Origin of the sequence: Pantoea sp. OVA07A (assembly GCF_019969975.1) — a bacterium.
Classification (GTDB): Bacteria; Pseudomonadota; Gammaproteobacteria; order Enterobacterales; family Enterobacteriaceae; genus Pantoea; species Pantoea agglomerans.
Map to the genome: position 1 here is coordinate 115,343 of NZ_JAHXYM010000008.1, position 57,671 is coordinate 173,013.

A 57,671-nucleotide genomic window follows, 5' to 3' on the forward strand; every position below is an offset into this window, starting at 1 on the left:
CAGGCCGAACAGGGTGGGCCCGTAAGCCCGGCCTGCAAAACCGGTTTCAGGTATTACTGCCTCCGGCATGCACTGAACCAGAATATCCAGACGAGGGACACGTGTCACGGAGGAGAGGTGCTCGCAGGCGAGCTCAGCGGCCCTGACTATTGACGATTTATAAGGCCCAACATCACCCGATGCCTCCAGCCAGTGCAATTTCCATAAGTCGTTCACAGACTCTCCTGTCAAAGGTTGATAATCAGAACACAGGTCCGGGACCCGCCAAGGCTACTAATACCTTAACCGGCAATGCTTTAAACAGACATCGGCAGAGAGCGTTATCGTTGTCGGTAAAGAGTTAAAAGCAACTTCGGGAACTCCTGCCATTACTGAACATTCAGGGCTGTTTCGTCGCGACGCCAGCACCGATAGATACCCTGCCACAAGAAAATAGTGCAGTTTGGCCCGATTCCATCGAACACTGTCCTTTGAGCCTGTTACGCGCAGGTAAACAGTACCGTAAAGTGACCTCATGGTAGCCAGTAAGCCTGGCTGATTTCACTGAAACTGTTTACGGAGCCAAAATGAAGCTGACCCAGATTCGTAATGCCACACTGCTACTGGACTATACAGGCAAAAAATTCCTGATCGATCCGATGCTAGCCGAAAAAGAGGCCTGGCCCGGATTTGCCGGAAATGCCCGTCCCCATCTGAGAAATCCGATGGTTGAGCTGCCTGTTCCGGTCGCTGCACTGCTGGCAGTCGATGCGGTGATTATCACTCACACGCATATGGATCACTGGGATGAGGCTGCGCAGCAGTTAGTGCCGAAGACGATGATAATCTACAGCCAGAACGAAACGGATGCAGCGCTGATTCGTTCGCAGGGTTTTGAAAATGTTCGCGTGCTGCAGGATGAGAATCCATTTGTTGATGGCCTGACAATCTATAAAACCGACGGTCAGCACGGCAGCAATGCGTTATATGCCGACAAAGTGATGGGCGATATTCTGGGTGACGCCTGTGGTCTGGTCTTTACCCATCCGGCAGAAAAAACCCTCTACATTGCTGGCGATACCGTGTGGGTTAAACCTTATGTCAGAGCGCTGCAACGTTTTCAGCCGCAGGTGGTGGTAATGAATATTGGCAATGCAACCAACGATCTCTATGGCCCGATTATCATGGGAAAAGAGGATACCCAGCGCACGCTGAATATCCTGCCTGACGCAACGCTGGTTGCCTCACACATGGAGGCGATCAACCACTGTTTGCTGACGCGCGCGGAGCTGCGAGCCTGGACTACCGAACAGGGTATTGCTGACCAGGTGCTGATCCCGGAAGATGGTGAAACAATGACGTTCTGAGCGTCGTGGCACTAAACCGGCACAATTGTGCCGTGAGTTCTCAACACTACGCTGTCACACAATAAGGGGGAGAGGATGGCTGCTCTGAGAGTCGCGGTGCTGGCAACGGCCGGTTTTAGTCCGTTTCATTTTTCAGTTCCCTGTATTCTGTTCGGCTCAGCCCTGCCGCAGCAGGATCTGTTTCATGTCGATATCTGCGCACTGAAACCAGGCCCGGTCATCTCAGAGATGGGGTTGTCAATTACGGTGGAACAGGGTCTTGACCCGCTTGATCAGGCGGACATTATTATCGTGCCCTACTGGCATAATCCGGCTGAAAAACCTGCGCAGGCGCTGCTTGATAAGCTGGTGGCAGCCTGGCAGCGCGGCGCAGAGATCGTTGGACTATGTCTGGGCACTTACGTACTGGCTTATGCAGGTTTGCTCGATAAGCATCGTGCTGCCACTCACTGGGAATTTGAGCGTGACTTCAGCGAGCGCTTTCCGCAGGTTCACCTCGACAGTAATGCTCTTTATACCCGTGACACTCGTCTGATCACCTCTGCCGGCACCGCGGCGGGCATCGACTGCTGTCTGGATATCATCCGTCACCACTATGGCAGCGCCATGGCTAATCGGGTAGCCAGACGCATGGTGGTGCCGCCTTACCGTGAAGGCGGTCAGGCGCAGTTCATTGAGCGACCGGTTCCGGAAACAACGCGTGACAGTAAGATCAACGCGTTGCTGGCGTCCCTGCGACAGAATCTGGATCAGCCACAGGATCTTGACTCACTTTCGCGGACGCTCAGCATGAGCAGGCGAACGCTGACGCGTCATTTTCACCAGGCGACAGGCATGTCCCTGGGAGAGTGGCTGACAGCAGAGCGTCTGCAACGCAGCCAGCTATTACTCGAAACCACCGGCATCAGCATTGAATGTGTGGCAGAAAAGGCGGGTTTTGATTCGCCCGTGTCATTTCGTCAGCGTTTTAAATCCCGGTTTGGCGTCTCTCCCAGTGAGTGGCGCCGGACATTTCGGGGGCCGCATCCGGTGATGAGTGATGAGACATTACGACAGGACGATGAGTGACCAGGCCCGGATGAATTTCTGCGCCTGTGACTTTGCCTGCCGGAATATTCCCGCGTAATGACGGTCACTATTCCGGCAGAAATAAATGCGACTACAGCAGGAAATCATCCAGCGACTGGCCGTTTTCAATGGCCGCCTTAATTACGGAGGGCGTTCGGCCCTGACCCGTCCAGTAACGAACCTGACCATTTTCGTCATTGTAACGGTATTTCGCCGGACGCTTTGCGCGTTTCTTTTTGCCGGTTACCGAGGGGGATGCGCTATTCACCAGCTCCGCCGGGTTAATCCCTTCTTCCATTAACAGCTCCTGGTAGAACGCCAGTTTTTCTGCTTTCTCACGGGCTTCCGCTGCCCGCGCGTTTTCCTCTTCACGACGTTCATTTACCACGGTCTCTAATTTCTGGCGTAACTCTTCCAGCATATCTAAAGCCATATTGCGCGCCTCTGCACGAAGCGTGCGGATATTGTTCAGGCTGCTCAGGTTCTTACTCATAACAAATCCTCAAATACTCAACTTAATCAATGAAGTGCAAATTATTCAGCTGGCAAGGGTAACATTTACCCACGTGATATTTGAAGCGCTAGTGTAGCCTTATTCGCTATTAATCCTCTATTAAGGGTGCTGGTTGAACCAACAAAGAAGAAATTTTAAGCGAAATCTGCTGGTTAATTGCGGATTATCATTGTTGAAACAGGATTGTGGGATTTGCATTTTTGCTTTTGATTAACTGTGCTTAAATCAGTCAACAGGGTTTATTAAGGACAGGCATGAAGTTTCGCCAAAAAAATGAGGGTTCAGCGCCAAAAATCTCGCCGCTGCTAAGAAGTATTATCCTTTCAGGCGTATTGCTCAGCGTGGCGGTGATTGGCTTAAATGTGTGGACGCTGCGGGAAGACTGGAATGAAACCGTCGATAAAGCTGAAGATACGGCGGTTAATCTGTCACTGTCACAGGCGCGCCAGGCGGACGATACATTTTTGCAGACCGAGCTCTCTTTGCGCGAGGTGCAACGCGAGCTCGAAAAGCAGATTGCCACAACCGGTGTAGATGGCGAGGCGCTGAGCCAGACGATGCGCCTGTTGCAGAGCCACCTGCCACAACTACACGGTTTGTTCTACTATGATGCGCAGGGGAAATGGATAGCCACTTCTATGAGCCGGATACCGCCTGACATCAATAATTCCGATCGTGAATATTTCGATTATCACCGCACCAGCCCGCGCGATACCCTGCACGTCGGCCCGGTGCTTCGCAGCCGCACCACTCACGAGCTGGTGATCCCGGTTACGCTGCGTGTGAACGATGCCTTTAACGGCTTTCGGGGTGTCTTACTCGCCACCATCAAAGTGGACTATTTCCGCCGTTTCTACAGCTATTATGAACTTAGCGAAGGCGATGTACTGGTACTGATGCTGGCAGACAGTACCGTGCTTTACGCCCGTCCGATGCCGGATAGCTACATCGGCAAAAACCTCTCAGTGAGTCCGCTTTTCCTCAGGATGCTTGCCCATGCGGATAAAGGCAGCGGTCAGTGGACCGCTGCGCTTGATGGTAAAAAACGCATCTTTGGCTTTGTCCGCTCACAGCGATACCCGCTGGTGGTGGCCGCGGGATATGACAAGCGCGCGCTGTTTAACCACTGGCTCAAGAGCTGGGTACATGATCTGATTCTGAGCCTGGCGCTGCTGATTGTTATTCTTTTACTGGGTGCATTTGTACTGCGTCAGGCACGGCATACACTGCGTTATCAGCTTGAGCTGACCCGATTACGCGATGATCTGACCGCGGCTAATCGCGCACTGGAAAATCTGGCACAGAGTGACGGGCTGACGGGTGTTGCCAACCGGCGCCATTTTGATCACATCCTGACTGAATGCCTGCAGAACGCGGAGCGCAGTGGCCAGCCGGTGTCATTAATCCTGCTCGATATCGATTATTTTAAACGTTTCAACGATACCTACGGCCATGTGTCGGGTGACGACTGTCTGAAAAAAGTGGCTACTGTTCTGAAGAACGCCGCCCGCCGCAAAAACGAACTTACGGCCCGATATGGCGGCGAAGAGTTTGCCATTATTCTGCCCGGACAGCCGTTGTCAGCCGCGTTGAACTTCGCTGAATCGATCATCGATGCTGTTAACAGGCTCGATATTCCGCATCTCACCACGGAACTGCCGCAAAAGCACGTCACCCTGAGTGCAGGCTGCGCCGTCTATCTTGCTTCAGGCTCACAACAGGAAAAAGAATCGCTGATAGCGCGCGCGGATGAGGCTTTGTATCACGCGAAACGGGCAGGGCGTAACCAGGCCATGTGTGAAGAACGTAGCGGCTGAGCATCCGTGATCAAATCCTGAATCCTGCCTGTGGCATGGTGACAGCTCAACTTAAACAGGGAGCGGCCATGTCAAACGATACCGGTTTCACTCATCTTGCTTTACAGGTACGGGATTTAGAGAAGAGCGTAGATTTTTATCAGCGTTATGCCGGGATGCAGGTGATACATCAGCGTGAACCTGGCATTCCTGAAGCACAGAAAGTGGCATGGCTGTCGGATTTAACCCGACCTTTTGCGCTGGTGCTGGTGCAATCTGACAACAGTGAAGATACACCGCTGGGTCCATTTGGTCATATAGGCGTGGCCTGTAGCAGCCGTGAAGAGATAGATGAAAAAGTGGCACTCGCACGGCTCGAAGGTGTGTTGCGACGCGACGCGCAGCAATCTGGTGTGCCAGTCGGCTACTGGGCATTTTTTGCCGATCCTGATGGCAATACGCTTGAGCTCTCTTATGGTCAGCAGATCGGACTGGAAATTATCACAGCCCGCAACACACAATCGCTGAATAAATAAAGCGGTTGAGAGAACAGAATGAATCCCATTATCTGTTGCGTGACTGCGTAAAGCTTTTCAGTTATTGAGTTCAGGGTAACGCCTGAGCAGGATTATGGATGGAGAGACAATATCAAGATGAGAAAGGAAAGGGTACAGGCTGGCCGGTAATTGAGATGCTTGAGCCTGACGATTTATGGTGAAAAAACCGCCTGCCTGACGCAGGCGGTGTTTCATTATGCATACTGAATTAAATCAGGAAATCATCCAGCGATTTACCTGCATCAATGGCAGATTTAATAGCAGATGGGGTACGGCCCTGGCCAGTCCACTGCTTAACCTCACCATTTTCGTCGGTGTACTGATATTTAGCCGGACGAGGCGCGCGTTTTTTCTTCACGGCTGGTGCAGTCGGCATACCATTTAACAGTTCGTTAGGATCGATACCTTCCTGCAACAGTAATTCACGGTATTTTGCCAGTTTCTCAGCTTTTTCACGATTAGCTGCTTCAGAAGCCTGTGCTTCTTCACGTCGCTCACTCACCACAACCGACAGTTTTTCCAGCATTTCTTCCAGGGCAGCAAGGTCAAGCTCGCGAGCGTTTGCGCGAAGGGTACGGATATTATTCAAGCTGTTGAGAGTGTCACTCATCAAAGTCACCATAGTCATGTTCAGATAATAAAATACAGAGCGGGTTCACGCTGATGCTTTTCGTCAGACCTGCTTTTTTAAGATGCTTGCCTTCGAAGAATCAAAATACAGAACCGATAGTTCAACGCCAACATATTAATCGCTTTCTCAAAGAGTTTAAACTGTAATTAACGTAAGACCCTTAAACAAAAGTAAAGTTACTCTTTTTTTTACACTCTTCGCTCAAAATGTCAAAAAGGTGCCTCATCTGATGATGTTCAATAATTTAGTTACGTTATGGATAAACCGGGCTTTCACGCCGCTTTTCCAGCGGAATCGCTTCGCTAATCACGGAGCTGCTTTGTTCCGAGAGGCAGTCACCGTGCATACTTCTCCAGATAAAGCTGGATATGTCCATGAGGCCACCATAATAGGGTTGTAAAGGACGCATAGCAAAATTACTAAAAAATAACCATCAGGCGGCTGATTTATTCAGACTATATGTAAGGTCATGAAATCAGATTAATTTATCACTTAATTAACGTTCTGGTTAAGGCGATCATCACCAGACGGGTTATGGCTTTGTTTTAAAAGCCTGGAGAGACAAACCCCAGTAAAGGGGGATAAAACAGTCAGAATCACGCGTGACCTGTATGACCCTGGATTGATTATTTACGGGCGTAATGACTTTTTAGCCGCCGTATGGGGCCAGAGAGGCTGTCCGCTAATCAAGGAAACCTGAGCCACATCATCCGGGTACCATATTGCCTTATGCGCCGATGAAGCGGTAAACAGTGCGATCTCAATTGCCCTCAATACTTACTCACAAGCAAGCTAAACTGTATAAGAGACGCTATTGTCAGCGTTATAAGGGGTTTTCAGGAGAGACTGGCGTGTTCAAAGGCAATAAAAAGTCATTACCGGTTCGCTACTGCAAAACGTGTAATAAACCGATGTCATGGCGAAAAAAGTGGGAACGATGCTGGGACGAGGTGTTGTATTGCTCGGAACGGTGCCGGCGGCAGCGTACTGATCGGCAAGAGGATGATACAGAAATAAAACCTGAACCTGACCTCTGACGCTGACTAGAGCTGGCCAGGGATTGACCTGGCCTCAGTCAGGGGAATGGGACTATTGCTGTACCTCGATCTGTTGCCAGCCTCTTTTAAACATACAATCTTTAACCAGTATCTCTCGCTGGCTTTCATTGGCGTCGCTGGTGGAGTAATCGGTGTCAGTGGTTTTATATTTACTGTCTTTTGAGGTGTATTTACCGCTAACAACATTGTCAGGGGGTAAATCCCGCAGTGCCTGGGCCCGACAGGCTGTTTCCGCTATTGTTTCCTGCTGTTCAGATGCATCAGGCTTGACCCATTTATACTGCACACATCCGGTCAGACAGAGAGTAAATAACATCAGCATAAGAGGTTTCATAATCTGTTTCTCAGTGCTCCCCGCCTGAGTTGAGACGAGTGATTGAGTAAGGAAACCGATCGGCAGGGTTTCCTCACCACAAAAAAAGGGAAGAGTCATCCGACGTTAAAATGTCAGGCCGCCACCGATATAGGGACCATCGATCAGGGTATGACCCGGACGTCCATCTTTGCCATCAACACCCGCATAGCGATAGCCCACTTTTAAAACCAGTGGATCCACAGGTGACCAGCTGACACCGCCATTGGCCTCAACGAAATTCTTAACGCTGTTGGTCAGCTGTTCCGGGGCGGAATAACCTTCTCCATACAACGCAAAATTAGCGGGCAGATTGATTTTCACACCGCCGCCAACAGGAAACGCAACGCCGTTATCTCCTTTTTTGCCGCCGATGTAAGCGGCTTTAACGCCAGCCGTCAGCATCACAGGTCCAATTTCAAGGTTATAACCGGTACCCGCCTGACCAATCTGAACACCATCCGCCGTATTTTTGATCCACTGACCATCAACATAAAGCCCGCCGGATGAACGGCCGATTTCTGCGTCCAGCACCGAGGTGTTTTTACTTTGTTCGGCATTCAGGCCAATGGCCATGGCAGAGGAGGATGCACACAATAATAAGCCAAAGCCAATTACAGAAATTTTCATTGCTCAGTTTTCCCACAGAATCAGATTTTCAGGATAATGATTAAGATTGCTATTAAAGCAGGTTTACTTTTGCACAATCTCTTTAACATCGTGCTGTTGTAACTGATGCATGTTTCCATCCGTGTCTTTATAAGAGATCATGCCTGTTTCTTTATCTTTTGCGGGTTTGCCATGAGTCGTAATCATGTGCCCATCGTTGGTGGAGATCACATAATTGCTTGAGCAGGCGGAAAGGGACATAACAGAAGTTATCATCGCAATAGCAAAAGCGAATTTCTTGCCAGAATTAAAAGATGTCATTTTACTTTCCTGTCGTTTCTTTTTAAGAAGATGCGGCATTATTCGCTGTGATTGTTAAACGACATGCTAACAATCCGGCTGTTTGCCTCTTTATCAGGATGATAATGATCTGGATCAATATCATGGGTTGCTCAGGAGTATGCAACCATGGCGGGTATTGATTGTTTTGCGACCAGTACTTGCGGAAGCGAAGGCAGAAGGTTGTACTGAGAGAATCAGGAAGAAAACCAGCAAGGTAGAGGAAAAGAAACTTAAGCTCGAATCCGCAAAAATGAATCTGAAAGAAGGACAGGCTGATGCTCAAAGACTGAATTAAACTGATTTACTCGTAGGCTCACGCTGGCGAATCTCCGAACATCGGTAAATTCCGCATGTTCCTTTATCTCTTGTCAGTTTGGGTGGGCATCAGGCTATCACCACTCTCCTCTTCTTTTTATGCATTTTCAGACAGTATCAGGCAACATTCTTACCCTTTTAATGCCAGAAAGGGCTGCATTCCGAATGGGAGCCGTTGTCGATACACTGCATACTCAGCGTTACTGGGTTCTGTTAATATCATCGGGAACCAGGCATAAAAAAAACCACTCAGTTGAGTGGTTGTAAAAAGAAAAAAATAGTTAATGAGCAAAACTGCGATACATAATGTTTTAATACTGGGATATATCTATGCCAGGAAATAATATCCGTTAACAGACATGTTAGCTATGGGATTTATATGAAATGATGCAAAGTGAAAGCGTAACAATGACCATAATACACTGAATGTTAAAAATTCACCACTCACGTAACTGTTTATCGATTAATTTATTTTTTTAACAACATGGATTAAACTTTGATTGTTTTTCTGATGCGGATTTATCGTGCTCATCATGCTCATTACATTTTTAAAACACATGGAGGTAATCACTTTTCTTAAGATCCCGTTAAGATCTGCATCGTAAATTAGCCCGACAATTTTAACGGAGATAAATATGAAAAAGATTCTTTTAGCAGCATTGTTTGCCGGTATGAGTTTTGGAGTTTCTGCACAGGAAGGTTTTGTTAATCCAGCAGGGCAGGGGTATTCTCAGGGCGGATTTAAAGGTCCGACACCCGGCGTCTCTTCTGTCGCTCAGGTTAAGACGCTGCGTGATGACGCATGGGTCGTGCTGGAAGGTAACATCATCAGACAAGTGGGGCATGAACTTTATGAGTTCAAAGATGCTACCGGAACGATTAATGTCGATATTGATGACAAGCGCTGGATGGGACAATCGTTATCACCGAGTGATAAAGTCCGTCTTGAAGGTGAAGTTGATAAAGACTGGAACAGTGTTGAGATTGATGTAAAAACGGTTCGGGTTCTTAAGTAATTTTTATTCGCTCATCATCTGGCGGTGGCCTGAAAATCAGGGCACTGCCATTGTGAAAATGATCCTTCCAGGACGCCTTTCTTTCATTACAGCGGCCGCAAATTAGTTACAACACCCTATTTGAGCAGATTATGTTACCGGCGCTATCCTGTCAGATTGGTTTTTTTAATTAAACCTGAACGGAGCCGTTCTGTGAATCCGAGTGCTCATTGACCAGCCGCCCCGCACGGCCCGAAGGGCCGTAATAGTTATTTACGGTACATTGAATGATGTAACTAAATGTAGAGTGCGGGAATGATTCAACATTCTCCATATCCGCCTTTAACTGTTGAACGCGCGCCTCGAAGAACCCCCATTTAATGCGCTGTTGACCTGCCGTTGACCCTGACGGCAGTTTTCTTCTGCCTGCCTGATGCCAGATCAAAAACCGAAACGAGTATCATTTATAGAATGAGTGCTTCTTACTTTTAGGCAGGGCGTGATATGGCAATGAATATGGGCAGCACCTACCGGATCCTTGGCTATCAGCCATCGGTAAATTCCGCCTGGCGCCAGAAATTACTGACAATGGGCATGCTTCCCGGCGCAGTTATTGAGGTCATTCGCGTGGCGCCAATGGGCGATCCGGTGCAGATCTCTACCCGCCGTGTCAGCCTGGCGGTGCGGCAGCGTGACCTGGACGACATCATCCTGGAGGAAATCGTCTGATGAAGAAGATAACCATCGGGCTGATTGGTAATCCTAATACCGGCAAAACCACGCTGTTTAACCAGCTCACCGGTGCCCGACAGCGGGTCGGGAACTGGGCTGGCGTCACAGTTGAGCGCAAAGAGGGTCAATTTTTTACCGCGCAGTCAGATGTCAGGCTTATTGATCTGCCAGGCACCCGATCGCTGACAACGCTATCTGCTGAAAGTTCGATAGATGAGAGCATCGCCTGCCAGTATCTCTATCAGGATCACGCCGATGTGGTGATTAACGTCGTCGATGCCTCCAGTCTGGAAAGTAATCTGTTCCTGACCTTTCAGCTGCTGGAACTGGGCGTACCCTGCATTGTCGCCCTGAACATGCAGGATATTGCCGCCAGCCAGAACATCACTATTGATGTCGCAGCACTGTCAGCTCATCTGGGATGTCCGGTCATTTCACTGACCTCAACCAAAGGTGATGGCATTGCCCAGCTCAAAGCGCTGATTGACCAGCCCCATATTTACCGCGCAACTGAACGGGTACGTTATCCGGCCGCGATTGAAACGGCCATTGAGCAGCTCTGCCAACAGATGCCCGCCGCCATAGCCCCACAAAAACGCTATTGGCTGGCCTTGCAACTGCTGGAAGGGGATATCAACAGTCAGAAACTTTGTCCGGCACTGGTTCCGCATTTGCCCGAGATTATGCAGCAGGCCGGAGGAGAGACCGGCGTACAGATTGCCGATTACCGCTATCGCACCATCAATGCGCTTTGCGCGGCAGTGAGTAACATTCATCAAGCAATGCCCGCCGGTCTGACCCGCAGGATCGATAAAATTGTGCTGAACCGCTGGCTGGGCATTCCGATATTCCTGGCAGTGATGTATGTAATGTTCGTGCTTTCAATTAACATTGGTGCTGCGCTACAGCCACTGTTCGACAGCAGTTCGGTGGCGATATTCATTCATGGTGCGCAATGGCTGGGCTATGTCTGCCACTTCCCTGACTGGCTGACGGTTTTCCTGGCGCAGGGTATCGGTGCCGGTATCAATACCGTGCTGCCGATCATTCCGCAGATTGGCCTGATGTTCCTGTTCCTCGCTTTCCTTGAAGACTCCGGCTACATGGCGCGCGCCGCTTTTGTGATGGATCGTCTGATGCAGTCACTGGGCCTGCCGGGAAAATCCTTTGTGCCGCTGATTGTCGGCTTTGGCTGTAATGTCCCGTCGGTCATGGGGACACGGACGCTGGATACACCGCGTGAGCGTCTGCTGACGGTGTTGATTGCGCCTTTTATGTCATGTGGCGCACGGCTGGCGATTTTTTCGGTTTTCGCTGCGGCATTCTTTAACACCCACAGTTCCAGCCTGGTTTTCTCCCTCTATCTGCTGGGCATTGTGGTGGCCATCGCGACCGGGCTGGTGCTTAAGCATACCCTGCTGGGCGGAGAAGCCTCGCCGTTTATCATGGAGTTGCCGGTCTATCACCGGCCTCACCTCAAAAGCCTGCTGTTGCAGACCTGGCAACGGCTGAAAATGTTTGTGGTGCGAGCCGGACAGGTGATTATCCTGGTGAGCATGCTGATTGGCGTACTGAGCAGTTTTGCCTTTAATGGCCAGATGGTTAATGACATTAACCACTCTGCGCTGGCGGCGACCAGCAAAGCAATCACCCCCGTGCTGTTGCCGATTGGTGTCACTCAGGATAACTGGCAGGCAACAGTGGGGCTGGTGAGCGGCATCATGGCGAAAGAGGTCGTGGTCGGCACGCTCAACAGCCTTTACACCACAGAGGCAATCCAGAGTAGTCCATTTGATCCGCAGGCTTTTGACCTGCCTGGTGAGCTTAAAGAGGCGCTGACAGAGACCTGGGCGGGGTTAACGGCTGCCTTCAGAATTGATGCGCTGGCCCATCCCATCGATGCCAGTAAAGGCGATGGTGAGATGGCGACTGGTTCGATGGGCGTGATGTCAGCCAAATTTGGCAGTGGCTTTGCCGCTTACAGTTACTTAATTTTTGTCCTGCTTTATGTTCCCTGCGTCTCGGTCATGGGGGCTATTGCGCGGGAAGCCGGTAAAAAATGGATGATGTTCTCCTTCTTCTGGGGACTCAATATTGCCTACGCCACCGCCACGCTGTTTTACCAGACCGTCACTTTTGCCGACCATCCTGCATTTAGTGCGACCTGCCTGATAATTGTGCTGGTGCTGAACGGAATCATCCTGCTGGCATTGCGAAAAGCGGGAAGCCGGGTGCAGTCAATACCGGTCATGCTCAGGGAGGAAAAGGGGAGTTGCAGCGGCTGCCACGGCGGCTGTGATAAGCAGAAAGGCTTTGCCCGGTAAAAATAAGTACTGATGACATTCACTCTTTCCGCTGCCGGCGATTCCTGGCCGCAGCGGACAGGTGAGGATTGCCCTGTTGATTGTTCTTACGAATTTGAAGCCAGAATGGTGGGATGATTAGCGTATGAGCAGTGACAAAGGCAGCATGACAATTAACCCCGCCAGAAGCATTATCCTTCCCGCTAAGGCGGATACTTACCAAAGCAGGTCTGACCATGCACTGCAGCATGCCCTTATTATGGATAGCAGCTCCTGTTTTGCAGACAGATTCGCAGCATGCGGTATGGCAGTAAGGATAAATCAATTAAATCAGCCGGATGAACGCTGTGGATGCTCGACGCAGCGTTTATCCGTACCGGCTTACACACAGGCTGTCCACTTTTTCTGTGGATAACTTCAGCCTGAAAAAGGGGCTTTATTCTCTTTTCAGGAGCCATCAGCCAGGATAATCAGGGTCACTATATTGCTCCATAAACTCCACCATGGCACCTTTGTGTGCATCCACATGGCGGATATAGCGCATCAGTGTTTCTGGTTTTTTCCACGTGCCTTCCTGCATGATCCTGGCAATCGGATAGCCTTTATCTGCCATATCCTGCGCAGCACCCACCCTGGCGCTGTGGCCACTCCAGCCGGTGTAGCGATTTTTGTTGGCCTTTACTGCGCCCTCTTTTCCGGCAGTGCGCCATGCCCGACTAAAAATCTGTTCCAGTGCCCTTGTGCTCATCGGCTTTTCGGCAATCAGTGGCCGGCCAGACCGATGTACTGCAGTAAACAGCCAGGCATCAGGCTGGCTGGATAGCCCGGACGCTTCAATCCACTCTTCCAGTCGCTGAGTTGAACGGGCGCTGAGCGCCTTAATCAATCCGCCGGTCTGCACAATAGTTTTTGTCCATGCCACATCCAGAATGATGCGACCATCACCGGCACGCATCACATCCCGCACCCGCAAACGCGACAGTTCACTGATACGCAATAGCGTTGCATAAGCCACATGTAAAAAAGCCAGATCGCGAAGCGCCTGAAGGTTATCAGAACCTGACCATTCTTTATCCAGCGCCAGCAGGTCACTCAGCCTGAAGGGCACAGCCTGGCCTGCACGCTCTCCGTTGATCACCGCCACACGATTTATCTTTTTCATCGTCCGGAAAACCAGCGGAGAGACATTGGGCACCGGCAACCCGGCGTTACGGTGTAACATCGAAATTAACGCCGCGTGTGAAGTGACGGTTGAGGAGGCCCGGCCGCTTTCAGCCAGAAAAGAGAGATAGTCACGCAAATCGTCTGCACTCATCGGCAGGAAGCTGCGCTGGTTATCTTCCGACCAGCGATTGCAGATTCGCATCACGCTAAGCAGCTGTCGCCAGGTGTTAGGTGAGAAAGCCTCTTTATCCTGAACGAACTGCCGGAGCCGCTCGGTGATATCGCTATTCCGGTCAACCGTCAGAGAGGTTAACGGTACTAACTCACTCATATTTGCTCACTTATCAACCAAAAACGCCGATGATCGCGCTACGTTAATTCTGAGAACTAAGCAGGGGGATAACCGGGCAGAATTTACGTAGCGTTGTCATTTTCAGGACGAACTCTACTGCTATCCATCTTAACCCGGCACCTTCCCTATGTCATGACTTCGTATAAGAACTATTATAAGAAGTTAGTATGGCGTAACCGATCCCGTCTGGCTTTTAACGGATTGACGCTCATCGCAGTCAGTCAGGGAAGGTATAGGTCACACGCTTTATCGGTAGCTGAACGTAACTCACTGCGAGTTGTTTAAGTGAAACCACGATGCAAAAAAATGTCTCAAACTAAGGCGCGTTTAAACCAGGGTATGAACGATTTAATCATTATTTAAATAAATCAGCGCATCACGATGCTTTATTTTTCCAGCGCAATAATGAACAGGAGCATCAAAATAGAGATGTTGAAAAATGGCAGACGACGTTAATTAGTTAGTCAGTTAAATTAATAACTCATAAAAAGATTCCATATAACACTGCTCAAAGGCAATACCCTTTGAAAGTTTTTATAGAGTACATAAATTAAACACTACTTCCCGATATTACGTTCATAGCTCTGAACAGGCGACATGTCATTTACGCTACCAAAAGAGATCCAGGCATTAACCCTCAGAACAAAAAACTAAATACCAGCTTATCGCCGATTTAAATACCAGACAGCACTTCCTTTCATTTATCTTGTTCCCCTGCATATCAAAAGCGTCGATAAGTATATGCATCAGCTTTTTAATCGAATAAAGCGGCTAATGTATATATCGCAGCAGTCTTATTCTGGCTGATCAGCCGGATTAAAACGTATTAACGAGTTATACACATTTTATGGCGGCGTCTGGAAGAACGCACAGAACGTCGGCTTCACCCAGGGTAAATATGAGGATGTTTTCATGAAAAAAACGTTATTATCGCTGTGCCTTTTAGGTCTCTCCTGCGCCCCAGTTGTTACGCAGGCACAACAGTCTGTGACCTGTGTCAGAGCCTCAGAGCAGGATGTGGCCAACCTGTTTGACGCCTGGAATGACTCTCTGGCAACCGGTGATGCAACAAAAGTCTCTGAATTATATGTCAGCGATGCCGTTTTGCTGCCGACCATTTCAAATCAGGTACGTCTGACCGATCAGGAACGTATCAATTATTTTAAAGATTTCCTGAAAAAAGGGCCGAGCGGTAAAATTGATTCCCGGACTATCAGAATTGGTTGTAATAAAGCGATTGATACCGGCGTTTATACATTTACTTTTAAAGATAACACGCACGTCACAGCACGTTACACCTTCACTTATGTCTGGGATGGTAAGGGCTGGAAAATCTCAACCCATCACTCTTCAGCTATGCCAGAGCCTGTAAGCAAGCCTTAACAGACGCACTGATGAAAAAAGAGCCAGCGTCATGATGTGATACTGGCTCTTTTCCCTTTGCGCGAAAATAAACGCTCGGGCTTGAAGATAATAACGCCTGGCTCATACTTAAGAAATGGCAATTAATATTCTTCGCATTTAGCGTGCCTCTTTCCTGTATCACGGACAGTATAAGTGCTATTAAATGGCCAGTGTCAGTTTCCCATCCGAATAAAATGAAATCTGTCGGTTTGGTGCTTCCATTGCAGGCTGATCATTTCCCAAACGCAAATATCTGCCCATGAAACAGCGGTTTTATATTCCATTTCCATTGCCTATCTGCCAGATAAAGGTTGGATCGGTGCCGTTCACCTCCCAGTCACCCACATTACGTAGCTTGTAGATCACCGGATTGTGCGACGACACCGTTCGTGCATTACGCCAGTGCCGGTCAAGTGCCTTGCTGACTCGGGTATCAGATGCACCCAGCGCATTGAAGAATTCTGTTGCCGCACGCGTCACCAGCTCAACGGCCACCGCCTGTGCCTGAGCGGACTCTACTTCGGCCAGCACGTTTGCCGCATGAAGCTGTGCCTCATCTGCGCCACTCAGTTGCAGCTCAAATGCTTGCTGCAACGAGTGGGTCGCCCGGTCGACGGCGGCTTCGGCTGCCCATGCCCAGCTGCTTATCTGACCGACCACCTGCAACACCTGAACATCCTGCTTCACCTGCGGCGCATTACCGTGGCTGTAAATACGCTTACGCTGCGCCACGCCCTGAGCAGCATCGCGCACCACCGCCCGCCCGATGCCCGCCAGCGTGGCCAGTAAGACATGCTGATAGAATGCCGTCTGATAGCGGAAACGCTCACTGAAATCATAGACATGGGGCAGTTCAACCCGGGCCTGATGAAAGCGCGTCGTACCACTGCCGGTCAGTCGCTGCCCGAAGCCATCCCAGTCATCATCGCGCTCCACCTCATTCTGGTGGGTGTTCACCAGTGCAATCACGTCACGACCGTTATCTGCGCGCTGAGCATAGACATCAATCCAGTCTGCATAGAGCGTGCCGGTGCTGTAGAACTTCTCACCGCTGATCCGCCATCCCCCCTCATCGGGAGAAACCTGAGTGTTGACCTCACCCAGCTTAACCGCGCCGATCTCGCTCCAGCCGCTGCCCACCAGCTCACCGTCCACAAAGCGGCGGAACCAGCGACGCCGATCCTCACTGGCTGGCTGGTTCAGGCGATCCTCAATAAATGCGAAGTGCGCACGCAGCGCCTGTGGCAGGTTCGAATCTGCCTCAGCCAGTTCGGTCAGCAGAGCAAATAGCTGCGGCAGCGAAACCCCAAAGCCGCCTTCTTCTTTAGGGATACGCAGGGTGCCAAAGCGCGCCGCTTTCAGCCAGCGAATCGGTTCATACAACAGTGTGCGTTCGGTTTCACGGGCACTTGCCCCCTCAGCGATGCGGGCGAACAGCGGCCTGAAATGCTGAACCAGTTCGTCAAATTCGGTACGATTTAATTCAGACATGATCCTCTCCTGAGTCGGGTTGTTCATCGATGTCCTGTCGGGTCGGTTCAAAACGAATGATTAACAGGAAAATAATCGGGATAAGGGCGGCCAGCGAGAAAATCCAGAACATATTGGTGCCGTAACGCGCCTGCAAAATTGGCAGAATAAACAGCGCCAGCGCGCTGCCCACACCGGAGAGCGAACGACTAAAGCCGACACCGGTGGCGCGTATGTGGGTCGGGTAGGAGAGCGCCGGATAGATCATCAACTGCGCGCCGGGTCCGAATCCCTCTGCAAAGAGCCACAAACCCAGCATCAGCACCGCAAACACCACGCCAGCTGTCGCCTGGGGATGACCAATCAATGCCAGCGAAATCAGCGCGATAAACTGCAGCGCAAATCCGGCGATTGCGACATGCCGTGAGGGAAATTTCCACGCCAGTCGCATCCCCAACAGCCCGCCGGTAAAGGCGAACAACGCATTCAGTCCCAGCGAGGCAGAGATAGTTTCAAATACGCCCGCGCCGAGAAATTGCGCCAGGATAGAGGGCAGGAAGAAAGCGATGGCGGTGTATTCAAACGAAATACAGACGTTCATCACCGCACTGACGACCGTTCGCTCCAGATAAGGCTTCTGAAACAGTACGCGGAAATGCACTTTCGGCGTCGCTTTCACCGCATCGGTTTGAGCGGGCGGCTCCTCATGCGCAACAATGCCGTAAGAGTCACGCAGAATACGCACCGCACCGCTCAGGTCGCCCTGATTCGCCGCCCACAGCGGTGACTCATTCATAAACTTACTGCGCACCGCAATAATCAGCAGCGCCGGTACGGCGCCAAACAGCAGCGAGGCGCGCCACAGCCAGTCGATATGTTCGGCGGGCAGCAGGAAATAGAGCGCAAAAATAATAAAGAAGCAGGCCGACGAAGCGGCATACCACATCGGGCACCAGGCTGCGAGGCGCGATGCTTTATTGCCCTTGCCGGAGAACTTAGAGAATTCTGCCAGATAGGCCATGGCAACCGGCAGATCGATCCCGACGCCGACGCCCATCAGAAAACGGGCACCAATCAACACCCAGACGTTGGGGGCCAGACCTGCCGCAATGGCGGAGACGACAAAAAACAGCATGTCCGCCATAAACACTGAGTAACGGCCATATTTATCGGTCAGCCAGCCGCCGACCAGATTACCCACAATGGTGCCGATCATGATTGACGACGTCACCAGGCCCGTGAGTACCGGGGTTAAACCAAACTCCTTCACCACATCATCAATGCCGTAGGAGAGGGTAGTGAGATCGTAGGCATCAAGAAACACGCCGCCCAGCGCCAGGAAAACAATCCAGCGCGCATAGCTGTTTTTTTCGGTGTTACTGTTAATCAGCCGGGCCACATCACTCACCGATCGAACCGGTTGAGAGTGAGGCGGTGGCGCAGTTAAGGTGTTGTCAATTTCTAATGTACTCATCGTATCCTCGTTATTATATTCAGCAGGTAACGAAGGTTTTATATGAATTACTGGCATAGTTAACAACCAACAAAATCAGATAACTATTATAATTAATTCAATAAGATAGGATTATATTTCACCCACACCAGACCCCGCATGAAATATAAAATTCATCCGGTAGCGTTCAGCGAAATGTTGTTTTTTATACTGCTGAAACGGGTGAAGTTTCAGCAGTATATGGCAGACCTGTTTAGCAACGGTTAACAGCAATGACCGGTCCGGTAATGCCTGTCATCAACCGGCGACAAGACGTACTCTTATCTCTTTGCACTTTGCTATGCGCCGGTTATTCATGCCGGACAGCCAGCCGTCTCTGTTATGAAACTTCCACCCTTGCTGCTCGCTGTTCCACATCAGCACTCCGGCGATAACCGGCACCCGGATGCGGCAACGCCAGCCGTGGCCCCTGGCCAAATAACTTTTCACGCAGCGTACCGGGCTGATACTCCTGCTTGTAGACGCCACGCTTTTGCAGTTCAGGCACCAGCAGTTCCACCACGTCAGTAAAGGTTTCGTGCGTCACGGCGTAGGCGAGGTTAAAACCATCGACATCTGTCTCTTCGACCCAGCTTTGCAGCTCATCGGCCACCGTTTCGGCGCTGCCCACCAGCAGCGGACCAAATCCGCCAATGCCCACCCAGTCTGCCAGGCCCTGCACCGTCCACTGGCGGTTGGGATCGGCAGTGGAGAATGTCTCAACCGCCGACTGAATCGCATTGGTGTGCAGATGTTTCAGTACCTGATCCGGCTGATACTGCCCGAAATCAATGCCGGTCCAGCCTGAGATCAGCGCCAGCGCGCCTTCGTAACTGACATAGCGTTTGTACTCCTGCCATTTGGCCTGCGCCGCCAGGTCGGTTTCACCCACAATGACTGTCTGCAGGTTGAAGATCAGTATGGAGCGGGGATCGCGTCCCGCTTCAGCGGCTCTCCGGCGAATATCCGCCACGGTTTTCTTCAGCAGCACTTTTGAAGGGGCCGCTACGAACACGCATTCGGCATGCTCCGCCGCAAACGCTTTACCGCGGCTGGAGGCGCCTGCCTGGTAAAGTACCGGCGTGCGCTGCGGCGAAGGTTCGCACAGATGGATGCCGGGCACCTGGAAGAATTTACCCTGATGATTAATCGGATGGATTTTATTCGGGTCGCTGAAAATATGGCGTTCACGATCGCGCAGGACCGCGCCATCTTCCCAGCTTCCCTCCAGCAGCTTATAGATAACCTGCAGATATTCATCGGCATAGTCGTAGCGCGCATCGTGGTCGGTCTGAGCCTGATGTCCGATATTACGCGCACCGCTTTCCAGATAGGAGGTTACAATATTCCAGCCAATGCGGCCTTTGGTCAGATGATCCAGCGTCGAGATCCGCCGCGCAAACGGGTAGGGGTGTTCAAACGACAGTGAGGCGGTCAGGCCAAAGCCCAGATGTTCCGTCACCAGCGCCATTGGCGTGATTAACGCCAGCGGATCGTTTACCGGCACCTGCGTGGCGTGCCGAATCGCGGCCTGGTTATTGCCATTGAGCACGTCGTATACCCCAAGCACATCAGCAATAAACAGTCCATCAAACCTGCCGCGCTCCAGCAGGCGTGCTAAGTCGGTCCAGTACTCCAGATCTTTGTACTGCCAGGAACGATCCCGGGGATGCGCCCATAAGCCGGGCGATTGATGACCGACACAGTTCATATCGAAAGCATTCAGGCGAATTTCACGTTGCGATGACATAGCGACTCCTGGGCGGATGCGGCAATCGCTTGCCGCCCACCTTTTAGTGATTGTTCCGGAAGGGTGATTCAGTAGATGAGTGAGCCGGGACATCGCTCGCTGAGGGGCAGCGGCGTGGTGGAGAGTAGCTGCCGTGCTACGGACTCAGCGTGTTCTGCAACCTGCGGTAATCCCATGAGTTCGCCAAAGCGACCACGCGCGGCAGGCCCGGCTACATAGAGATGAGGATTGGCATCACCCTGCGCATTCAGCGTCTGTGACAGCGCGTTAACCTGGATGCCCAGCGCCAGCGGGTCGGGCTGAATCACGCCGTCGCCGTGGAGCTGGCGCAGCAGCGCGTTACTTTTAAGCAGTGCGTTGTGCGCTGGCCCGGTGGTGACAATCACTTTATCCACCCCCCGGATTTCTGATTGCGCTCCACGCCGGCGCAGCGTCAGCTGAAGATTGTTTCCCATCGCTTCCGCGCCCATCAGCCGCGCCGCCAGCAGTGACAACTGACCGCTCGCCTGCTGCTGGTTGAGAATCTGACTTACCTGCGGGGCAATCCGGTAGCGGTGAACATCCCACCAGGGGCGAAGATGGTGCAGAAAACGCTGCTGCTCATGCAGTGAAAGGCTCTGCCAGATACGCTGGCCGTTACGGCGGATATCATCCAGCACCAGCTGCCAGGGCAGATTTAACGCGGCTGCCTGTTTTACCTCCTGACGCACCCGATGTAACCAGCCACGTGCGCTGGCGGGCTGTGGCTGACTGTAATCCAGGGTGTAGCTCTCATCGCTGCCGCTCAGGTTGGCTCGCGGCAGCTGTCCACGGCGTGAGAAGGCGGTAATCTCTCCGCGATGCTGCTGGCGATGCAGCGATGCCACCACATCGGACATGGTCAGCCCTGAACCGATAATCGCTACCCGATCGTCAGGTGCGACCTGTGCCAGCGCGCCATTCTGCCAGGGATTGGCAATCAACCCCGGATGCCCCTGTAAGGGCTTCAGCAGCGCAGGCAGGTCCGGCGGTGGATGGCTGATGGCCAGCACCACCTGATCGGCCCGGATCTTCTGCCCTGAGGCTGTGGTGACTACGCCATCCTGCAGCGCAACTGCGCTGTCACGCAGATGACTAAGTTTTACCGGCGAATGCTGCTGCTGATGCACAAACTGCGCATTGACCCAGCGACTAAACTCCCCGCGTTGCGGGTAGACATTGCCGTCACGCCACAACGCGTCCGGGTCGGCCTGAAAGGCGGGCGATGCGCGATAGTCGCGGTCAAATATGCCCTCCTCATCCCCAGCGAGCTGCATTCTGGCGGCTGGCACATTGATGCGGTGGGCCGGATCGGTGGTGCCGTATGCCACACCCTGAGCAAGCTGCGCTCGTGGTTCAATCACCGTCACATGCAACCCTGCCTGGCCAGCCCGGGCCAGATGGATCGCCAGCGCGGTGCCGGTAAAACCACCACCGATAATGACTATCTGCTGCTGTGACATAAGCGAACCTTCTCTTCTGTTAACTGGCGCTGGCCTGTTTATCAGGACGACGGTCGCCGCCAATGGTTTCACCAAAAGGACCGGTGTTCACGCTGCGCTGTCTCTTTTCGGCGTTGGCAGCCAGCGGTAACAGCGGCATCACCAGTTCAGCGAAGCGGTGCGCCTCTTCAAGGTGCGGATAGCCGGAGAAAATAAAGTTCTCGATCCCCAGCGCCTGATACTCCCGGATGCGATCGGCTACCTGCTGCGGACTCCCCACCAGCGCAGTACCCGCACCGCCGCGCACCAGGCCGACGCCTGCCCAGAGATTGGGACCAATGCGCAGGCTGTCTCGCGAGCCCTGATGCAGCGCGCTCATCCGCGCCTGTCCGGCTGAGTCCATGCGGGCAAAGATCTTCTGTGCGGCGGCAATGGTCTCTTCATCCAGATGAGAAATCAGCCGCTCGGCCGCCGCCCAGGCTTCCTCTTCGGTTTCACGGACAATGACATGCAACCGGATGCCGTAGGAGAGGCTACGGCCACTCTCCTGCGCCCGCTGACGAACCACCGCCAGTTTTTCCGCTACCTGTTCAACCGGCTCGCCCCACGTCAGATAAGTGTCGATCTGATTCGCCGCAACGTCGATAGCGGCATCAGACGAGCCACCAAAATAGAGTGGTGGGCCATTTTCCTGCACCGGCGGAAAGAGGATCTCAGCGCCTTCCACGCGGATGTGATCACCCGAAAAATCGACCTTCTCGCCTTTCAGCAGGCGGGAGTAGACCTCAAGAAACTCTCTGGTCACCTGATAGCGCTCTTCATGACTCAGAAAGATGCCGTCACCTTTGTTCTCCACCGGATCGCCACCCGTGACCACGTTAATCAGTAAACGTCCGCCAGAAAGCCGATCCAGCGTAGCCGCCATACGCGCCGCCAGGCTTGGCGGTTGCAGGCCAGGACGTACGGCCACTAAATAGCGCAGCTTTTTGGTGATCGGTGCCAGCGCAGAGGCGACCAGCCAGGAATCCTCGCAGCTCTTACCGGTCGGGATTAATACACCGTAGTAGCCCAGATTATCTGCTGCCAGCGCAACCTGCTGTAAATAGGGTAAATCGACTGCTCTGCCGCCTTCGGTGGTGCCAAGATAGCGCCCATCGCCATGGGTGGGCAGAAACCAGAAGAGGTTGAGGTTTTCCTGTGTCGCATGACTCATTAGCAGATTCCTTTATAACGATATTTGAATTTAATACATAGGCATAAATTCTTTAGTTATATAGCTGTTAGCAGGATGCGTGCCAGTCTGTTTATTAAAATTTATCTCATCTATTCAATAACATATTTATATTTCCTCTTGCTGAATATTGCTGCATTTGCGACAGGTAAAGTTACAGTCTGCTGCATTGGCAACAATCCGGTCCGGTTAGCCTCTCGTTTCCGCCTTAGCCACGCGGTATGGTCATGGCTTTCCAGTTAACCCGGTAAATGAGATGCAGATTACCAGCCCTGAGTTGATTGACCCCGCATCGCGCGCCTTTAAAAGCGTGCTGGATCAGCTTGCGCCTACCGACGCGACGGTGCTGATCATTGGTGAAACCGGCACCGGCAAAGAGGTGATGGCGCGCTATCTGCATCATCACAGCGCCCGCAGCAGACAGCCCTTTCTGGCGATCAACTGTGGTGCCCTCACTGAGAGTCTGGCGGAGTCGGAGCTCTTTGGTCATGAGAAAGGGGCATTTACCGGTGCACAGGATCGGCATCGCGGCTGGTTTGAGGCGGCAGAGGGCGGGACGCTGCTGCTGGATGAAGTCGGTGAACTGAGTGCGTCGCTGCAGGTGAAGCTGCTGCGCGTCTTGCAGGAGCGCGAGATTACCCGTGTGGGTTCCTCCCGGGCTTTAAAGGTCAATGTGCGGGTCATTGCGGCCACCAACCGCGACCTGGCGGTGGCGATTCGTGAACGGCGCTTCCGGGAAGACCTCTACTACCGGCTGAATGTGGCCAGCGTCACGCTGCCGCCGCTGCGCCAGCGCTGCGAAGATATCCCGGTGCTGGCCACTCACTTCCTGCAGCTCTATGCGCGCCGTCTGGGCCGACCTCAGTTACGTCTCAGTGAAGATGCTGTCGCCACGCTGATGGACTACAGCTGGCCGGGCAACATCCGCGAGCTGGAGAACACCCTGCATAATGCCGTCCTGCTCAGCAAAACCTCGCTGGTCACGCCGCAGCAGCTCCGGCTGAATAACCTCACGGGTAGCGAGTTACCACCGGGAGAGGAGGCGCTGGATCAGTTTTTACGGCAGCAGATGCAGCAGAGCGAAACACCGCTCTATCCCCGGGTGATTGAGGCGCTGATAAAGAATGCGCTGGAACTCACTCAGGGCAATCAACTGCAGGCCGCCGCGCTGCTTGGCATCAGTCGTCATACGCTGCGCACCCAACTGGGCCATCTGGGAGTGATTAAACCGCGCCGCACTTCACTGCGTCAGCGCGACACTTCTCTGAATCAGCAGCCCGAACGGGAGCGGGAACTGCGCATCGGTTATCAGAAATTTGGCAACCTCGGCATCCTGAAAGCGCGCCAGTCACTGGAACAGCAGCTGGCCGATAGAGGCGTCAGCGTGCTGTGGAGTGAGTTTCCTGCGGGTCCGCAGCTTCTGCATGCGCTGAGCCAACAGGAGATCGATTTCGGCACGACCGGTGAAGTTCCCCCCTTGTTTGCGCAGGCCAGCAACAGCCCGATGGTTTATGTTGCCTGGGAACCCGCTGCGCCGCAGAGCGTTGCACTGCTGGTACCGAACAGCAGCCCGGTTCAGCAGATTGGCGATCTCAGAGGAAAACGCATCGCCGTAAATCGTGGTTCCAACGTTCACTATCTGCTGCTGCAGATTCTGGATGAAGCGGGTTTAGGGCTGGATGATGTGCGCATCGTCTATGCACCGCCCAAATATCCGCTGACGCCCAGCGATCTCAACGCAGTGGATGCCTGGATGATGTGGGATCCGCTGCTCAGCGATGCAGAGAACAGCGGACAGTTCAGGGTGATCGCTGATGGCACCGGCCGGGTCAATAATCATCAGTTTTACCTTGCCGAACGCGGGTTCGCCGCGCAGTCGGGCGATCTGCTGCAGGTTCTGCTCACCGCGCTGGAGCAGACTGGCCGCTACATCGATGCACACCGTGCTGAAGCCGCTGCGTTGCTCTCAACCGAACTCGGGATATCAGCGCCTTCACTGATGCATGCCTTAGCGCGGCGCAGCCACCAGACCCAGCGCATGAACTTAGCCATCATTCGGGAACAGCAGACCATCGCTGACCGCTTCTATGCACTGGGGCTATTGAGTCGCGCCATTCGGGTACGTGAGTCGGTCTGGCATCCATAGCGTTTTTTTCGCTAAGCATCGAACATTTGATCGCTAAGCGCTTCAACCTGCGTTTGTTATGTTGCGCTGACAACAACCAGACTCAGGAATGAGAGATGAAAAGAGTTTTGCTTAGCGCAATGATTATTGCCGCCCAGGCGGGATTAGCGTTCAACACCCAGGCTGCAGCAGAGAAGCCCGAAACAGTTAACATTGGTTTTCAGAAAGCCAATATCTTCGCCCTGCTGAAATATCGCGGCACGCTGGATCAGGAATTTAAGAAACAGGGGATTGCGGTTCACTGGATTGAGTTCCCGGCCGGGCCGCAGATGCTGGAAGGCCTTAACATCGGCAGTATCGATCTGGCCGCAACCGGCGACGCGCCACCGACTTTTGCTCAGGCCGCACAGGCCGATCTGGTTTATCTGGCACATTCTCCCGCCAACCCCAAAACTGAGGCGATTGTGGTGCCCGCCGACTCCCCCATTAAAAGCGTGGCGGATCTCAAAGGCAAACGCGTGGCGCTGAATAAAGGCTCTGACGTTAACTATCTGCTGGTCACTGCGCTGGAGCAGGCGGGGCTGAGCTATAAAGACATTACACCGGTCTATCTGCCACCCGCGGATGCGCGTGCCGCTTTCCAGCGCGGTGCAGTGGATGCCTGGGTAATCTGGGATCCTTACTACGCAGAAGTTGAAACCAACGCCCACGCGCGGCTGATTAAAAATGCCGAAGGCCTGGTGCCACACTACACCTTCTATCTTGCCAGCCGTAAGTTTGCGGAAACCTGGCCGCAAATCGCCAGCCAGGTGGTGGATGAGCTTGGGTCGCTAAGTACCTGGGCCAATCAACATCAGGAAGAGGCGGCAAAAATCATGTCCACCTCAACCGGTCTGCCGCAGCCGATCTGGCAACGGGCGCTGGCAAGGATGCCGTTCGGGGCTGAGCGGATGACACCTGAAGTCTTCACGCAGCAGCAGGCTCTGGCCGATAAGTTTACCCAGATTGGTCTGTTACCAGTGAAGGTCGATATCCGCAGTGCAACCTGGTCGCTGGATAAGAAATAGGGTGAGGCGGGCGGCGGCTGATTAGGGGAACCTTCGCCTGACGGTTGATAACGTAATCGCCTGGAGTTAATCAAGTGCAGGCGGATTAGCGTGACGTGTTATCCGCGCATCAGCCTGGGCAGATAAGGTCCTGTCACCGACGTTCAGCTCATCCTCGCTGAAAACGGTTTAAAGTCCTGATGGTGCTGTAAGAAAGATGCCCTTTACTAACGTAAAGGGCATCGATTAACCTGTATTAAGAACATATTTCCTGAGGCTCCGAAAAAATCATCTATTTCAGTCTGTATTTCAGACAGATAGCTTCGTTACTTCACTATTTTTTCTTGTATACATCAGCGGTACCTTTAATTTTGTTATTCGTATTAGCTGAGGTCAGCACGAACACATCGCCGCCTTTTTTATCGGCCATTTCTGATAGCTCCGCTTTTGCATCTGAAGGGCTGGTCTCACCTGATGTTGAGATATCGCCTATCTTTTCATACTGATCCTTCACTTTCATAAAATCATTCTTTGACATCATTTCGGCAGCAAATGAGCCAAACGATAAGGAGCAAATAACCACACCAAAAATTAATTTTTTCATATGCGTATCCTCGGAATGTTATAAAAGACGATTAGAATTCGTAACTACATTTAAAACATAGCATATTCAATGCAAACAGCTATTTCAAAAGCTTATTTACGATCCTGTTTTGTGATAACCGATCAGTAATTTAATTAACCACCCATCGTGTTTTCAGGGTGATTTCAAATCAGGGCTTATTACAAAGTCAGGCCGCTCATAACTGTTCTGATTAACTTCATCTGAAAGGGGGCAAACGGTTAATCGATGGAAAGTTAAGGATATATTTATCATCATCAGTGATCCAGGTAGAGGTAATGCACCCAGCTGGTCATTCTCAGCAAAATTTTACGCATGACCGAAACATGCGTGAAGTGGTCAGAATAGACCGCAACCTGAGCAAATATGCCGTCTGGCAATGCATCAACGTCCTGATTTGGGTTTAATTCAATTATGGCTAATACGCCGTCAGAACCTGAAGCAAGGCTCAGTGATTGCACCGTTCCCTGTGCCTGATAAGCTCCGCCTGGAACCACTGGCAAAACTCTGAGCAGTTTTCCTGAGAATACCTGTCCCGGAAGGGCATTAAAAACGACCTCTGCTTCATCTCCCGCCGTCAGGCGAAGCAGGGAATTTTGTCTGAACTGAGCAATGATCTGACGCTTTTGTACAGGAATGAATATCATGACCGGACGCAGCGGCAGGGCGGCTGCGTAGCTTCCGGGACGGATTAAGACCTGAGTGACATAACCATCACTGGGTGCGCGAACAACCGTCTGATCCAGGTTATACCGGGCTTCTGCTAATTGCGCGCGCAGACTGGCTATCTGGGATTGTTCTCCTCCTGATACACTGGTCAACTGGCTTCTGAGCTGCTCCTGTTCCGCCAGTGAACCTTTTACCAGGGCATCCTGCGCCAGAAATGCCTGCCTGGCATTATCAATGTCACGTTCGGAGAATGGATTGACTTTCGCCTTACTGCCTTTGAGATAGCGTTGATAGTCCAGAAATAATCTATCCCGCTCAGCAGATACATGGGTTGTGTAGGCAACGGCTTCGCTTAATTGTCCTTTCATCGCTTCAATATTGTTAATAGCGGTGCTCAGGTCGGCTTGTAATCTTTCGACGCGGACCTTATAACGTGTCTGATCCAGGGTGAAGAGCATTTCTCCCTTTTTAATAAGCACTTCTTTTTTATCAGTAACTTCATTTACGACGCCGGTCACTTGTGGGGTAACAGGAATCGCGACAACCGCTTTTTGTGCCAGTGACGTATAGGGATGGTTATAATTCATTAGCAGAATTAGCGCGCTGACCAGAAAAACGCCACCAAGTGCAGCTGTTGGCACTGTCCATTTATTGACGGGTATGCGAAATATTTTAAAAACAGCCCAGGCTATCGCAACGTAGCTTAAAATAATGAGCAGATCCATATCATCGCTCCGGTCGCAGCGGTTTCGAATCAGCCTGTAAACGCTCCAGTTCTGCTACGCGCTGCTGCAGTTCCAGTAATGAAGTGTATTGACTCTGCATCCCCCAGCCGCGCTCAGGACGATAAAGAGTGGCCCAGATCCACAGGAAAGGCCATATGACATGCAGTGTAAACAAACTTACCCAACCTGCAACGTGAATGGCATCGGCATGAGGATGATTACGGGACTTTGCGATTAAATAGGGAATATCATGAAGAACGATAATTCCATAAAAAATAATTATGAAAACGAAGATCAGCATACCCAAAGCAAAATAGTTAAGGAACATAGGTGCCTCTGCTAAATTGGAATGCGAAGTAAAAATAGATCGGCTGCAAGAATATTTCAATTCGTAAAAGAGTTAACCTGACATACCTCGGTGACAGACGCAATACCAGAAAATCATGCTGTGCTCAGGGATTTGAGGCACTCCAGCAATGACGGGGATAAACAATCCTGTTCATTAGTGATGATTTTAGTGGATTTATTACACTTTAAACGCAGAATTATTCCTCTTTATTTTGAGTCTTTAACTTCCCTGGTATGGGTAACTGCTTAATTTGGTTTTATTAAAATAACATGACACATTGATCACAGATTTGTATTTTTTAAGCTTTATTTAAAAAATATCTTTATACTTATTAACCCTCCTGTTCCGAAGTTGTTACATACTATCCGATCCATTATTTACTGGAAAATAATGGATCTCCGTTTGATAGTAGATTTTATGATCCTGACTTATCTAAATTTAACGCTTAATGATGAGATTAACTATCATGGCCTCAGGAAAGACGAGCGAATACATAGCCCTGGGATCGAATCCTGCTTCAACAGAACGCCCTGAAAAGTTCAGGTTACTCTGTTCTTACACGAGTCCATACTTTGTCGGATAAGCCGGATAGTGCTCATGTAAACCCCAACAAAAGATGGTCTTCTGTCTGGATCATTCCCTTTGTCACGCTGCTCATTGGTGCCTTTTTATTGTATTACCATAAAAGCCAGCAGGGACCTCTGGTGATTCTGATGACCGAAAACGCACAGGGGATTAAGGCAGGTAAAACCGTAATAAAAAACCGCAACATTGATGTGGGTGTCGTTGAAAGTACCGAGCTTACTGACGATCTTAAGCACGTCGAGATCAAGGTTCGCATGCACACTGGTATGCAAAAACTATTGCACGGCAATAGCGCTTTTTGGGTGGTCAGGCCTGAAATTGGATTCGAAGGGATAACGGGCTTAAGTACCTTGTTCTCAGGCGCCTATATAGCTTTACAGCCAGGTTCTCCGGGGCCAGCGCCGGAACGCTATCGGCTGTCAGATGCGCCTCCCCAGGCCTCACCGAATGCAAAGGGGATCAGAATCACGCTTAATAGTCGTGAAGCGGGGCAACTCATGCCGGGCTACCCGGTTCTGTTTCGCGGCCTGCGTGTCGGGTCAGTCGAGAACAGCCGGTTTGATATGGAAAAAAGAATGATGCGTTATCAGGTTTTTATCGCTTCGCCCTTTGATCAGCTTGTCACCTCAAACGTTCGTTTCTGGAAGAATAGTGGGATTGCTGTGGATTTATCCTCATCCGGGATGCACGTGGAGATGGGGTCCATCACCACATTATTAAGTGGCGGGGTCAGTTTTGACCTGCCTGAAGGCGTGGCCCTGGGTCAGCCGGTTAAGGGCGTAGCAACTTATACTCTTTATGACGATCTGCGAAGCATCGCGAATTCTCGTTATACCGAACACCTCGACTTCTTGATGTTCTTTTCCGATTCTGTTCGCGGACTTCAGGCAGGCGCGCCTGTCGAGTTTCGTGGAATACGCCTGGGGACGGTTGCTCAGGTTCCTTTTAACTCGCCAGAGATAACCCAGAATTTTCGCAGCCATTATGAGGTTCCCGTACTGATTCACATTGAACCCCAGAGATTCATGAGCGGTATGAGGGAAGACTTTGACCTGGAGAAAAAGCTACAGCTGGGTAAAAAACAGGGGTTAAGAGGCTCCCTGAAAACAGGCAGTCTGCTTTCCGGTTCGCTGTTTATCGACTTAGACTATTATGCAAATGTTGCACCCGACAAAGGACCGGATATCGTCGCGGGTTACAAAGTCATCCCCACAACGCCTGGTGGTTTAAACCAGATACAGCAAAAGATTGTGGCTATAGTGGATAAGATTAACAGCCTTCCGCTTCGGCCACTGATTTCAGTTGCGACCGGTACGCTAAAACAAAGTCAGCGCACCATGACAGAAATACAAAAATCGCTCAGGCATATTGATGGGTTTATCAGCAGCCCTGCAATGAAAACACTGTCTGAGGATATGCAGCAAAGCCTGCAACAGCTCAGCCGTAGCATAAAAGGTATTCAGCCTGGTTCGCCCGTATATCAAAAATTGACGGGGGATATGCAGCGTCTGGACCTTGTGCTCAGAGAATTGCAGCCGCTTCTCAAGACCTTAGATAATAAAAGCAACGCGCTGATTATTCATGATGCTGCAACTGACGATCCTGTTCCTGTCGGCGCGAAAAAGAGAAATGAAAAATAATCCCATCTTCCGGCATTTCAAATGGCTCATTCAGCCTTTGCAGTTCATCAAACATAGCCATTTGTATCTACCGAAAGAGACTGGTTATCAGGTCTTGAGGCTGCTACTATAAAGACCTGTTAAGCAGTCCTGGAGGCTCTATGCCAAACATTATTTTAAGCGATACCAGTGCCAGCGTAAGCGAACTGAAGAAAAATCCAATGGCCACGGTTAATGCAGGTGACGGTTATCCTGTCGCCATTCTTAACCGCAACCAGCCTGCATTCTATTGCGTCCCGGCTGAGCTTTATGAACAGATGCTTGATGCCCTTGACGATCAGGAACTGGTTAAGCTGGTCAGTGAGCGCAGCGGCCAGCGTCTGCTTGATGTCGATTTGGATGCGCTTTTGTGAGTTATACCGTCAAATTCAGGGAAGAGGCATTTAAAGAATGGCAGAAGCTGGACAAATCTCTCCAGCAGCAGTTTGCCAAAAAACTGAAGAAATGTTGTGACAATCCCCATATTCCTTCTGCCAGACTACGTGGGATTAAAGACTGCTATAAAATCAAACTCAGAGCGTCCGGGTTTCGCCTGGTTTATCAGGTAATAGACGACCAGCTGGTGATTGCCGTTGTTGCTGTGGGTAAACGCGAGCGCAGCGATGTTTATCATCTTGCCAGTGAGAGGATGCGGTAGGGAGGGAGGGCTGTGTCCGATGAGTATTGACGTAATTCAAGCGATATTGATAATCAGACACTTTATTTAACATAATTAGTATTATGCGCACTTCTGCAGATGGCCAATTTGGTAGTGTCACTTGATAGCAGAAACGGCAAGCTATCAGCGTCAGATGAGAAGGGATGAAGACGGTCAGGTGAAAGGGTATAGCCGGTGCATCAGCACCGGGTTTATCCTGCCCCGAAGGGGCTACCGTCCTGGCAGTTCGCGCGATGCAAAAAGGCAGCTCAAGCTTCCTCTGGTTCGCTTATCTCAATACTGGTTATGTGCAGTCCGGCATGTGACATCATGCTGACCAGCTTATCAATTGAAAAGCAGTTGATCCGACCTCCTGCCAGCTCGGACACTCTGGGCTGTGAAACGCCCAGCGCAGCAGCAGCAGTGGCCTGATTCAGGCCATTACGTTTAATCCAGCTATTCAGGCGGCCTACTAACTCGGCGCGGAGTTTCATATTTTCCGCCTGCTCTGGCGTTTCGCTAAGAGCGTCCCACACATTATCAAAAGTCTGAATATTCATTTTTTACGCTCCTCAACCAATCGGCGATAACGATTTCGGGCAAGTTCTACGTCACTCTGGCTGGTCTTTTGTGTCTTTTTCTGGAAACAGTGCAGCACATACACGGCTTCTTCAAATTTGGCGACATACATGATCCGGAAAATGCCGTCATTACCCCGGATTCGGATTTCACGTGCTCCCTGACCTACCGTAGCAAAATGCTTCCAGTCGTCCGGCTCCAGTCCCTGCTGGATCAGGTCAAGCTGATACCCTGATGCGGTCCGGGCCTCTTCCGGGAAAGCCCGTAGATCCTCAAGACTGCTGTCAATAAAACTGATTTTCTTACGCATCATCACCTCATTATACGAAATTTCGTATATTGTGCAATTTCTGCATTACTCATGCACCCCATACAAACCCGTAACCACTGCTTCCCTACCATGTAGTTTCCTGCTGTTTTGTCCATGGCCTACATTGCCCTGATAAAATCCAGCGTCAGCGTATTACCGGTGACAACCTCAGCTGCAATGCCCAGCAGGGAAAGCTGTATAAACGCCATATCCACCGTGACAGGATCAATATCAAATCAACTGACGGACATCTGAACTGATGGATTAAATCCGACTTCAATCAGGCAATCTGCATAAGGTAGCATCGGTTATGTGGGTGTAATTAAGCAGGCGGAAGTAACGCACACCGATACGGGCATAAATGTCCGTTATCCCGCCGCAGTACATTTCTGCAAACATGAACGTTTCACAGTCCCCGTTCTCATTGCATGCCTGTTTCAGCGGATAGAGTCTCCCCAGCGCATCAGTAAGCGATGAAAGAGATGGGCAAGCCCGTCTCAGAGTGCATGATGGTGGCTGCGCATGGCTGGGATGTGGGTGGAGCAAAACGTGCAGGCATGAAAACTGCATTTGTTACCCGCAAAGGGCAGGCACTGTATCCGCTGGCGCCTGTGCCTGATCTGATCGTCAGCGATATTGGCGAGCTGACTGCAAAGATAAAACCGCTTTGCTGACCCGCCGTTTACCGCAAATACTTTAATGCCGCGAGAGTTACTCGCTGCCCAAAAACGCTAATAAAAGGCGTAGTTGATGCGAAAACACTAACAATATTCTTAAATCAGGGCTTAACCACGATACACAGCAGGCCGATGACAATAATCACTACGCCCGCCAGGCTGTGCCAGCTGAACGCCTCATGGAATACCGGCAGACAGACAGCCACCAGCCACACCAGCACATAACTGAGGCTGAGCAGCGGATAGACGCGGTTCAGCGGAAAATAGCGCAGCGCCCGAATCCAGCAGAGCATTGAAACACCATAAGCGCCCAGCCCGGCCAGCAGCAGCAAGGCGGGCAGCAGGGCAACAGCAGGCAGCGACGTTATGCTGCTGACATCGGGCAGACGCGGCATCGCCCAGCGCATCATCAGCTGTGCCGCTGAGACCAGCAGCACGCTGCATGCGACCCATCCATACCCTTTCATAGCTGGCTCGCCATCAGCGCCACACCCGTCACCACCAGTAGCGTGCCGAAGATCTGGCGCAGCGTCAGGCGCTCGCGCCAGAGGATGCGTCCTGCCAGCGCAACGAAAATAAAGTTAAGGCTCAGCATCGGATAGGCCTGGCTGACAGGCACCCGCTGCAGCACCAGCAGCCAGAGAAGCATCGCGACACCCAGCAACAGCACGCTCACCCCAATCCAGCTTAAGCGGACCCGGCGCGATGCCGCGTGAGTCGCCTGTTTCTGGCACAGTTGCGCGCTGCAACTGAGCAGACTGACCAGTACAATCAGCAGCAGCATCACTTCATCTGACTGTAATAGAGGCAGACCAGCCTGCCCTGGCGATAGACGGCGTCCGGCACCGGAACATCCTCGCCGATATCACTGTGTACTGAATCAACCAGCAACAGCAGTGATACGCTTCCCGTACGGCGATGATCGGCAAGCCAGCCGCCGAAGTCCGCCTGAGAGACAAAGCGGGATTGCGCATCCGGGTAACTCAGCCCATATTCCAGCTCGCCTTTGGTGTCATAGAAGCCGATATCGCTACGTTGCAGATGCCAGGCTACGGCAGATGCCACGCCGGGATTGTCCGCCAGGATAAAGTGACTTGAGGCCAGACGCTGGCTAATCGTCGAGACAAAGCGCTGCGGCTGTTTGGCGTCGCGGATTTTATCCGGGATTGCCGTGCCAATAAACAGGGCGACGCCCAGCGGGCAAAGCGCGGCCGCCAGCCAGCGGCGCTGTGCAGAGCGGCAGCTATATGCGCCCACCAGCCCCCAGATGAGAAATGCCAGTGCCCCCAGCGCAAGCTTCAGCATCTCGTGCGTGGCGAACAGCGGATGATGCGTCACACTCCAGGGAGCGAGCACCAGCACGACCGTTGCCAGAGTAATGATGCCGAAAATCAGGTTGAGCCAGCCATTGACTGTTAATGCGCGCCCTGCCCGCTGTGCGGCGTTCAGGCCATAGTGCGCCATCAGCAGCGACAGCGGCACAAAACAGGGCAGGATATAGGTTGGCAGCTTGCCTTTCGCCAGGCTGAAAAACAGCAGCGGCATCACCGTCCAGCTCAGCAGATAGAGCGCACCGGGATGCTGCTGACGCTCGCGCCAGCCGGTCATCAATGCGCCCGGTAACAGCGCCAGCCACGGCAGCGTTCCCAGCAGCAGAACCGGCAGGTAATACCAGAAAGGCGCTTTGTGCTGGGCATTGTCCTCGGCAAAGCGCTGGATATGCTCAACCCAGAAGAAGTAGTGCCAGAAATCCGGTGCCTGATGATAGATCGCCAGCGCCCAGGGTGCGCTGATCGCCGCGGCTGAGAGCAGCGCCAGCGGACCGAAGCAGAGCAGTTCGCGCAGTCGCTGCCGCCAGATCGTCCAAGGCAGAATCGCCAGCACCGGCACTGCCAGCGCCAGAAAGCCTTTGGTCATAAACCCCATGCCGCAGGCGAGACCCAGCAGCAGATAGCCGCCCGCCCGCCCGGCGCGTCCGCTGGCCTCCGTCGCCAGCCAGAAGCTGCACATCGCGGCCGCCAGCCAGAGCATCAGCATCGGATCGAGCACCGCATAGGTGCCAACGCCATAGACCAGCAGCGAACTAAGGAAAATAATCGTGCCGACGGCAGCCGTGCGTACCGAACCAAACAACCGCCTGCCGAGCCAGTAGATCAGCACGGCGGTCATCGCCGTGGAGAATATCGATCCCGCCCGCACGCCAAAGTTGTTGTGGCCAAACAGCCACTGACCCAGCGAGTTGACCCAGTAACCCGCAATTGGTTTTTCAAAATAGCGCACACCGAAGAAGTGTGGCGTCACCCAGTTACCGGTTGCCAGCATCTCCCGGCTGATCTCCGCATAACGGGTCTCATCCGGCTGCCAGAGATCGCGGAACATCGGCGGAAGCAGGTAATAGAGAATAAAAAAGCTGAAAAAAAGTAGCCACTTCGTGTTGTTACGTATCCGCACTAGTTCGCCTCTTCAGTCAGTTTCTGGCAGCCCAGCCACCCTTCCCGTCCGGGGATTTCGCCTCTGACCACCCTGCCCACCGGCAAGGTACTTAGATCGTCGGGCAGCAGCTCGCTTAACGGACAGAACTGAATGCCGTGACGGGCCGCAGCAGCCAGCAGCTGGTCAAAGTCCGGGTAGCCGATAATCCCTTCGACTTCGGCATGCACGGTGTAGACCGCCCCATCATCAGAAGAGAGCATTTTCGCCAGAATGTAGTCGTTATAGCCTTCTGCGCTGACCTCGCGGCCAACCACTTCATCCCATGTGGGCAACGTCACCGGAATCTGTACGGTACCGATCTGTCCATCCGGCAGCATGGGCCGGAACGGGCCGCTGCCGCGACAGTCGCTGTTGTAGTGAAAGCCAAAGTCCTGTTTGGCGGCGATCACCCGGCCATCGGCTCGCCAGCCCGCGGCGGCCGAACAGCTGACAGGATGACCGAGTATCTCACTCAGCGTTTCGGTGCCGCGTGCTATCTGCTCAACCAGCTTATCCTGCGGCCAGACGCCGGCCCAGGTCTGCCAGGCAAAATGGTCCCAGGCGTGCAGACCGACTTCGTGCTGACGAGTGGCGTCCTGCATGATGTGCCGCAATCTCCGTCCCATCTGCTTTCCCGGCCAGGCCGTTCCGGCGAGCAGGATGTCCCAGCCATAGAGCGACGCGGCACGGGAGCGCAGCATCTTCATAAGAAACGCCGGTTTCACCAGCCGCCAGAGATGGCGGCCCATGTTGTCTGGTCCCACGCTGAAGAAAAAGCTGCCCCGCACCGCATGACGCCGGAACAGCTCAAGCAGCGCCGGCACGCCCTGCTTCGTGCCGCGCCAGGTATCTACGTCAATCCGCAGACCGATCTTCTTCATCACTTATCAGCCTGTGGCTCAACGGTGCGCAGGAAGAAGTCGAGCGTGTTGTCGATAGTGACATCCATCGTCACGGTCGGTGTCCAGCCGAGCAGGCGACGTGCATTGCGGATAGCCGGTTTACGGTGCTCCACATCCTGATAGCCTTTGCCATAGTAGCTGCTGCTTTCTACCTCACGGAAACCAGCAAACGGCGGGAACTGACTGCGCAGCGGATGACGTTCAAAGCTGGCCAGCAGCTGCTCGGCCAGCTCTTTGATACTGGCTTCGTTGTCCGGATTACCGATATTGATGATCTGACCATCACAATTCAGCTGTTTGTTTTCGATAATGCGGAATAGCGCCTCAACGCCATCCTGAATATCGGTAAAGCAGCGCTTCTGTTTACCGCCGTCGATCAGCTTAATGGGCGAACCTTCTACCAGGTTAAGAATGAGCTGAGTGATCGCGCGGGAACTGCCGATGCGCGCTGCATTAAGGTTATCCAGACGCGGTCCCATCCAGTTGAACGGACGGAACAGGGTAAAACGCAGCCCCTCTTTTTCGCCGTAGGCCCAGATAACGCGGTCCAGCAGCTGTTTGGATACCGAGTAGATCCAGCGCTGTTTGTTGATCGGCCCGACGACCAGATTAGAGCAATCCTCATCGAAGCTGGCATCGGTACACATGCCGTAAACTTCTGAAGTGGATGGGAAAATGATGCGCTTCTGATACTTCACACAGTCGCGAATGATTTTCAGGTTCTCTTCGAAATCGAGCTCAAACACGCGCAGTGGATTGCGGGTGTACTCAATTGGCGTGGCGATGGCTACCAGCGGCAGGATGACGTCGCATTTTTTGATGTGATACTCAATCCATTCGGAATGGATAGCGATATCCCCTTCGACGAAATGGAAGCGCGGATGATCCAGGAAGCGGCTGATCGCGTCTGAACTGATATCCAGGCCATAGACCTCGAAATGCTCATCCTGTAACAAACGCTCAGTGAGATGATTACCGATAAAGCCGTTAACGCCAAGGATCAGCACGCGGGTACGACGTTGCAGCGCTGACTGCGGTTTTGAATAGAGCAGTGCGCCAGGGACGATGCCCAGACTCTGCGCCAACTGGCTGCCATTCATGTAAACGCCATGCTCGGACTGGCCGGTCTGGATTTCCAGCGCGCCTTCGCCACAGGCGATCAGGAATGGCTGCTTAGAAAGTACCGTCCCTGGCTTTGCCTGATGCTGCTGCGGATGAACCCGGCTCTTCCAGACGATAAATTTAACCGAACCGGCAAAGGCGAATGCGCCAGGCCAGGGATCGGTAACCGCTCTGACCAGATTGTGAATCGTCTGAGCAGGCTGATTCCAGTCAATGCGGCCATCCTCGGCCGTGCGGCGGTCAACCCGTGTCGCCTGACTTTCATCCTGTGGCCATTCACTCACCTCACCCTCGCGCAGACGAGGTAAAACGTCGCCGAGCAACTGCTCTGCAGCCTGGGTCAGTTTACGATGCAGTGTCAGCGCGTTGTCCTGATCCTCAATAGCGACCTTCTGCTGCGCCAGAATATTACCGGCATCCGCGCGCTTTACCATGCGATGTAGCGTAACGCCCGTTTCAGTTTCGCCGTTGACCAGCGCCCAGTTCAGCGGTGCCCGGCCGCGATATTTTGGCAGCAGCGAGCCGTGCAGGTTAAAAGCACCCTTTTGAGCGCATTGCAGGATCTCATCACTCAGCAGATGGCGATAGTAGAAGGAGAAGATCATCTCTGGTGCCATGGTACGGATGCGGTCAAGCCAGATCGGGTGATTCGCCTCGTCAGGTGCATAGACCGGAATGCCATGCTCTGCCGCCAGACGGGCTACTGAGCCGAAAAAGTGGTTTTCGGTCGCCACATCGTTGTGAGTAAAAATGGCGGTGATCTCATAGCCTGCACTTAGCAGCGCATTGATGCCGACACAGCCCATGTCGTGATAGGCGAAAACAACGGTCTTCATGATTGAATATCCTGTACTGAAGGCTCTTCTGGAGCGTGAACAATGCGTTGAACGAAATAGCGCGGACGCGCCCGAACGTCGTTGTAAATGCGCCCGATGTACTCCCCGAGCAGTCCCATACCCACAAACTGGGCGCCGATAAACATGAACAGCACGGCGAACAACACGAAGACGCCGTCACCCGCCCAGGCCGCACCAAAAAAGAGTCGCAACACGATCAACACCAAAGAGAAGGCGAAGCCGGAGAGCGCTATCAGGCTGCCGACCACGCTGAGCAATCGCAGCGGCGTGGTGGTCAGACAGGTCACCAGGTCGTACATCAGGTTAATCAGCCGCATAAAGCTGTATTTCGAATCGCCAAAAGCGCGCTCGGCATGGATCACCGGCAGCTCAATGGTGTGTCGGGCAAAGGTGTTGGCCAGGATCGGAATAAAAGTGCTGCGTTCGTGACAGTTGAGCATCGCCTCGACGATGTGGCGACGATAGGCGCGCAGCATGCAGCCGTAATCGCCCATCGCCTTACCGGTGACCCGCTGAATCAGCCGGTTGAGCGTGCGCGAGGCCTTCCGACGGAACCAGCTGTCCTGGCGCTGCTGACGGACGGTACCCACCACGTCATAACCCTGACGTGCGGCGTCTACCAGCCGCGGGATCTCTTCCGGCGGGTTCTGCAGATCGGCATCCAGCGTAATAATCAGATCGCCACGAACCTGGCTGAATCCGGCCATGATGGCGGAATGCTGACCGTAGTTGCGGTTGAGCAGCACGCCGGTTATCCGGCTGCCGGGAACGGTGGCGGCCTGTTCAATCAGTTCGGCAGAACGATCGCTGCTGCCGTCATCCACCAGCAGAATTTCATACTCAATCTTAATTGAGTCACAGGCAGCGCAGGTGCGCTGAAGCAACTCTGGCAGACTCTCCTGCTCGTTATAGACCGGGATGACCACGGAGAGCATGTTGATCGGTTTGATATCGCGCATCTCAGGCTCCGGCAATGTCATGTAAAGCCTGAATCACACGTTCGATATCCTGATCCGTCATTGACGGAAACAGTGGAATCGAACACATCTGCTGGCTGTTAAGTTCACTGGCGGGAAGACGTAAATCGGGATAGTGCTCGCGATAATATTTATGGGTATGCGCCGCACGGAAATGCAATCCGCTGCCGATATCCCGCGTCTTCAGTGCCTGCATAAAGGCATCGCGCGACAGACCGCAGCGCTGTTCATCAATGCGAATAATAAACAGGTGCCACGCATGATGATGTGGCCAGGCGGGCAGTGACAGCGGCGTGAACGGCAGCGTGCGCAGCGCTTCAAGATAGCGTTCGGCAATCTCACGGCGGCGGGCAATAAAGCCCGGCAGTTTCTGTAACTGCACCAGCGCAATCGCCGCGCTGATATCGGGCAGATTGTATTTAAAGCCCGGCATCATGACTTCCGCCTGCGGCAGACGTCCCTGGGTCTGACGATCAAACGCATCTACTGCCAGGCCATGAAACTTCAGGCTGCGTATACGATCGGCGAGAGTGGCGTCATCGGTCACCACCAGGCCCCCTTCCGCGCAGGTGATATTCTTGATGGCGTGGAAAGAGAAAATCGCCGTACCGCGCTGCCCGACCGGCTTTTGGCAATAAGTGGTGCCCACCGCGTGAGCCGCATCTTCAATGATGGCGATGCCATTCTGTTGAGCCAGTTGATAGATTGGCGCGAGATCGGCAGGTGCACCAGCGTAATGCACCGGAATAATGGCGCGGGTGCGGGGCGTAATCGCCTGCGCTATCCGGTCCGGCGTGACCATCAGGTTGTCGGGATCCACATCAATCATCACCGGCGTGGCCCCCAGAAGCGTGATCAGGTTCAGGGTAGAGACCCAGGTCATGGACGGCGTGATCACCTCATCGCCAGGCCCGATCCCCATCGCCATCAGCGTGACATGCATTCCGGCAGTGGCAGAGCTTACTGCAATGGCGTGCTGGTTGCCGGTCATCTGAACAAAGGCCTGCTCCAGTTCGGCGCATTTTGCGCCGGTCGTTATCCAGCCAGAGTCAAATACCGCTTTAACAGCAGCCAGCTCTTCATCACCGAATGAAGGCCGGGAAAATGGCAAAAAATCCATGCTAAAACTCCTGCAGATCAAACCCATAAGCTGTCGCGCGTTGTTAATCAGGCACAACGCCGGAAAATAATTTAAATAGTGAATGACTCACAGTCGGCCAGGGTGTTATCGACACCACGATTTCCCGTTCTGGAATTAAGGTTACCGGACTGCTAATACAAACTACCGTATGAAAGTTAACTGAACATTAAATGAAGAGTGTGAATTGAAATAAAATCAAGGGAGAGCAAGTTAAGGATTTCAGAAAAAGTTCACTATTAAATGGCTAATAATAGCTCTGGCCTCAACTCTTTTTGATTTATTGATATTTTGTTTAAAATCAGCAGGCTCTGTCAGTCACCAGAGCAGGGCTCAGCTCATCCGGATGAAGTCACTTCTGGAGAGAAAAATTAACACGCTGATATTGCTGGGCTAAATTCAGCCTGCTACTTACAGTATCACATCGAAAAAAAATAGCGCTCCGCTCATCTCAGGGTGAATCACAGATTAATAAAGCCGTCTTAATGTATTCTTAATATTTTTCGTTATTAATGTTCTGCCCTTGCAATAATCATTACACTTTGGTGATTCTCAGGTGACAGTCAGTTAATATCTGTCAGATTATCTGTGCCTGTAAGGTAAAAACAGTGCTAAAAAAAGTGAATAGGATCGCGGTTTCAGGCGTTAACGTTGGGTCTGCCTAAAAAAGAGAAAATAGTGATGATGCGTGCCGCCTGTTTATGCACTCTGTTAGCCCTGCTCAGCCCGGTGCTTTACGCCGCGCCGGTAACCTATGCCATTACCCCCGATAAAACGTCGATAGGCCTTTCATGGCGCGCCTTTGGTCACCAATTTTCGCAGGCCAGACTGCAGGGTGTGAGCGGCACGGTGACACTCAATCCTGATGAAGACCGTGACGATCATATTGAAGTGACTATTCCGGTAGGGACGCTGGTGGCCTCGAACAGCCTGTTAACCTGGCAACTGAAAAGTAACCTGTTTTTTGATGCAGAGCGTTACCCAAACATTCACTTTGTCAGTAGTCGCGTGGCCTCACTGGGTGGCGGCAATTACCGTATTTTTGGTGCGCTGACGGTTAAAAATGTCAGCCGGCAAGTCGTGATGCTGGCCTCGCTGGACAGCGGAAAGACAATTGATCCGGCTTCAGGTTCGCTGGCGCTACATGCCTCCACCGCCATCTCCCGCTCAGCCTTCGGAATGGATCGGCTGGTCGGGGTGGTTGATGATCGCGTCAACATTGCGCTGGCCATTGCCGCGCAGGGCAGAAAGCCGCTGTAGCGGTAACCGCTGAAGGGTCCGCCGGATTAACTGAGTGCTGTCTGCAATGTTTCCGCTGTGGCAGCCAGTTGAGCCGGTGGGTTGCGGCCAATCAGCACATACTGATAGCCGTCACGCTTCCACCAGGCCAGCTGCATGCCATGGCGCTTTTCATGGGCGATGGGATTCGCGCTGTCCGGCTCAGGCGAGATACAGAGCGCCATCGGGCCATAATCAGCATGCAGCCAGGCGATTTGTGCAATCGACGTCCGTTCGTAGCGCAGGATCCGCACCATTTTCAGTTCAGCCCCTGGCAGGCTGAGTTGCTGTGGATGCAGCTGCAATCCTAAATCGAGTCGGGTACGTTCCAGCCCCCTTTGCAGCATGGCGGCGTCATCAGGCGTATCGGCCAGCGTTTCAGCACTGTAGAGCGACATATAACGCGCCTCCAGATCGCGGATATTCTGGCTTTCATCTTTCTCATCATCTTCCGGTCTTGCCAGGAAACCGATGCCACTGCCCACCAGCAAAAAGCTGACAGACGCAGCAATCAGTGCCCGACGGCTGTAGCCTTTGGCTGGCATTGACTCTGGTGCCGTGATGGCTGCCAGTTGCTGTGCCATTCTGGCCTGCGGTGCCTGTTCTAACAGCGGCGCAAAAGCCTGTTCAAAATCGAGATTACTTTGCTGTAAATGCTCAACCCGTGCCACCAGTTCAGGATCCCCTGCCATCGCCTGCTCAAACTGCACGGCTTCCTGTGGCGTCATCTCACCATCCAGCCAGGCAACGATTGCCTCATCGCGCCACGGTGGCGTAAAAGTTTCCCTGTTCATCTCCGTTTCTCCTGCGGTGCGGGCGAGGTCGCCGGCTGTCTGGCCAGCGTGGCACGTGCGGCGGCCAGACGGCTCATAATAGTGCCAATCGGAACGGAGAGCGTTTCTGCCGCCTCCTGATAGGTCAGACCTTCGACATACACCAGAAACAGTGCATTACGCTGCGCCTCGGGTAAGGCGTTAACCTGTAGCATAATGCGCTGGAAATGGCGGTTGTCGTCGCTGGTGGTGTGGTTGTCTGCGGCCAGCAGCGCATCGGGATCCACGAATCCCTGTCCCTGCCGGACCTTTCGCGCCCGTAAATCACTGGCCCAGATGGAGTGAAGGATCGAAAAAAGCCATCGATCAATGCGTGTGCCCGGCGTGAACTGCGCGCTGCGTTCCAGCGCGCGTACGCAGGTTGACTGCACCAGCTCTTCTGCCATGTCACGGTTGTGTGACAGCACATAGCCGTAACGCCAGAGCCGCGTCAGATGTTCCGCAAGGTGCTGACGGATGTCACTGTGAGTGATTTTTCGCTCCTCCCTTCCGCATCAGACCTCGGGGTGGCCATTGATTGCGGCCTGCAGATCGCGATATTCCTCGCAGTCTGTGCCACAAATCCCGGCAATGGTTTTTAACTGTTCACGCGCCAGATCCGGACGCCCTTTGATCATCCAGGCTTCGCCCAGATATTCACGCACTTTAGCGTAACGGGGATCAAGTGCAATGGCGCGCTGATAATAGCCAATGCCCTCGTCCGTGCGGCCCAGTTTACGGGTGGCGTAACCACGATAGTTCCAGGCTTCACGGGTATCCTGATTTTTCAGCGTATCCAGCACGTTCAGCGCCGCCTGATATTCGCCCTTTTTCGCCAGATGCCAGGCATAGCGGGTTTTATCGTCGTCACTCAGCTTGCTGGTCTTCTCAGGTACACAACTTTTAGTGTGACTGTCATAGACCTGACCTTTGGGGCAGTCAGGCGTCTTTTTATCACTGTCATTGTCGCCCATCGCCATACTCAGCGGAGAGTGCAGCATCAGCAGCAGTGCCGGAACGGCAAGCAGAGAAAAACCAGAACGCGTTGTCATAATTTATCCTTATCGGGTCTGTGAGACAGGCGATAAAGCCCGCCGGATGCAGTCCGCTAGCGCGGCGCTGTACGGTAAACAGCTCAGCGCCGGTTTCTATTCGATAAAAATAAAATTATTTTTTTGCCAGGGTGCCACGCTGAATCAGAACGGTAGTTTTTCCACCGCACAGAAACGCCGTTCCGCCAGGGAGATCACCGCAGCTTCCGCAATCGCCTGGGCTTTCAGTCCATCCTCAAGGCCAGGAAGATCGTCAACCTGCTCACCGTTCAGCGATCGGATAAACGCATCCAGATGAGCATAGTAAGTTGGCTGCACCCGGCTGAACCAGTCGGGCAACAAGCCTGGCTGCTGAATCTGCGCACCCTGATAGCAGCTGACGCCGCGCTGTGGCTGAGAGGCTGATTCCAGCATCCCGTGCGGTCCCATCACAGTGATGCGTTCATCGTAGCCATAGCCGGTGCGGCGGGCATTATCGAGCTGTGCCAGCGCCCCGCCCTGCAGCCGCAATAGCAGCGTGCTGGTGTCCACGTCGTCAAATTCGCTGATCGAGGGCAGAGCCAGCGCTGCACCCATCGCTGCCACCTCTGTCACCTCCTCTTCAGTCAGCCAGCGCAGCAGGTCAAAAAAGTGGATAGCCTGATCGCGCATCTGTCCCCCGGACGCCTGAAGATAGGCCAGCGGCGGCATGGCTGAGGAGCGGCAGACCATCTGAATCAGTTCCGCCGGGCCGATCCGCCCCTGGCGGAGTTGTTGCTTCAGCTGCTGATGGCTGACATCAAAACGCCGATTAAACCCTACTGTGACCGGCACGTTGTAGGGGAGAACATTAGCCACGGCAGAGCGGGCCCGCTCAAGAGAGAGATCGACCGGTTTTTCACAGTAGATGGCTTTACCGGCGCGGGCTGCGGCTTCCAGTAAGTCAGCATGGGTCGGCGTCGCGCTGGCGATCAGCACCATATCAATCTGCTCATCATTTATCGCCTCAGTGACAGACGCGGCCCGGGCACCAAAGCGGGTCGCAAAGGCGGCGGCGCGCGCGGGATCCGCATCCGCGACCCATACCAACTCAACTCCGGGGTGCGCCTGAAGATTCGCGGCATGAACTTCACCAATAAAGCCACACCCCAGCAGGGCAACACGTTGCTTTTTATTCATTTTTTTGAACTCCATCATAGTCCGGCAGAAAGATGCATCTGCAGGATAACGCTGCGTTTTACACTGGCGGCACGGTGTTTTGAGGTGTTTACCTCACAGGAGAGCGGCATGTCGCTGAAAGAGGTCGCCCGACGGGCAGGTGTGGGACTGGCAACCGTGGATCGGGTGCTCAATGAACGTGGCGGCGTCGCGCCGGAGACGGTTCACAGGGTGCTGCAGGCAGCACGTGAAGTCGGGCTGAAGCGGATCCTGCCGGAGGAGCATCGTCATCCGTGGCAGATAGAACTGCTGCTGAGCAGCAACGATTCGTTTTTCTTTAAGCAGCTGGCACAGGATTTTACTGAGGTTGCCTCGCATCTGGGCTATCGCCGGTTAACGCTGCGCCGCACTTTTGTCCCCGAGGCTCAGCCAGAACGACTGGCAAAGCTAATCAGGCAGGGCGGTGAGACGCGAGATGGTCTGATCGTTTTTGCCCATGAACATCCGGCAATATATGAGGCGCTGGACCATTGCCAGGCGCGTGGCGTACCGGTGATCTCGCTGGTCACCGATTTACCCGGTGCCGCCCGACTCTGTCATGTGGGGATCAATCAGTTGCAGGCAGGACGTACAGCCGCTCAGCTGATGGGCAAAATGCTGCATCAGCCCGGTGAGGTGTTGATGGTCAGTGGGCACCGGGATTACAGTGCGCATCGTCAGCGTATTGAAGGGTTTCGTGACCTGATAACCAGTCGGTTTCCCCATCTTCAGTTACGTGAAGTTCTGGCCGCCCAGGAAAATCGCGACACCCTCAGTAAGTTGCTGGAGAAGCAGCTGGTACAGAGCGGTCATCTGCAGGGCATTTATAACACCGGGCTGGGGAATACCGAGATCGGGCAGGCGCTGGCACGACATCGTCGGCTGAATCAGTGCATCTGGATCACTCATGAGCTTTACGCCACCACCCGCACGCTGATGGCGCAGCAGAGCGTTGCGCTGACACTGGATCAAAACACCGGGCAGCATGCCCAGCTCGCGCTGCAGCTGATGCTGAATTATCTGGAGCAGGGAGAGAGACCCGATATCTACATTAACGGAAAAGTGGATTTCATCATTTATACGGCAGAAAACTGTCTGTAAAGATTGCCCGTTGTGTCATATCCACCGGTAAAGAAATATGCTTTACCTGCCGTCGATCATTGCATTCAGCACTATTTCCCGCGCGAGACAGTGCCCGGGAAAGTGGCTCACTGGCTCAGAAGTGCATAGAAAATAGCCTGCCACAGATAATCTGATCGCAGTGACAAGCTGAAACCGCCCCTTTATGTCAGATAAAAAATCTAACTATCATCTAAATATTAAAAGATAAATCTATATATGCATTTTTTATGGTTTTAATATTCAGATGCAGGCTGATGACGTTAATATCGTATCCGACTGAACAAACAGCGAAGTGAAACGGGTGAATTAATGTGCGACAGAGGTGCGGAAACAGAGCAGGAATAACACTCGCAGTCCTGAACGGTTAGCCATTAAAAGCGTACTTTGCAGAGTTGATCAATATCAAAACTTAATGGGTTTTTATCGTCATATTCCTATTGGGTTTCACTTTCTGCCAGGTTGATGCTAAGTTCTCGTCGGTTTAAAACAGGGCAGTATGAAGAACCGTTTCACTGATATTACGGCCACCCTGAATTTTTCCTGCGCCAGTTCGGTGCCTGACTAATTAATGAGCGTATGATTTGGAAAAGTGTTTATATCCGGTGCGTACCAGAACTGAGAGAGTGCTGCACGCGGTGGTATTCGAAGTTGTCGCTAATGTGCTGGTTTTCTTTATCCTGATTATTTTTACCTCCGCAGCACCATCGCAGTCGTTGTTGCTTACATTGGTCTCATCGACTCTGGCTATGGGATGGAACTACCTGTTCAACCTGATGTTTGACAGTGTTCAGCTAAGAACAGGATTTAAAAAGAACTTGCGAATGAGATGCCTCCATGCCGTTCTGTTTGAGGCGGGTCTGTTATTAGTGTTAATCCCCTTTGCAGCATGGTGGCTGGATATTACGCTATTCTCAGCGTTGAGACTTGAATCCGGACTGGTGCTATTTTTTCTGACCTATGCTTTTCTGTTCAATTTGTTATGGGATTGGGGAAGATCAGCAAAATCAATGAAGATATTAAATTAATGTATCATGCCATTAAAATTTACTTTCAGAAATTAACCTTTCGCTTAGCCGACTAATGGAACTGCGCGTGCGAGTGATCGCGCCCGAATGTATCCGATGCGTAAGGAAACAAGTATATCTGGTGTCAGGAGCCGCTTACTCTCGCCTGGCAGCATTGATATAACGGCGCGTCTGCATAAATTAAGTTCAGACTGCGTATAAGCTCATTTCACAGGTTAAATCAGCAAGAATATTATGGACAAAGTCTACTATCTGAATAAGTTAAGGAACTGCCCGTCAACCGATATTCTGGATATCGTAACAAGCTATATGCGGAAAAAACTTCCTGGTGACGACCTCTCTTCATTTGAAGGCGCTTACGATCATCGTAAAGCCGAACTAATAATGAATGAAACCTACAGTGAAGTTCCTTCAGAAGTATGGAGACTGGTGTGCTGAGGCGTAAAAAGGAGGGCATGATCACTCATAACCCATTATCTGCTGAGGGCTGATCACCCTGCAGATCATCAATTCCTGATAATCCTGGCGCGATGCATTTTGATCTCCGTCGGGCAGAATCGGTGAACAGATAAATCAGAGCATCACCTTTAGTGCTGTGATGCTCTGTCATTCTCAACAAACGCACGACATAAAGCGCTGTAAGAAATAGTAAGACAAACCTGCCAGGCCACTGTAAACCGTTTTAAATATGACGCCAAAACTGGCTTCGTCTATTGTATTCAGAAAAGCTCGTACAAATACTACCTTCCGGACTCACACGACTACGATAATGATTATCTGTTCAGGCGATATGCTGCCAATATAGCTCATGATCCACCAGCACCGACCCGATACGGCAAATCGTGTCAGGATGATAAAAAAGCTGCTCAGTCGTTAAGCAAGGGTGTATTAAGCTGATTCAGATGATGCAATACCATTACTTTTAAATGTTGTTCGCCCGAACAGGGAGCATGCAGGCGAACAAAACGGGAATTCATTTCAGATGGTCACGATGATACAGAGCCCACTGCTCAATCCTTTCTCCAGAGGGTAGCAGGCAATAGGTTGTTATACCTGCCGAAGATTTTTCCTGGACCTGCTGACCACCGCGATTAACGCAATATTCACTGGCTGGATTACGCATTGTTAAACGCTGCGGTTCCTTGCTGTGCGGTGTGCAGGCGATAAGTAGTGAAGCCAGTAACATCAGTGAAACTCCTGCTAACCTGTTTGTGACGAACATAAAACCTCTCTTAACCTTATTTTTGTGAATTAAGCATTTACTCTCCAGTGGTGTAATTAAATCTGATAGCACAACAACGACTTTATCAGGAATCCTCCTTTCTCCGGCCACATGTTAACCTCAGGGGTGACAATCATCATGTTTCCATTCTGCCGTCCACTCTGCACTCACCACTATGGGTATCGATGCATAATTATAGCGTGCTGCCACTAAACCCGCGCTTAACAACCTCACGCGACACATAAGCAGACAGACCTTTAATGCAGTGATTAAAAAATGAATAAAGCCAAAATTAGAATGCATGTGAAGATAATTAACAAAAACCCCATTATTACAATCGATGCATTATCTTAATTTTTAATGGAAATTCCTCGCGAATAGGGCATCGCCTTTAACGTTTACTTAAAACAGGCACACTTGCGATGCCTTTACATAAATCCTTTTCCCGCTGCATAATCCCGCAACATTTGTATGCGCACTGCCATTAATGGGATTAATAAAACCTACAACTTATTGGTATCGCTTAAATATCGCTGCTGCTTAACACCTGAATAACAACTCATGATTCAGGTGCCATTTAACGATCACACTATCAATAAAATCTTAAGGAAGAGTGACTGAGATGAATAATAAATTCCCGCGAAATAAAATCGCAAAAGCATTAATGCTGGCAAGTGGGATGGGGGTTGTGCCTCTGATTAGCTATGCTGCAGTCATCGGAAGCCAGACAGGCAATGAGATCATCTTAACTGATGGCACCACGCTGATTGCCGACCAGTCATCTGGCGACGGTTATTATGGCATCCTGGTTAATGGCGCTACTGCCGCAACGGTTACCATCGGCAGCGGCAGCACAGTTCGCGTGACAGATGCTGAACGTTATGCAAAAGGGATTTTTATTGAAGCGGCAAACAGTGAATTTACTGCAGATAAGTTAACCCTCAACGTTTCCGGTAAAACAGCGGTCGGCATTGAGTTCGGCGGAAAAAATGTAACCGCCAGTTTAGGATCAGGTTCCTCGGTCACCACGGTAGCATCAGGTGATTCTTTCGCAGAGGGCGTCGTTGTCAGCAATAGTTCCTCGCTGCAGGCAAACAACCTGCAAATAAGCACCCAGGGCACTGGCGGAACGGCTCTGCGCGTCAGCGGTTACGGAAGTCACGCCAGTCTGGGCGACGACAGTAATTTACAGACGAATGGTCTTAACAGTAATGCCGTTCAGGTTGATAACCTGACCGGTGAGTCGATTAATGGCGTGGCCACGTTGAAAGCAAATGCATTGACGATCAACACCCTTGGCAATAATTCGCAGGGTATTAATATCCAGGATAATGGTTCGGTTGATCTGGGCAGCAACTCGACCATTATTACCACTGGGGATCTTTCTGCTGGCATCTGGAGCTGGGGTGAGCTGAAGGCCGATCATCTGACAATCAGTACTGCGGGTGAGACCTCTGCAGGTCTGTCAGGCCGTGACAACAGCCTGTCAAACATTGGTGCCGGTAGCGTGATCTCCTCTGATCAGACTGGCGGCATTGTGGCTATGGGCGACAATGCCATCGTTAACTTCATTGGCAGTGAAGAAGAACGCAATACGGTCTATTCAGCAGGTTTTTATGGCGTATCCGCACAGTCAACCGGCGCAACCATTAATCTGCAGAACACCGATATTATGATGAAAAATGTGGATACCATGACCCTGGGTATTTGGTCCACAAGCGGTGGCACAGTTAACGGTGATGCAGTGACCATTACCGGCCCGGAGAATGCTACAGGTGTCTACGCCATGGCTGGTGGTAAAGCGAATCTTACGGGTGATTTGACCATTGATATGGGCTCCCCGGATGGGATAGCCATGGCTACGCAATATGATGATGGTTATGCAGCAGGTGTCATTACCACCGACGGAAAAGCGCAGATCGTTGGTAGCGTTTTATCCCGGGCCGGACTCATCGACCTCAATCTGACATCGGGTTCACTCTGGTCTGGCAGCGCCAGCAGCGATAACGTCAATAATGGCCATCTGAACGTTAATCTGACCGACAGCACCTGGAATGTATCGCGAACATCCAATGTCGATAATCTGACATTGAGTAACTCGCTGGTTGACCTCTCTGCAGCCTCGGATGACGCAACCTATTCAACATTGACTATCGCCAACCTCAGCGGCAGCGGCGACTTCGCCTTGCGCACCAATCTGGCAGGCGATGGTGCTGGCGTGAATAACATTGGCGATAAAGTTGTGGTGACAGAGAGTAGTTCCGGTGATTACGGTCTGACCATACAGAACCGCGGCAGTGCCGTCACCACTGGCAACGAAGTACTGACTGTGGTTGAAACGACTGATGGCATCGCCACCTTTAAAGGTAACGCCGACGTGGAACTTGGTGGCTATGTTTACTCGGTCAATAAGCAAGGCAACAACTGGGTACTCTCCTCACCTAAAGCACCAGAAACCCCTGAAGCAGATGATCCGGCCGTTATCCCTGCGGATGAGCCTGCCGCGACTCCTGCTAATGAGCCTGCCGCGACTCCTGCCAATGAGCCTGCCGCGACTCCAGCCGATAACGGTGGCACGGCGCCTGCCGGGCAAGACAACGCAACTTCCCCCATTACCAGCACGGCCAACGCAGGGGCTAACTTCCTCAACACTGGCTATCTGATGAACTATGCCGAAATGCAGACGCTGATGCAGCGTATGGGTGATGTTCGTCAGGGGAAGACAGCCGGAAATGTCTGGCTGCGCGCTATAGATGGACGGTTCAGCGGCTTTGATAATGGCAAGCTGAGCCGTTTCAGCCTGAACTACACCGGTTATCAGTTTGGGGTCGATAAACGTTTGTCCGATGAAATTCCGATCTATCTGGGCCTGTTCATGGGGGTAACTGAAGGATCGCCTCATTACCAAAATGGTAACGGCAACATCCGTTCTGAGCATTATGGCTTCTACACCACCTGGGTAAATGATGCCGGTTTCTATGTTGATGGCGTTGTGAAAGTCAACCGGCTGAGGAATCAGTTCAATGTTCACGATACACAGAATAACCAGGTATCCGGTAACGGTGTCTCTTCAGGTCTGAGCGGATCGCTTGAGGCGGGCAAAAAGTTCAGCTTCTCTGATCGGCTGGCAGGTTTTTATCTTGAACCGCAACTACAGCTGACAGCAGGTCATCAGGATGGTGCTTCCGTAGGTGCGTCTAATGGTCTCAATATCACACTTTCAAGCTACAAATCGCTGATGAGCCGGGCAAGCGTGCTGGCAGGGTATGAAATCAATCAGAGCAATTACAAACTCAACACCTATGTAAAAACGGGTGTAATGCGCGAGTATGCCGGGGATGCTGCTTATGCTCTGAACGGATCAAATGAACGTCTTTCCTTTAAAGGAAATGGCTGGAATAACGGCGTCGGCCTGAGTGCCCAAATCAGCAGCCATACGCTCTTCCTGGAGGCCGATATGGTAGACGGAAAACGTTTTAACCAACGTCAGGTTAATGCTGGCTACCGTTTTAGTTTTTAGAATCAGCGTGCAGCAAGCGCTCGTATAACAGGAGGTGTTAATGAAAAAAACATTATGGATGCTGCTGGCCTTGATCTGCTCAGGATCCGCTTTCGCACGGCAGGAGTCCACCATCGCAGAAGCAAAAAACATGCGAGACGAACGTCATGTTACCCTTACCGGTACGATTAGTGGACGGGCTGACGATGACCACTACTGGTTACAGGACTCAACGGGTCGTATCCGTATTGATGTCGACGAGGATGACGAAGACGACGACGGCTTCCTTATTGGTAAAAAGGTACGGATAACGGGTGAGGTAGATCGCGATGACGGGCATAGCGAAATCGATGTTGATCGGCTCTTCATTCTGAAGTAATTCCGGACTTCTGTGTAAAAAAGCCAGCTATAACGCTGGCTTTTTTACATTCAGGGCAGGTTTTACTTTTCGCGAAACGCTTCCTGTACGCGCAACAGAGGACGCAACAGATATTGCAGCAGGCTCTTCTCGCCCGTACGAATATCAACGGTGGCCGTCATACCGGGAATCACCCGTAGTTCCTGACTGCCGCTTTTCGTCAGCGTATTATTTTCCGTTAATACCATTACCCGGTAATAAGTATCATCGACGCCTGGCCTGCGGGCAGCTTTACTCTCCTCATCTTTTAGCGCGCCCGAACTGATACTTTGAACATGTCCGGTCAGGCCGCCATAAATCGAATAGTCATAGGCAGAAATTTTTACCACAGCTTCCTGACCGGGTGCCAGAAAAGCCACATCAGAGGGCCGGATACGGGTTTCCACCAGCAGCTGGTCATCCAATGGTGTCACCTCCATTATTGCGGCACCAGGCTGGATCACACCGCCAAGCGTATTGATTTTAATACTGTTAACAATGCCTCGTACTGGCGTGCGAACTTCAGTACGCTCAAGCGTATCATGGCGGCCATGGGCAGTTTCCTGCAGGCTTGTCATCTCAACATCGACTTTGGACAGTTCATCGTTAGCCTCGTTACGGTAGCGGTTTTTTCGCTCGGTAATTTGCAATTCGGCATCATTCATCTGACGCTCAAGTTTCAGAACCTCAGTTTTTGACAGCAGCGATCTGGCTGAGAGCTGTCGCGCCATTTCAAGCTCTTTCTGCAGCAATGTTTTTGACTTCAGATAGCCTTCAATTGACTCATTTACCGCCCTTTTACGTAGTTTCCAGGCATCGGTTTCACGGGTAACCAGTTCAGGTACTTTCATGACCTCTGGCGGGAACACAAGCTCGCTGCCGGTCGCTTCTGCTTCAAGACGCGCGGCCTGGGCTTTCAGTGCCAGCAGGCGGTTAGCGCTTTCGCGGAAGGAGGCTTCGGCGCGCGTGGGATCGATTTTGGCCACAACCTGACCTTTTTCAACCGTATCGCCTTCATGCACCATTAACTCCTGCAAAATACCGCCCTCAAGGCTTTGCAAAACCTGTTCGCGGGAACTGGGAACAATTTTGGCTGACCCGGTTGTCACCTCTTCGATGTTGAAATTGGCGGCCCAGACGATTACCAGCACCATTAACGCCACGCTGCCCCAGGCAATAAATAGCCAGCCTTCCCAGCGATCCTGACGGGCGGCCCTCACCATGTCACTGGCTGTATGTTCGGTCAGGCGCTTTTGATCAACGTTTTTATCAGGGGACAGGCTGCTCATACTGTTACCTCGCCAGATTGTGGCTGACGCTCTGTGCTTATCTCAACGCCAGCATGTTTCGCTGCGTTACGCAGCACCGATGCGGCCGGGATCTTCCCGCTGTTTAATAAACCGATAATCTCTTCACGCGGCCCATCAGCTACTTTGATGCCTTCATCCATCACAATCACCCGATCAACGTATTTCAGCACTGCCGGACGGTGGGTCACGATAATCACGGTTCGGCCTTCCATTGCCGGGATGAGCGCCTGCAGGATAGTGCGTTCCGACCCCATATCCATCCCCGATGTAGGTTCGTCCAGTAGCAGAACATCCGGATTCGACAGAATGGCGCGAGCCAGGGCTATCGCCTGCTTTTGTCCGCCGGAAAAGTTTTCACCACGCTCACTGACAGGCATACCAAAGCCCATGGGATGGGCCGCGACAATATCACTCACCCCGGTCATTTTTGCAGCGGCCATCAGTTCTTCGTCGCTGGCGTAGGGTGCTCCCATCACCAGGTTGTCACGCAGCGAACCATACATAAAACGTGGTTCCTGATTGACCAGCGCGATACGCGTCCGTAATTCCACCGGCTCGACCTGGCCTATATCTACGCCAGCAACGGTGATCGTGCCTGTTGTGGGTGGATATAGCCCAACCAGCATGCGCAGCAGCGAAGATTTACCGCTGCCCATTTTGCCCAGTATGGCAACCCGCTCGCCCTGACAGAACCGGACATCAAGCTGCTCAACGATGGCCGGTAAATCGTCTTTATAACGTAATGAAACGCCCTGACAGACAATCCCGGTCTGGCTGCCCTGGGGAAGCTGCACATAAACCTTCTCATTATCGCGTTCAGCAGGGGCCTGCATCACTTTATTGAGGATGGCCAGCGAGGTTTTTGCCTGCTGAATACGCAATCCCAGCGCGGCAAGCGTTGCTATGGGCATTATGGCGCGCCCCATCAGGGTCATAGTGGCAATGATGCCTCCCATTGAGATATCACCATCACCGACCAGATAAGCACCCCAGACCAGCAGAATAACGGTACCAAACTGCTGGGTCGTCTGAATGACGCTTGAGCCCATAGTGGCAAGGAACCGCGATTTCATATTCACTGCAGAGAGTTTTACGCTGGCAACATCGTGTTTAGAGGCGACCAGGTTTTCAGCACGCAGAACTTTGATGGTCTCAAGATTATCCAGTGATTCAATAACCAGACCGTAACGGTTACTGCCTATTTTCATTGACTCTTCAGCGTGGCGTTTCAAAGGGATCTGCATCAGCAGCACCATCGCCACGATGACCACTAATATCAGGATCACACACCAGACCAGTGGCCCGGCAACCAGATGGATTACAACCAGGAAGAGTAAAACAAAGGGTAAGTCAGCAACCGTCGTTAAAGCGGCTGACGTAGTAAGCTCGCGGACGCTGTCAAAGCTTTGCATGACATTGCCAAATGCACCGCTGGATTGGGCTCGACCCGACATTTTGCCGTTCAGCACGTGACGAAAAAGTTGTGCGCCCAACACCAGATCGATCTTTTTACCGGCGCGATCGGTAATCCAGGCCCGACCCAGCCGTGCAGCCAGTTCAAACAACAACGCCAGACTCACGCCGATAGCCATCGTCCAGAGTGTTACGTAGGTCTGGTTAGGCAGTACCCGGTTATAAACCGTCATGGTGAATACGGACATCGCCAGAACGAGCAGGTTAATAACGACTGACAATGCGGCGGCTTCAAAGATATAACGTTTGAATCCCCACAAAGTATTCCAGAACCAGTGCCCTTTACCGACATGGACAATGTCATCGGCACGATGATCAAGATAAGACTTAGGTCGCAGCAGCAGCAACTCGCCGCTATAGTGCTGAGCCAGGCGAGCGAAATCGACCTCAACAGGCTGGCTGCCCAGTGCGGGATCGATAATGGCGCACTTCTTTTCGCTACACTGTGTCAGCACGCAGTAGCCCGTTTCCAGACGCATGATGGCGGGGAGAACAAAGCTTTTCACATCCGTCAGGTCAATTTTCTGCCAGGCAGCACTCATGCCGCGGCTCTGCAGCGTGCGCAATGCCCAGTCATTCTGGGCGCTGATATCAGCGTCTGGTGGAAATGCAGGCATACCCACACGTAAAGCATTTAGCGTAAGCCGGACGTCAAACAGGCGCAGTGCGCTTTGCAGTGCAACCAGCAAAGTCTCCTGCGTATCTGATGGCGATCTGGATAACACTCTGTTTTCGGCATTCAGTTCAGAGCCAGCAGGCTCAAATTGTATATCAGTCACAATGGCGTCCCCTGGACAACTAATTCATTCTGGTCTGGCGGCAAAGCATGACAGCGGCCAGAAATACTCGTTTTTTACGTCAGCGTGATTAGTGCACCGCTTCGATGGTATTCGCTGGTAAAGCGTTAACCTTCTGCACCAGTTGGCTGGTTTTACCCAGTGCCGCAACGATGTTCCATTGCGCAGCCAGATACTGCATCTGCTGCTCCTGATAACTTGCGAGACTGGTGTAATAGTCGGTAGCAAACGAGATTAAATCCGTTAACGGGCGCTGCCCCGCGAAGAACTGCACTTCCCCCGCTTTCCAGGTTTTCAACGCGGTTTCTGACTGTCTCTGTAATGCATTGAGCTGGCGTTCACGAAGCGGTAAGGAGACCCACAGCTGATCCAGCTGCTGTTTCAATGTCCGGAGTGTTGCATCCTGATCCGCCTCTGCGGCAATGAGTCGCTGAGTTTCAGCTTTGGCATTTGCCCTGCCAGCCCCACCATCCCAAAGATTGATATCGCTGCTCACCTGTAACGTCACCGCTTTAAACGGTTCCATTTCACCGTTGCGCTTTGGACTGTCCATACTCAGTTGCACACTCCATTTCGGCCTGTTCCACTTAGAGGCCAGATCCACTGCGGCTCTCGCCTCCTCTTTACGCTCGCGTGAGACCGCCCAGTTGGGATTTTCTTTCAGTACCTGTTGTGCCTGTGCCAGTGACGCGGGCAACAGACCCGCTTTTTTCAGATCGGGCAGGCCTCTGGTGATAACAATCTCGTGGTTCAGCAGCGAGCTGAGTTGCTGCTGCGCTTGTATATAGGTGGTGTAGCTCATTTCACGACTGGCAATCACCGAATTGAGGCGAGTCGCAACCTGATTGATCTCAGAAGCTCTGCCGCTATCAATACTGGCAATATTCTTTACCCGATTAAGCAGATCCTGCAGTGCGTTAATTTCTTTATCCAGCACAGCGACAACTGTGGCATTAGTGGCTGCAGAGGTAAAAAGAGAAAGCACCTGCTCGTTGAGATTTTCGCGCGTGACATTTACCTGAGCCTGCTGCATGGAATAAGCAGCCTGCTTTCCAGCAACGCTCGCATCAGTACGTCCGTGATCGTAAAGTAATTTACTTACAGTGATATGCGGGGAGACCGGGTTATTCTCATAACCGGGTTGACCTGAATATCCTGATGCGCTGATACCCGTGCTGACCTGAAAACCATCAGCGGCTTTTGCCTGATCGATATCATACATAGCACCGGTGCTGTTTGATAAAGCAGACTTTACCGACGGATGGTCGGCTGTCATACGAATCATTTCAATAAAGTCCGTTGCATGGGCATTTAACAGGGGATTAAAAAATAGCAATCCCGCAATTAAACCATGCAGCGAACATCTGGATTTTGTAGTAAACAAGTTTTTTTTCATAGTTAACTCAAAATAACAAATAAAGTGGGATGGCTAATTTTCTCTGTCGCTAATTCAATCCTGCGACCGGAACTGTTTTAACCGTCCGACATGTCATATGGCAACGTTAATTCTGCTAAAAAGAAATATTTAGGTTTTACATGCTGCTCACATGCCTTTATTTATTCTTTTCATCTGTGCAATCAGATCTGGGGCTCACCTGATGGGCCTGCCTTAAACAGGCCCATCAGGTGAGTTTGATGTGAAAAAAAGCTGGCGATGACCGAAGTCATCGCCAGTTCTATCAGATAACGTTTAAGCCATTCTGGATTAACAGCTTGACAGTGGTGTCATCATTATTGGTATAGACGTCATAATTAACGCCATTTTCAGTTTGTGCGGCTGAAGCCGTCCATTCTGATTTTCCAATATTAACGGTATCAGTTGCATTACTATTATTTGAACTTCCCACATCTCCCGTAATATGTAATGTGTTCGCTTCACTACCATTATCTTTAGTAATTTCGAGCACATCGCTGGCGCTGATAAATAATGTCTGCGCCGTGTTATTACCCAGATGGATAGCTTCAATTCCACTAATTTTGCCTGATACCGTTCCGAGTTCTAAATCGTTATTAGAATCCCAGACCAGCGTATCGTGACCTTCTCCTCCTTTCACACTGCTAAAATGAGTACTGTTAATGACGATAGTATCATCGCC

At 51.9% G+C, this 57,671-nt stretch carries 54 protein-coding genes and 1 pseudogene (2 of these 55 running past the window's edge); 21 read left to right on the top strand and 34 right to left on the bottom strand.

Annotated elements, in window-relative coordinates; all coding sequences use genetic code 11:
• Positions 1-216 carry the 5' end (the start) of a DUF2268 domain-containing putative Zn-dependent protease gene (locus LC417_RS20625; RefSeq protein ID WP_033759936.1) on the bottom strand. It extends 453 nt beyond the left edge of the window, so only the first 216 of its 669 coding nucleotides appear in the window; the start codon lies at positions 214-216; its stop codon lies off the left edge, out of view.
• A 350-nt stretch (positions 217-566) separates the two neighbouring features.
• Between LC417_RS20625 and LC417_RS20630 the strand changes: the two genes are divergently transcribed.
• Together LC417_RS20630 and LC417_RS20635 are read left to right on the top strand one after the other, a co-directional pair.
• Complete coding sequence (locus tag LC417_RS20630; RefSeq protein WP_033759938.1) at positions 567-1,346, top strand: MBL fold metallo-hydrolase; 780 nt, start codon at positions 567-569, stop codon at positions 1,344-1,346.
• Between the two features lie 75 nt (positions 1,347-1,421).
• On the top strand, positions 1,422-2,414 hold the full coding sequence (locus tag LC417_RS20635; RefSeq protein WP_033759940.1) for a GlxA family transcriptional regulator: 993 nt from the start codon (positions 1,422-1,424) through the stop codon (positions 2,412-2,414).
• Positions 2,415-2,505: 91 nt separating this feature from the next.
• Here the strand turns inward: LC417_RS20635 and LC417_RS20640 are convergent, their stop codons facing one another.
• The gene (locus tag LC417_RS20640) at positions 2,506-2,907 is read right to left on the bottom strand and encodes an H-NS family nucleoid-associated regulatory protein (protein ID WP_010257048.1); all 402 of its coding nucleotides are present in this window, start codon (positions 2,905-2,907) and stop codon (positions 2,506-2,508) included.
• 275 nt (positions 2,908-3,182) lie between these two features.
• Between LC417_RS20640 and LC417_RS20645 the strand changes: the two genes are divergently transcribed.
• Positions 3,183-4,745: a sensor domain-containing diguanylate cyclase gene (locus LC417_RS20645; RefSeq protein WP_033786343.1), complete on the top strand. Its 1,563-nt coding sequence runs from the start codon at positions 3,183-3,185 to the stop codon at positions 4,743-4,745.
• A gap of 68 nt (positions 4,746-4,813) precedes the next feature.
• Positions 4,814-5,260 carry a VOC family protein gene (locus tag LC417_RS20650; protein WP_033786341.1) on the top strand — a complete coding sequence of 149 codons (447 nt, stop codon included), beginning with the start codon at positions 4,814-4,816 and terminating at the stop codon, positions 5,258-5,260.
• A gap of 229 nt (positions 5,261-5,489) precedes the next feature.
• Here the strand turns inward: LC417_RS20650 and LC417_RS20655 are convergent, their stop codons facing one another.
• Positions 5,490-5,891 carry an H-NS family nucleoid-associated regulatory protein gene (locus LC417_RS20655; protein WP_010257055.1) on the bottom strand — a complete coding sequence of 134 codons (402 nt, stop codon included), beginning with the start codon at positions 5,889-5,891 and terminating at the stop codon, positions 5,490-5,492.
• Positions 5,892-6,763: 872 nt separating this feature from the next.
• On the opposite strand from LC417_RS20655, the gene LC417_RS20660 reads away from it, so the two are divergent.
• Positions 6,764-6,949: a DUF2256 domain-containing protein gene (locus LC417_RS20660; protein WP_010671932.1), complete on the top strand. Its 186-nt coding sequence runs from the start codon at positions 6,764-6,766 to the stop codon at positions 6,947-6,949.
• Between the two features lie 52 nt (positions 6,950-7,001).
• Here the strand turns inward: LC417_RS20660 and LC417_RS20665 are convergent, their stop codons facing one another.
• The 3 genes from LC417_RS20665 to LC417_RS20675 all read right to left on the bottom strand — a co-directional run bounded on the left by LC417_RS20665 (position 7,002) and on the right by LC417_RS20675 (position 8,252).
• The gene (locus LC417_RS20665) at positions 7,002-7,304 is read right to left on the bottom strand and encodes a hypothetical protein (protein WP_010257059.1); all 303 of its coding nucleotides are present in this window, start codon (positions 7,302-7,304) and stop codon (positions 7,002-7,004) included.
• 105 nt (positions 7,305-7,409) lie between these two features.
• The gene (locus LC417_RS20670; protein WP_033770122.1) at positions 7,410-7,952 is read right to left on the bottom strand and encodes a YfaZ family outer membrane protein; all 543 of its coding nucleotides are present in this window, start codon (positions 7,950-7,952) and stop codon (positions 7,410-7,412) included.
• A 63-nt stretch (positions 7,953-8,015) separates the two neighbouring features.
• On the bottom strand, positions 8,016-8,252 hold the full coding sequence (locus tag LC417_RS20675) for a YgdI/YgdR family lipoprotein (protein WP_010257065.1): 237 nt from the start codon (positions 8,250-8,252) through the stop codon (positions 8,016-8,018).
• A gap of 971 nt (positions 8,253-9,223) precedes the next feature.
• Here LC417_RS20675 and LC417_RS20680 point away from each other — a divergent pair.
• The 3 genes from LC417_RS20680 to feoB all read left to right on the top strand — a co-directional run bounded on the left by LC417_RS20680 (position 9,224) and on the right by feoB (position 12,639).
• Entirely contained in the window at positions 9,224-9,604 is a 381-nt protein-coding gene (locus tag LC417_RS20680; RefSeq protein ID WP_010671929.1) for a YgiW/YdeI family stress tolerance OB fold protein, read from the top strand.
• Between the two features lie 483 nt (positions 9,605-10,087).
• On the top strand, positions 10,088-10,312 hold the full coding sequence (locus LC417_RS20685; RefSeq protein ID WP_022624265.1) for a FeoA domain-containing protein: 225 nt from the start codon (positions 10,088-10,090) through the stop codon (positions 10,310-10,312).
• Entirely contained in the window at positions 10,312-12,639 is a 2,328-nt protein-coding gene (gene feoB / locus LC417_RS20690) for a Fe(2+) transporter permease subunit FeoB (protein ID WP_033759957.1), read from the top strand. The genes LC417_RS20685 and feoB overlap by 1 nt, the downstream gene beginning before the upstream one ends.
• Before the next feature lie 436 nt (positions 12,640-13,075).
• Here the strand turns inward: feoB and LC417_RS20695 are convergent, their stop codons facing one another.
• Positions 13,076-14,113, bottom strand: coding sequence for a tyrosine-type recombinase/integrase (locus LC417_RS20695; RefSeq protein WP_223566304.1), 1,038 nt, complete (start codon positions 14,111-14,113; stop codon positions 13,076-13,078).
• A gap of 933 nt (positions 14,114-15,046) precedes the next feature.
• On the opposite strand from LC417_RS20695, the gene LC417_RS20700 reads away from it, so the two are divergent.
• Positions 15,047-15,517 (top strand): SgcJ/EcaC family oxidoreductase, encoded by a 471-nt coding sequence (locus tag LC417_RS20700; RefSeq protein ID WP_192034267.1) that lies wholly within the window; start codon positions 15,047-15,049, stop codon positions 15,515-15,517.
• Positions 15,518-15,811: 294 nt separating this feature from the next.
• On the opposite strand, the gene LC417_RS20705 is transcribed toward LC417_RS20700, so the two are convergent.
• From LC417_RS20705 to ssuD, 5 genes are all read right to left on the bottom strand, one after another.
• Positions 15,812-17,029, bottom strand: a complete 1,218-nt coding sequence (locus LC417_RS20705; protein WP_223566305.1) for a monooxygenase — start codon at positions 17,027-17,029, stop codon at positions 15,812-15,814.
• On the bottom strand, positions 17,022-18,482 hold the full coding sequence (locus LC417_RS20710; RefSeq protein ID WP_223566306.1) for an MFS transporter: 1,461 nt from the start codon (positions 18,480-18,482) through the stop codon (positions 17,022-17,024). The genes LC417_RS20705 and LC417_RS20710 overlap by 8 nt, the downstream gene beginning before the upstream one ends.
• A 358-nt stretch (positions 18,483-18,840) precedes the next feature.
• Complete coding sequence (locus LC417_RS20715; protein WP_033759964.1) at positions 18,841-20,250, bottom strand: LLM class flavin-dependent oxidoreductase; 1,410 nt, start codon at positions 20,248-20,250, stop codon at positions 18,841-18,843.
• A 68-nt stretch (positions 20,251-20,318) separates the two neighbouring features.
• Positions 20,319-21,731, bottom strand: a complete 1,413-nt coding sequence (locus LC417_RS20720; RefSeq protein ID WP_223566307.1) for an FAD/NAD(P)-binding protein — start codon at positions 21,729-21,731, stop codon at positions 20,319-20,321.
• A gap of 19 nt (positions 21,732-21,750) precedes the next feature.
• Entirely contained in the window at positions 21,751-22,923 is a 1,173-nt protein-coding gene (gene ssuD, locus LC417_RS20725; protein WP_033759967.1) for an FMNH2-dependent alkanesulfonate monooxygenase, read from the bottom strand.
• 274 nt (positions 22,924-23,197) lie between these two features.
• Between ssuD and LC417_RS20730 the strand changes: the two genes are divergently transcribed.
• On the top strand, positions 23,198-25,087 hold the full coding sequence (locus tag LC417_RS20730) for a sigma-54-dependent Fis family transcriptional regulator (RefSeq protein WP_223566308.1): 1,890 nt from the start codon (positions 23,198-23,200) through the stop codon (positions 25,085-25,087).
• 119 nt (positions 25,088-25,206) lie between these two features.
• Positions 25,207-26,133 (top strand): sulfonate ABC transporter substrate-binding protein, encoded by a 927-nt coding sequence (locus LC417_RS20735; RefSeq protein WP_170933491.1) that lies wholly within the window; start codon positions 25,207-25,209, stop codon positions 26,131-26,133.
• 313 nt (positions 26,134-26,446) lie between these two features.
• On the opposite strand, the gene yahO is transcribed toward LC417_RS20735, so the two are convergent.
• From yahO to LC417_RS20750, 3 genes are all read right to left on the bottom strand, one after another.
• A complete protein-coding gene (gene yahO, locus LC417_RS20740) occupies positions 26,447-26,716 on the bottom strand; it encodes a DUF1471 family periplasmic protein YahO (protein WP_010257103.1) in 270 nt (89 codons plus the stop codon).
• Positions 26,717-26,991: 275 nt separating this feature from the next.
• Complete coding sequence (locus LC417_RS20745) at positions 26,992-28,128, bottom strand: HlyD family secretion protein (protein WP_033786324.1); 1,137 nt, start codon at positions 28,126-28,128, stop codon at positions 26,992-26,994.
• Position 28,129: 1 nt separating this feature from the next.
• Positions 28,130-28,456: a DUF3302 domain-containing protein gene (locus tag LC417_RS20750; protein ID WP_010257107.1), complete on the bottom strand. Its 327-nt coding sequence runs from the start codon at positions 28,454-28,456 to the stop codon at positions 28,130-28,132.
• Positions 28,457-29,049: 593 nt separating this feature from the next.
• Here LC417_RS20750 and pqiB point away from each other — a divergent pair.
• From pqiB to LC417_RS20765, 3 genes are all read left to right on the top strand, one after another.
• On the top strand, positions 29,050-30,702 hold the full coding sequence (gene pqiB / locus LC417_RS20755) for an intermembrane transport protein PqiB (RefSeq protein ID WP_223566309.1): 1,653 nt from the start codon (positions 29,050-29,052) through the stop codon (positions 30,700-30,702).
• 140 nt (positions 30,703-30,842) lie between these two features.
• Positions 30,843-31,094 (top strand): type II toxin-antitoxin system Phd/YefM family antitoxin, encoded by a 252-nt coding sequence (locus LC417_RS20760; protein ID WP_039387444.1) that lies wholly within the window; start codon positions 30,843-30,845, stop codon positions 31,092-31,094.
• On the top strand, positions 31,091-31,378 hold the full coding sequence (locus tag LC417_RS20765) for a type II toxin-antitoxin system RelE/ParE family toxin (protein ID WP_010257115.1): 288 nt from the start codon (positions 31,091-31,093) through the stop codon (positions 31,376-31,378). Before LC417_RS20760 ends, LC417_RS20765 begins: the two co-directional genes overlap by 4 nt.
• A gap of 269 nt (positions 31,379-31,647) precedes the next feature.
• Here the strand turns inward: LC417_RS20765 and LC417_RS20770 are convergent, their stop codons facing one another.
• The 3 genes and pseudogenes from LC417_RS20770 to LC417_RS20780 all read right to left on the bottom strand — a co-directional run.
• Positions 31,648-31,938, bottom strand: a complete 291-nt coding sequence (locus LC417_RS20770) for a helix-turn-helix domain-containing protein (protein WP_022624282.1) — start codon at positions 31,936-31,938, stop codon at positions 31,648-31,650.
• A complete protein-coding gene (locus LC417_RS20775; protein WP_031292300.1) occupies positions 31,935-32,267 on the bottom strand; it encodes a type II toxin-antitoxin system RelE/ParE family toxin in 333 nt (110 codons plus the stop codon). Before LC417_RS20775 ends, LC417_RS20770 begins: the two co-directional genes overlap by 4 nt.
• Before the next feature lie 128 nt (positions 32,268-32,395).
• A pseudogene (locus LC417_RS20780) lies at positions 32,396-32,572 on the bottom strand (SAM-dependent DNA methyltransferase); the annotation flags it as partial.
• Between the two features lie 177 nt (positions 32,573-32,749).
• On the opposite strand from LC417_RS20780, the gene LC417_RS20785 reads away from it, so the two are divergent.
• On the top strand, positions 32,750-32,941 hold the full coding sequence (locus LC417_RS20785; RefSeq protein ID WP_223566310.1) for a hypothetical protein: 192 nt from the start codon (positions 32,750-32,752) through the stop codon (positions 32,939-32,941).
• Positions 32,942-33,045: 104 nt separating this feature from the next.
• Here the strand turns inward: LC417_RS20785 and arnF are convergent, their stop codons facing one another.
• From arnF to arnB, 7 genes are read right to left on the bottom strand one after another with little or no spacing between them, the layout of a single operon-like run.
• Positions 33,046-33,411, bottom strand: a complete 366-nt coding sequence (arnF, locus tag LC417_RS20790; RefSeq protein ID WP_010257128.1) for a 4-amino-4-deoxy-L-arabinose-phosphoundecaprenol flippase subunit ArnF — start codon at positions 33,409-33,411, stop codon at positions 33,046-33,048.
• Positions 33,408-33,728: a 4-amino-4-deoxy-L-arabinose-phosphoundecaprenol flippase subunit ArnE gene (gene arnE, locus LC417_RS20795; protein ID WP_010257131.1), complete on the bottom strand. Its 321-nt coding sequence runs from the start codon at positions 33,726-33,728 to the stop codon at positions 33,408-33,410. Before arnE ends, arnF begins: the two co-directional genes overlap by 4 nt.
• A complete protein-coding gene (gene arnT / locus LC417_RS20800) occupies positions 33,728-35,395 on the bottom strand; it encodes a lipid IV(A) 4-amino-4-deoxy-L-arabinosyltransferase (protein WP_223566311.1) in 1,668 nt (555 codons plus the stop codon). The genes arnE and arnT overlap by 1 nt, the downstream gene beginning before the upstream one ends.
• A complete protein-coding gene (gene arnD, locus LC417_RS20805; protein WP_163790196.1) occupies positions 35,395-36,297 on the bottom strand; it encodes a 4-deoxy-4-formamido-L-arabinose-phosphoundecaprenol deformylase in 903 nt (300 codons plus the stop codon). The genes arnT and arnD overlap by 1 nt, the downstream gene beginning before the upstream one ends.
• Positions 36,297-38,276, bottom strand: coding sequence for a bifunctional UDP-4-amino-4-deoxy-L-arabinose formyltransferase/UDP-glucuronic acid oxidase ArnA (arnA, locus tag LC417_RS20810; RefSeq protein WP_022624289.1), 1,980 nt, complete (start codon positions 38,274-38,276; stop codon positions 36,297-36,299). Before arnA ends, arnD begins: the two co-directional genes overlap by 1 nt.
• Positions 38,273-39,256, bottom strand: coding sequence for an undecaprenyl-phosphate 4-deoxy-4-formamido-L-arabinose transferase (gene arnC, locus LC417_RS20815; RefSeq protein WP_010257142.1), 984 nt, complete (start codon positions 39,254-39,256; stop codon positions 38,273-38,275). Before arnC ends, arnA begins: the two co-directional genes overlap by 4 nt.
• Position 39,257: 1 nt before the next feature.
• On the bottom strand, positions 39,258-40,394 hold the full coding sequence (gene arnB / locus LC417_RS20820; protein ID WP_223566312.1) for a UDP-4-amino-4-deoxy-L-arabinose aminotransferase: 1,137 nt from the start codon (positions 40,392-40,394) through the stop codon (positions 39,258-39,260).
• A 699-nt stretch (positions 40,395-41,093) separates the two neighbouring features.
• Between arnB and LC417_RS20825 the strand changes: the two genes are divergently transcribed.
• Positions 41,094-41,672 carry a YceI family protein gene (locus LC417_RS20825; RefSeq protein WP_187508486.1) on the top strand — a complete coding sequence of 193 codons (579 nt, stop codon included), beginning with the start codon at positions 41,094-41,096 and terminating at the stop codon, positions 41,670-41,672.
• 26 nt (positions 41,673-41,698) lie between these two features.
• On the opposite strand, the gene LC417_RS20830 is transcribed toward LC417_RS20825, so the two are convergent.
• The 4 genes from LC417_RS20830 to LC417_RS20845 form a co-directional block, all read right to left on the bottom strand.
• The gene (locus tag LC417_RS20830; protein WP_187508476.1) at positions 41,699-42,484 is read right to left on the bottom strand and encodes an anti-sigma factor; all 786 of its coding nucleotides are present in this window, start codon (positions 42,482-42,484) and stop codon (positions 41,699-41,701) included.
• A complete protein-coding gene (locus LC417_RS20835; RefSeq protein WP_022624293.1) occupies positions 42,481-42,930 on the bottom strand; it encodes a sigma-70 family RNA polymerase sigma factor in 450 nt (149 codons plus the stop codon). The genes LC417_RS20830 and LC417_RS20835 overlap by 4 nt, the downstream gene beginning before the upstream one ends.
• An 87-nt stretch (positions 42,931-43,017) precedes the next feature.
• Positions 43,018-43,554 carry a tetratricopeptide repeat protein gene (locus LC417_RS20840; protein WP_045139868.1) on the bottom strand — a complete coding sequence of 179 codons (537 nt, stop codon included), beginning with the start codon at positions 43,552-43,554 and terminating at the stop codon, positions 43,018-43,020.
• Positions 43,555-43,698: 144 nt separating this feature from the next.
• Complete coding sequence (locus LC417_RS20845) at positions 43,699-44,712, bottom strand: Gfo/Idh/MocA family oxidoreductase (RefSeq protein ID WP_223566313.1); 1,014 nt, start codon at positions 44,710-44,712, stop codon at positions 43,699-43,701.
• A gap of 108 nt (positions 44,713-44,820) precedes the next feature.
• Between LC417_RS20845 and LC417_RS20850 the strand changes: the two genes are divergently transcribed.
• The 3 genes from LC417_RS20850 (at position 44,821) to LC417_RS20860 (ending at position 47,315) form a co-directional block, all read left to right on the top strand.
• The gene (locus tag LC417_RS20850) at positions 44,821-45,831 is read left to right on the top strand and encodes a LacI family DNA-binding transcriptional regulator (protein ID WP_033781102.1); all 1,011 of its coding nucleotides are present in this window, start codon (positions 44,821-44,823) and stop codon (positions 45,829-45,831) included.
• 602 nt (positions 45,832-46,433) lie between these two features.
• Positions 46,434-46,877 (top strand): PACE efflux transporter, encoded by a 444-nt coding sequence (locus tag LC417_RS20855; protein ID WP_022624297.1) that lies wholly within the window; start codon positions 46,434-46,436, stop codon positions 46,875-46,877.
• A gap of 234 nt (positions 46,878-47,111) precedes the next feature.
• Positions 47,112-47,315: an Hha/YmoA family nucleoid-associated regulatory protein gene (locus tag LC417_RS20860; RefSeq protein WP_010257166.1), complete on the top strand. Its 204-nt coding sequence runs from the start codon at positions 47,112-47,114 to the stop codon at positions 47,313-47,315.
• A gap of 535 nt (positions 47,316-47,850) precedes the next feature.
• Here LC417_RS20860 and LC417_RS20865 read toward each other — a convergent pair.
• Positions 47,851-48,063 carry a DUF333 domain-containing protein gene (locus tag LC417_RS20865; RefSeq protein ID WP_223566314.1) on the bottom strand — a complete coding sequence of 71 codons (213 nt, stop codon included), beginning with the start codon at positions 48,061-48,063 and terminating at the stop codon, positions 47,851-47,853.
• A gap of 658 nt (positions 48,064-48,721) precedes the next feature.
• Here LC417_RS20865 and LC417_RS20870 point away from each other — a divergent pair.
• Together LC417_RS20870 and LC417_RS20875 are read left to right on the top strand one after the other, a co-directional pair.
• Positions 48,722-51,619, top strand: coding sequence for an autotransporter outer membrane beta-barrel domain-containing protein (locus LC417_RS20870; protein ID WP_223566315.1), 2,898 nt, complete (start codon positions 48,722-48,724; stop codon positions 51,617-51,619).
• Between the two features lie 40 nt (positions 51,620-51,659).
• Positions 51,660-51,977 carry a NirD/YgiW/YdeI family stress tolerance protein gene (locus LC417_RS20875; protein WP_033760000.1) on the top strand — a complete coding sequence of 106 codons (318 nt, stop codon included), beginning with the start codon at positions 51,660-51,662 and terminating at the stop codon, positions 51,975-51,977.
• 62 nt (positions 51,978-52,039) lie between these two features.
• Here the strand turns inward: LC417_RS20875 and LC417_RS20880 are convergent, their stop codons facing one another.
• From LC417_RS20880 to LC417_RS20895, 4 genes are all read right to left on the bottom strand, one after another.
• A complete protein-coding gene (locus tag LC417_RS20880; RefSeq protein ID WP_010257175.1) occupies positions 52,040-53,284 on the bottom strand; it encodes an HlyD family type I secretion periplasmic adaptor subunit in 1,245 nt (414 codons plus the stop codon).
• A complete protein-coding gene (locus LC417_RS20885) occupies positions 53,281-55,557 on the bottom strand; it encodes a type I secretion system permease/ATPase (protein ID WP_154210940.1) in 2,277 nt (758 codons plus the stop codon). The genes LC417_RS20880 and LC417_RS20885 overlap by 4 nt, the downstream gene beginning before the upstream one ends.
• A gap of 88 nt (positions 55,558-55,645) precedes the next feature.
• Positions 55,646-56,860: a TolC family protein gene (locus LC417_RS20890; RefSeq protein WP_071778629.1), complete on the bottom strand. Its 1,215-nt coding sequence runs from the start codon at positions 56,858-56,860 to the stop codon at positions 55,646-55,648.
• 394 nt (positions 56,861-57,254) lie between these two features.
• Positions 57,255-57,671 carry part of the coding region annotated (locus LC417_RS20895) for an Ig-like domain-containing protein (protein WP_255602071.1) on the bottom strand (this coding region is incomplete at its 5' end). The annotated region continues 8,223 nt past the right edge of the window, so 417 of the 8,640 annotated nt are shown.

Bases quoted from the DNA above. Each gene is read 5' to 3' on its own strand.
- LC417_RS20630 (WP_033759938.1), top strand. From the start codon at position 567: ATGAAGCTGACCCAGATTCGTAATGCCACACTGCTACTGGACTATACA.
- LC417_RS20635 (WP_033759940.1), top strand. From the start codon at position 1,422: ATGGCTGCTCTGAGAGTCGCGGTGCTGGCAACGGCCGGTTTTAGTCCG.
- LC417_RS20640 (WP_010257048.1), bottom strand. From the start codon at position 2,907: ATGAGTAAGAACCTGAGCAGCCTGAACAATATCCGCACGCTTCGTGCA.
- LC417_RS20645 (WP_033786343.1), top strand. From the start codon at position 3,183: ATGAAGTTTCGCCAAAAAAATGAGGGTTCAGCGCCAAAAATCTCGCCG.
- LC417_RS20650 (WP_033786341.1), top strand. From the start codon at position 4,814: ATGTCAAACGATACCGGTTTCACTCATCTTGCTTTACAGGTACGGGAT.
- LC417_RS20655 (WP_010257055.1), bottom strand. From the start codon at position 5,891: ATGAGTGACACTCTCAACAGCTTGAATAATATCCGTACCCTTCGCGCA.
- LC417_RS20665 (WP_010257059.1), bottom strand. From the start codon at position 7,304: ATGAAACCTCTTATGCTGATGTTATTTACTCTCTGTCTGACCGGATGT.
- LC417_RS20670 (WP_033770122.1), bottom strand. From the start codon at position 7,952: ATGAAAATTTCTGTAATTGGCTTTGGCTTATTATTGTGTGCATCCTCC.
- LC417_RS20675 (WP_010257065.1), bottom strand. From the start codon at position 8,252: ATGACATCTTTTAATTCTGGCAAGAAATTCGCTTTTGCTATTGCGATG.
- LC417_RS20680 (WP_010671929.1), top strand. From the start codon at position 9,224: ATGAAAAAGATTCTTTTAGCAGCATTGTTTGCCGGTATGAGTTTTGGA.
- LC417_RS20685 (WP_022624265.1), top strand. From the start codon at position 10,088: ATGGCAATGAATATGGGCAGCACCTACCGGATCCTTGGCTATCAGCCA.
- feoB (WP_033759957.1), top strand. From the start codon at position 10,312: ATGAAGAAGATAACCATCGGGCTGATTGGTAATCCTAATACCGGCAAA.
- LC417_RS20695 (WP_223566304.1), bottom strand. From the start codon at position 14,113: ATGAGTGAGTTAGTACCGTTAACCTCTCTGACGGTTGACCGGAATAGC.
- LC417_RS20700 (WP_192034267.1), top strand. From the start codon at position 15,047: ATGAAAAAAACGTTATTATCGCTGTGCCTTTTAGGTCTCTCCTGCGCC.
- LC417_RS20705 (WP_223566305.1), bottom strand. From the start codon at position 17,029: ATGTCTGAATTAAATCGTACCGAATTTGACGAACTGGTTCAGCATTTC.
- LC417_RS20710 (WP_223566306.1), bottom strand. From the start codon at position 18,482: ATGAGTACATTAGAAATTGACAACACCTTAACTGCGCCACCGCCTCAC.
- LC417_RS20715 (WP_033759964.1), bottom strand. From the start codon at position 20,250: ATGTCATCGCAACGTGAAATTCGCCTGAATGCTTTCGATATGAACTGT.
- LC417_RS20720 (WP_223566307.1), bottom strand. From the start codon at position 21,731: ATGTCACAGCAGCAGATAGTCATTATCGGTGGTGGTTTTACCGGCACC.
- ssuD (WP_033759967.1), bottom strand. From the start codon at position 22,923: ATGAGTCATGCGACACAGGAAAACCTCAACCTCTTCTGGTTTCTGCCC.
- LC417_RS20730 (WP_223566308.1), top strand. From the start codon at position 23,198: ATGCAGATTACCAGCCCTGAGTTGATTGACCCCGCATCGCGCGCCTTT.
- LC417_RS20735 (WP_170933491.1), top strand. From the start codon at position 25,207: ATGATTATTGCCGCCCAGGCGGGATTAGCGTTCAACACCCAGGCTGCA.
- yahO (WP_010257103.1), bottom strand. From the start codon at position 26,716: ATGAAAAAATTAATTTTTGGTGTGGTTATTTGCTCCTTATCGTTTGGC.
- LC417_RS20745 (WP_033786324.1), bottom strand. From the start codon at position 28,128: ATGGATCTGCTCATTATTTTAAGCTACGTTGCGATAGCCTGGGCTGTT.
- LC417_RS20750 (WP_010257107.1), bottom strand. From the start codon at position 28,456: ATGTTCCTTAACTATTTTGCTTTGGGTATGCTGATCTTCGTTTTCATA.
- LC417_RS20760 (WP_039387444.1), top strand. From the start codon at position 30,843: ATGCCAAACATTATTTTAAGCGATACCAGTGCCAGCGTAAGCGAACTG.
- LC417_RS20770 (WP_022624282.1), bottom strand. From the start codon at position 31,938: ATGAATATTCAGACTTTTGATAATGTGTGGGACGCTCTTAGCGAAACG.
- LC417_RS20775 (WP_031292300.1), bottom strand. From the start codon at position 32,267: ATGCGTAAGAAAATCAGTTTTATTGACAGCAGTCTTGAGGATCTACGG.
- LC417_RS20785 (WP_223566310.1), top strand. From the start codon at position 32,750: ATGGGCAAGCCCGTCTCAGAGTGCATGATGGTGGCTGCGCATGGCTGG.
- arnF (WP_010257128.1), bottom strand. From the start codon at position 33,411: ATGAAAGGGTATGGATGGGTCGCATGCAGCGTGCTGCTGGTCTCAGCG.
- arnE (WP_010257131.1), bottom strand. From the start codon at position 33,728: ATGCTGCTGCTGATTGTACTGGTCAGTCTGCTCAGTTGCAGCGCGCAA.
- arnD (WP_163790196.1), bottom strand. From the start codon at position 36,297: ATGAAGAAGATCGGTCTGCGGATTGACGTAGATACCTGGCGCGGCACG.
- arnA (WP_022624289.1), bottom strand. From the start codon at position 38,276: ATGAAGACCGTTGTTTTCGCCTATCACGACATGGGCTGTGTCGGCATC.
- arnC (WP_010257142.1), bottom strand. From the start codon at position 39,256: ATGCGCGATATCAAACCGATCAACATGCTCTCCGTGGTCATCCCGGTC.
- arnB (WP_223566312.1), bottom strand. From the start codon at position 40,394: ATGGATTTTTTGCCATTTTCCCGGCCTTCATTCGGTGATGAAGAGCTG.
- LC417_RS20825 (WP_187508486.1), top strand. From the start codon at position 41,094: ATGATGCGTGCCGCCTGTTTATGCACTCTGTTAGCCCTGCTCAGCCCG.
- LC417_RS20830 (WP_187508476.1), bottom strand. From the start codon at position 42,484: ATGAACAGGGAAACTTTTACGCCACCGTGGCGCGATGAGGCAATCGTT.
- LC417_RS20840 (WP_045139868.1), bottom strand. From the start codon at position 43,554: ATGACAACGCGTTCTGGTTTTTCTCTGCTTGCCGTTCCGGCACTGCTG.
- LC417_RS20845 (WP_223566313.1), bottom strand. From the start codon at position 44,712: ATGAATAAAAAGCAACGTGTTGCCCTGCTGGGGTGTGGCTTTATTGGT.
- LC417_RS20850 (WP_033781102.1), top strand. From the start codon at position 44,821: ATGTCGCTGAAAGAGGTCGCCCGACGGGCAGGTGTGGGACTGGCAACC.
- LC417_RS20860 (WP_010257166.1), top strand. From the start codon at position 47,112: ATGGACAAAGTCTACTATCTGAATAAGTTAAGGAACTGCCCGTCAACC.
- LC417_RS20865 (WP_223566314.1), bottom strand. From the start codon at position 48,063: ATGTTACTGGCTTCACTACTTATCGCCTGCACACCGCACAGCAAGGAA.
- LC417_RS20870 (WP_223566315.1), top strand. From the start codon at position 48,722: ATGAATAATAAATTCCCGCGAAATAAAATCGCAAAAGCATTAATGCTG.
- LC417_RS20875 (WP_033760000.1), top strand. From the start codon at position 51,660: ATGAAAAAAACATTATGGATGCTGCTGGCCTTGATCTGCTCAGGATCC.
- LC417_RS20880 (WP_010257175.1), bottom strand. From the start codon at position 53,284: ATGAGCAGCCTGTCCCCTGATAAAAACGTTGATCAAAAGCGCCTGACC.
- LC417_RS20890 (WP_071778629.1), bottom strand. From the start codon at position 56,860: ATGATTCGTATGACAGCCGACCATCCGTCGGTAAAGTCTGCTTTATCA.